Annotated in this window: 26 protein-coding genes and 2 rRNA genes (1 of these 28 cut by a window edge); 19 read left to right on the forward strand and 9 right to left on the reverse strand. The window is 41.0% G+C overall.

Features of this window, described 5'->3' with window-relative positions; translation table 11 throughout:
- The 10 genes from H0W62_13070 to H0W62_13115 form a co-directional block, all read left to right on the forward strand.
- Positions 1–950 carry the 3' portion of a T9SS type A sorting domain-containing protein gene (locus tag H0W62_13070; GenBank protein ID MBA3649461.1) on the forward strand. The gene continues 502 nt to the left of window position 1, outside the view, so the window shows 950 of its 1,452 coding nt (coding positions 503–1,452); the start codon falls outside the window, past its left edge; its stop codon occupies positions 948–950.
- 1 nt (position 951) lies between these two features.
- On the forward strand, positions 952–1,095 hold the full coding sequence (locus H0W62_13075; protein MBA3649462.1) for a T9SS type A sorting domain-containing protein: 144 nt from the start codon (positions 952–954) through the stop codon (positions 1,093–1,095).
- A 100-nt stretch (positions 1,096–1,195) separates the two neighbouring features.
- Positions 1,196–1,654 carry a T9SS type A sorting domain-containing protein gene (locus H0W62_13080; GenBank protein MBA3649463.1) on the forward strand — a complete coding sequence of 153 codons (459 nt, stop codon included), beginning with the start codon at positions 1,196–1,198 and terminating at the stop codon, positions 1,652–1,654.
- Between the two features lie 20 nt (positions 1,655–1,674).
- On the forward strand, positions 1,675–3,198 hold the full coding sequence (locus tag H0W62_13085; GenBank protein MBA3649464.1) for a T9SS type A sorting domain-containing protein: 1,524 nt from the start codon (positions 1,675–1,677) through the stop codon (positions 3,196–3,198).
- Between the two features lie 553 nt (positions 3,199–3,751).
- Positions 3,752–6,529 carry a TonB-dependent receptor gene (locus H0W62_13090; protein ID MBA3649465.1) on the forward strand — a complete coding sequence of 926 codons (2,778 nt, stop codon included), beginning with the start codon at positions 3,752–3,754 and terminating at the stop codon, positions 6,527–6,529.
- Positions 6,530–6,606: 77 nt separating this feature from the next.
- The gene (locus tag H0W62_13095; protein MBA3649466.1) at positions 6,607–8,202 is read left to right on the forward strand and encodes a T9SS type A sorting domain-containing protein; all 1,596 of its coding nucleotides are present in this window, start codon (positions 6,607–6,609) and stop codon (positions 8,200–8,202) included.
- Between the two features lie 220 nt (positions 8,203–8,422).
- Positions 8,423–8,953, forward strand: a complete 531-nt coding sequence (locus tag H0W62_13100) for a hypothetical protein (GenBank protein MBA3649467.1) — start codon at positions 8,423–8,425, stop codon at positions 8,951–8,953.
- A gap of 70 nt (positions 8,954–9,023) precedes the next feature.
- A complete protein-coding gene (locus H0W62_13105; GenBank protein MBA3649468.1) occupies positions 9,024–9,638 on the forward strand; it encodes a hypothetical protein in 615 nt (204 codons plus the stop codon).
- 83 nt (positions 9,639–9,721) lie between these two features.
- Complete coding sequence (locus H0W62_13110) at positions 9,722–9,949, forward strand: hypothetical protein (GenBank protein MBA3649469.1); 228 nt, start codon at positions 9,722–9,724, stop codon at positions 9,947–9,949.
- A 66-nt stretch (positions 9,950–10,015) separates the two neighbouring features.
- Positions 10,016–11,518 (forward strand): T9SS type A sorting domain-containing protein, encoded by a 1,503-nt coding sequence (locus tag H0W62_13115; protein ID MBA3649470.1) that lies wholly within the window; start codon positions 10,016–10,018, stop codon positions 11,516–11,518.
- Between the two features lie 106 nt (positions 11,519–11,624).
- Here H0W62_13115 and H0W62_13120 read toward each other — a convergent pair whose 3' ends face one another.
- Positions 11,625–12,035, reverse strand: a complete 411-nt coding sequence (locus H0W62_13120; GenBank protein MBA3649471.1) for a DoxX family protein — start codon at positions 12,033–12,035, stop codon at positions 11,625–11,627.
- A gap of 554 nt (positions 12,036–12,589) precedes the next feature.
- On the opposite strand from H0W62_13120, the gene H0W62_13125 reads away from it, so the two are divergent.
- Positions 12,590–14,314, forward strand: coding sequence for an SBBP repeat-containing protein (locus tag H0W62_13125; GenBank protein MBA3649472.1), 1,725 nt, complete (start codon positions 12,590–12,592; stop codon positions 14,312–14,314).
- A 35-nt stretch (positions 14,315–14,349) separates the two neighbouring features.
- Here the strand turns inward: H0W62_13125 and rrf are convergent.
- The 5 genes from rrf to purD all read right to left on the reverse strand — a co-directional run bounded on the left by rrf (position 14,350) and on the right by purD (position 24,068).
- Positions 14,350–14,461 (reverse strand): 5S ribosomal RNA (gene rrf, locus H0W62_13130).
- Positions 14,462–14,524: 63 nt separating this feature from the next.
- Positions 14,525–17,447, reverse strand: a 23S ribosomal RNA gene (locus H0W62_13135).
- Positions 17,448–17,765: 318 nt separating this feature from the next.
- The gene (locus tag H0W62_13140; GenBank protein MBA3649473.1) at positions 17,766–19,721 is read right to left on the reverse strand and encodes a tetratricopeptide repeat protein; all 1,956 of its coding nucleotides are present in this window, start codon (positions 19,719–19,721) and stop codon (positions 17,766–17,768) included.
- Between the two features lie 49 nt (positions 19,722–19,770).
- Complete coding sequence (locus H0W62_13145; protein MBA3649474.1) at positions 19,771–22,674, reverse strand: histidine kinase; 2,904 nt, start codon at positions 22,672–22,674, stop codon at positions 19,771–19,773.
- A 104-nt stretch (positions 22,675–22,778) separates the two neighbouring features.
- Positions 22,779–24,068, reverse strand: a complete 1,290-nt coding sequence (purD, locus tag H0W62_13150) for a phosphoribosylamine--glycine ligase (GenBank protein MBA3649475.1) — start codon at positions 24,066–24,068, stop codon at positions 22,779–22,781.
- 494 nt (positions 24,069–24,562) lie between these two features.
- Here purD and secA point away from each other — a divergent pair, with 494 nt between their 5' ends.
- Genes secA through H0W62_13165 form a run of 3 tightly spaced genes read left to right on the forward strand, consistent with a single transcriptional unit; the run spans position 24,563 to position 29,006 of the window.
- The gene (gene secA, locus H0W62_13155; protein MBA3649476.1) at positions 24,563–27,898 is read left to right on the forward strand and encodes a preprotein translocase subunit SecA; all 3,336 of its coding nucleotides are present in this window, start codon (positions 24,563–24,565) and stop codon (positions 27,896–27,898) included.
- On the forward strand, positions 27,882–28,586 hold the full coding sequence (gene deoC, locus H0W62_13160; protein MBA3649477.1) for a deoxyribose-phosphate aldolase: 705 nt from the start codon (positions 27,882–27,884) through the stop codon (positions 28,584–28,586). The genes secA and deoC overlap by 17 nt, the downstream gene beginning before the upstream one ends.
- Before the next feature lie 27 nt (positions 28,587–28,613).
- Entirely contained in the window at positions 28,614–29,006 is a 393-nt protein-coding gene (locus H0W62_13165) for an SPOR domain-containing protein (protein MBA3649478.1), read from the forward strand.
- 9 nt (positions 29,007–29,015) lie between these two features.
- Here the strand turns inward: H0W62_13165 and H0W62_13170 are convergent, their stop codons facing one another.
- From H0W62_13170 to H0W62_13180, 3 genes are all read right to left on the reverse strand, one after another.
- Positions 29,016–29,600 carry a hypothetical protein gene (locus H0W62_13170; GenBank protein ID MBA3649479.1) on the reverse strand — a complete coding sequence of 195 codons (585 nt, stop codon included), beginning with the start codon at positions 29,598–29,600 and terminating at the stop codon, positions 29,016–29,018.
- A gap of 290 nt (positions 29,601–29,890) precedes the next feature.
- Positions 29,891–30,643, reverse strand: a complete 753-nt coding sequence (locus tag H0W62_13175; protein MBA3649480.1) for a hypothetical protein — start codon at positions 30,641–30,643, stop codon at positions 29,891–29,893.
- Positions 30,644–30,680: 37 nt separating this feature from the next.
- Positions 30,681–32,321, reverse strand: a complete 1,641-nt coding sequence (locus H0W62_13180; protein MBA3649481.1) for a T9SS type A sorting domain-containing protein — start codon at positions 32,319–32,321, stop codon at positions 30,681–30,683.
- A 137-nt stretch (positions 32,322–32,458) separates the two neighbouring features.
- Between H0W62_13180 and H0W62_13185 the strand changes: the two genes are divergently transcribed.
- From H0W62_13185 to H0W62_13205, 5 genes are all read left to right on the forward strand, one after another.
- Positions 32,459–33,649 carry an amidohydrolase gene (locus H0W62_13185; GenBank protein ID MBA3649482.1) on the forward strand — a complete coding sequence of 397 codons (1,191 nt, stop codon included), beginning with the start codon at positions 32,459–32,461 and terminating at the stop codon, positions 33,647–33,649.
- A gap of 306 nt (positions 33,650–33,955) precedes the next feature.
- A complete protein-coding gene (gene cysC, locus H0W62_13190; protein ID MBA3649483.1) occupies positions 33,956–34,567 on the forward strand; it encodes an adenylyl-sulfate kinase in 612 nt (203 codons plus the stop codon).
- Between the two features lie 30 nt (positions 34,568–34,597).
- Positions 34,598–35,761, forward strand: coding sequence for a sulfate adenylyltransferase (sat, locus tag H0W62_13195; GenBank protein MBA3649484.1), 1,164 nt, complete (start codon positions 34,598–34,600; stop codon positions 35,759–35,761).
- A gap of 620 nt (positions 35,762–36,381) precedes the next feature.
- Positions 36,382–39,231, forward strand: a complete 2,850-nt coding sequence (locus tag H0W62_13200; protein MBA3649485.1) for a T9SS type A sorting domain-containing protein — start codon at positions 36,382–36,384, stop codon at positions 39,229–39,231.
- Between the two features lie 114 nt (positions 39,232–39,345).
- Entirely contained in the window at positions 39,346–42,186 is a 2,841-nt protein-coding gene (locus H0W62_13205; GenBank protein MBA3649486.1) for an SBBP repeat-containing protein, read from the forward strand.
- The last annotated feature ends 189 nt before the right edge of the window (positions 42,187–42,375 follow it).

Here is a 42,375-nt window from a genome sequence, read left to right on the forward strand (position 1 = left end):
GGGGATACAACGGCTATGGTGAACTTGGAAATGGAACCAACTCTGACAGCAATATTCCGGTACAAGTGAGTTCTCTAACAGGCATCACAGCCATTGCGGGAGGATATACTCATTCGCTTGCCCTGAAGAATGACAGCACGGTATGGACCTGGGGGCAGAATAACTATGGTCAACTTGGAAATGGAACCAACACCGACAGTAATGTTCCCGTGCAAGTGAGCGGACTTACAGGCATCATTGCCATTGCTGGAGGTTGGGAGCATTCTCTTGCCCTGAAGAATGATGGCACGGCCTGGGCTTGGGGACACAATGGCCATGGTGAACTTGGAAATGGAACCAACACGGATACCAATATTCCCGTACAGGTGACTGGGCTCTCAGGCATCACCGCCATGTCAGGAGGACTGGATTATTCCCTGGCTCTTGAAAATGACGGCTCGGTACGGGCGTGGGGATACAATGTGTTTGGTGAACTTGGAAATGGAACCAACACCGATAGTAATGTTCCCGTGATAGTTGATTCTCTAACTGGCATCACCGCCATCGCAGGAGGAACTTATCATATCCTGGCCCTGAAAAATGATCAAACGGTTTGGGCGTGGGGCGGTAATGGCTCTGGTCAACTCGGAAACGGAACCTTCGGCACCGGTAGCAATTTGCCTGTACAGCTAACGGGATTGTGCCAGGTTTCAACATCAATAAATGAAATTACAGAAGCATTAATCATTTCAGTTTTTCCAAATCCATTTTCCGAATCATTCCAACTTCAAAATGAAAATGCAAAAGAAGCAACGCTGAAAATTTTTGATGTGGAAGGAAATCTTTTGGTGAATAGAAAACTAAACCATTCAGAAATAATTTCTCTTAGTGAAAATTTTCCTTCAGGAATTTATTTGTTGCAATTGCAAACGGGTGATCAATGTTCCTCCATGAAAATTGTGAAATTATGATCTGCAAGGAAATCTTTTAGTCATTGAAGAAATAAATCATTTCGAAGAGATCTTTTTAGGAAAAGACTTACCCGCCGGAGTTTATCTCTTGCAAATGATCACTGCTGAAAAAAATTCTTCTGTCAGGATTGTGAAAATAAATTAATCATCGATGAGCTCAACACTGCGCTGAAAGGCCACTTTACAAATTTTTTGAGAGTGATGAGGATGAGTATTATGCCGGGCTACAGATGGTGAATGGATGCTTGTTTAGAATATCAGAGAGGTTCTCGTTTATTCCGGATGGCAGGATAGGCGTTGCGCGTAATCTTTCTGCCAATCAATGGCTTGCCATCTGGTCAGTTAAATCAGTCGCCATCCAGAGTGATGGCAAAATAGTGGTAGCGGGATATAGTGGCAATGGCCTTGAAAGTGATTTTGCTGTAGCGCGGTATAATGTCGATAGTAGGGTTGGTATTGAAAATACTGTTGAGGAAAGTACCCTTAATATTTCTCCCAATCCTTTTGGCAATGAACTTTTAATAAAAGGCACTAAAGAAAAAGGTGAGATTATTATTTCTGATGTGTTGGGAAAAGAAATTCTACGGCAGAAAACCTTTTCTTTAGAAACAAAAATCAATACTGAAAAATTATTGCTAGGTTTTTATGTGCTAAATTATACGGAAGGAAATAAGACGGAGATTATGACCATCGTAAAATTCTAATAAGTACTAAAGAAATCAAAATGAAAACTAAGATTTACACTTTTATTATCAGCGGTTGCCTAATTATGGCAACAACCTTTATAACCTGCGCACAGCCGGGCTCTTTAGACCTCACCTTTGGCTCCGGTGGAAAAGTAACTACGGATTTAGGTAGTTCTTATGACGTAGGCCATTCCGTCGCCATACAGAGCGACGGAAAAATATTAGTAGCGGGAAAGTTTGACAACGGTAACAACATAGATTTTTCTTTGGTACGCTACAACAGCGATGGCACATTGGATAATACTTTTTCGTCCGATGGAAAGGTTATAACAGATTTCGGAAGTAGCGATGATGATGGTTGGTCCGTTGCCATTCAGATTGATGGTAAAATTGTGGTGGCGGGTAGCCTGGAAAGCGATTTTGCTGTAGCACGCTTCAACGACGATGGCAGTTTGGATAGCAGCTTTGACTCTGATGGAAAGGTGACTACTGCAATAAATGGTTATGGCTTTTCCGTCGCCATCCAGATTGATGGAAAAATAGTGGTAGCTGGAACCGGTAACGGGGGTTTCGCTTTGGTACGCTACAACAGCGATGGAAGTTTGGATAATACCTTTGGCTCCGGTGGCATAGTAACTACGGATTTCGGAAATTCTGATGATGAGGGCGCCTCAGTATCCATCCAGAGTGATGGCAAAATTGTGGTGGGCGGTTTCAGTGACAATGGCTCTGACTACGATTTTGCTTTAGCTCGTTACAATAGTGATGGTAGCCTGGATAACAGTTTTGACTCTGATGGAAAAGTAACCACGGATTTCGGAAGTGTTGATGATTTGGGTAATTCAGTTGTCATTCAGAGCGATGGCAAAATTGTGGTCGCAGGACAGAGCTGCAATGGCTATACCTGTAATTTTGCTTTAGTTCGCTATAACGGCGATGGAAGTCTGGATAACAATTTTGACTCCGATGGAAAAGTACTTACTGAAATAGCCGGAGTCTCCGTGTGCACGTCAATCGCCATCCAGAAAGATGATAAAATCGTCGTGGCGGGATATAATTCGGATTTCGCTCTCGGTGATTTTGCTTTGGCTCGCTACAACAACGACGGCAGTTTGGATAACACTTTTGATTCCGATGGTAAGGTAACAACAGATTTCTCAGGTAATGATGATATTGGTATGTCAGTCACTATCCAGAGCGATGGAAAATTAGTATTGGCGGGATATACTCTTGATGACACTGATTATAATTTTGCCGTAGCGCGGTATAATGGCGGTAATCCAGTTGGCATTGCCGAAAATATTGCTGAGGAGAATACCATTGATATTTCTCCCAATCCTTTCAGCAATGAGTTATTAATAAAAGGCATCCCGCATACTACAGGACAGGTGCCAGAAAAAGGAGAGATTGTATTGTTTGATGTGACGGGAAAAGAAATTATGAAAGAAAAAGTTTTTGATGCCGAAACAAAAATCAATACTGAAAAATTATTGCCGGGTTTTTATGTGCTAAATTATACGGAAGGAAATAAGAAGCAGAATATAGCAGTTGTAAAATTTTGATTCTTGCTGAAAGTCTGTTTTGGTTAGTTGAAATATTTCATTTGCAAAGGTTCAATTGCATGATCAGAGGATAGCGCTTCCGGAGAAGGATTTCTTTTTCATGTAAGTTCATTTTAGTTTAAGATAACGAGGTATTTGTTCACTATTGATAATCGTATTACAATTGTCTTCATCCTGTTGATGATTGCAACAATTATTAGGGCGACAGCGGGATTCGTTGTTGGAACTTTAGTTGGAAGTATCTTTTTTCCATTGACCCGCTGGGTAATGCCGGTGCAGCAGCCGAGGCATTGCTTATATTATTCAGAACCGGCGTCACTGCAGGAAAACTTGAAGGACATCCTCTAGGGTCAGATAAGATGTATTCTTTCGAACGGCTTTCGGCGGATGAGTGATATAAACGCAATAAGCTTTGCGCTATAGAAATGAGCATAATAACCGCGAAAAATATTTCCGACAGCCTTCAAAAAATTGTCGCAAAGCCTGTGATACTTTTAATGAACCTCGAATCTCCATTCCTATCTTGAAAATTTTTTACCCTTTACTGATTTTTATTGTCGCATTCTTTCACGGTAATGCGCAAACCATTTCCGGCACGGTGAAAGATATTTCTATAAATGAGCCATTAATCGGTGCCACCGTTACCATCAAAGAAACTGCTATCGGAACCGTAACAGATGAGGAAGGCAAATTTCTGCTGCGCGTTGATCAATCATTTCCAGTCACAATTACAATTTCTTATTTAGGCTACATCAGCAAAGAAGTGATTGTAAGGGAAATTTCCGAAGCGCTCATTATCAAGCTACAGCCGGATAAAATCATTTTGCATGGAGTTCAGATAACCGGTGAAAGGCTAAGTGAAAAAGAAAAGGGATCGCCGCTTACGATCGAATCAATGGATCTTATTGCCATAAAAGAAACTCCGTCATTCAATTTTTACGAAGGGCTTGGTGCATTGAAAGGAGTTGATATTGTCTCTGCGAGCTTAGGCTTCAAGATCATAAATACAAGAGGGTTTAATTCTACTTCACCGGTGCGAACCCTGCAGATCATTGACGGAGTGGATAACCAGGCCCCGGGCTTAAATTTTTCACTTGGAAATTTTCTGGGCGCTCCTGATCTTGATGTGGTTCGCGTAGATCTCGTAGTGGGCGCCAGTTCGGCTTTCTATGGACCGAATGCATTTAATGGCGTGATCAGCATGTCAACAAAAGACCCTTTTACTACTCCGGGATTATCGTTTTCATTTAAAAAAGGTGAGCGCCAATTATTCGAAGGCTCCTTTCGTTGGGACCAGGTCATCAGGAATAAAGCCGGAAAAGAAAAATTTGCATATAAGCTGAACGGTTATTACCTGAAAGCCCTCGATTGGGAAGCAAATAATATTGATGCCGTCTATGGCTCACAGGATGGCAAAAACAATGCGGGAGGCTATGATGCAGTGAACCGGTATGGTGATGAATTTAATTACACGCAGGACTATTCAAATCAGGCCTGGTCTTATCCTGGTCTGGGAAGAATATATCGCACAGGTTATTTAGAAAAAGGCCTCGTAGATTATAACACCTATAATGCAAAAGTTGCTGCGGCATTTCATTATAAGCTTACGCCTGATGTACGTCTTAAATTTGCTTCTAATTTCGGAACCGGCACTACGGTTTATCAGGGTGATAACAGGTATTCACTAAAAGATGTTTTCCTGGCGCAGACCAGGATAGAAATTGAAAAGCCTGATAAATTTTTTTTACGCGCTTATGTAACCAATGAAAACTCGGGTAAATCTTATGATGCGTTTTTTACAGCATTGCGGCTGGAGCAGGAAGCAAAGTCTTCCGGTGCATGGAACCTGGATTATTTTAATTACTATGTAGGGCATGAAGTGCCAAAGATTAAAGGGTTTGAATGCTGGCCCTTATTCCAATATCCGGTCCCGGAATGGTACACTGACAGCATTCTCGCATGCCTTAAACAGCATGCTGATTTAATTTCTCAGTATCAACAAGATGCCCGCAGCTATGCTGATGACTCGAGTCTCTATCCGGGCGAGCACGGTTATTTCTTGCCCGGCACTTATGCATTCGACACGGCATTTGCAGGCATCACTTCAAGGGAAACATATGCTCACGGAGGAACACATTTGTACGATCGCTCTGCCTTGTATAATGTTCATGGAGAATACAAGCTTTTTCCGAAAATTATGGAGATCACCCTGGGCGCAACGTTCCGCCAATACCGGCCTAATTCTCATGGAACCATTTTTAGCGATACAGCCGGAAGAGTGATCACGAATTCTGAATACGGAATGTATGCCGGCTTCGAAAAAAAATTCTTCAGAGATCAGCTCACAATAAATATTGCCGTCCGGATGGATAAGAACCAGAATTTCAACTACCTGTTTTCCCCGGCTGCTTCCGCAGTATATAATTACAGAAAGCAGGTGTTTCGCGTTTCCTTTTCCTCTGCTATAAGAAACCCCACCCTTGCTGATCAATATCTTTATTACAATGCAGGTCCGGCAATCCTTGTTGGAAACATTCATGGATTTAATTCCCTTGCTACCCTTGAATCAGTAATAACAGCAGTGAGATGGAATTGCGATTCGCTCAAGTTATTTAACATTGCCCCTCTTCGGCCGGAAGCAGTTAAAACAATTGAGGCAGGATGGCGTGCTTCGCTTTTTAATCATTTATATATTGACGCGGAGTATTATTTTAGCCGGTATCAGAATTTTATCGGGTATAAAATAGGAGCTACTACACGATGTGATATTTATGATCATATTGCCGGTGTTCAATTTTTTAGAGTTGCAGCCAATACCAGCGATATCGTTACTACGCAGGGATTTTCAATTGGACTTAATTATTATTTCAGCAATTATTTTTCTCTAAGCGGAAACTATTCTTTTAACCGCCTGGATCGCCGGGGATCGATTGATCCAATTATTCCGGCCTATAATACACCGCAAAACAAATGTAACATAGGTATAAGCGGGAGAAATATTCTTGCCTCTATCACCTTCTTAAATGATATCTGGGATAAGCTTCCTGTTATTCCATTTAATCACTATGGATTTAGCATCAATTATAAATGGGTAGAAGGATTTTTATTTGAAGGATCACCTCAGTTTACAGGAATTGTACCTGCCTATAGTTCAGTAGATGCACAAGTTAATAAACAAGTTCCGAAATTAAATCTAACTCTAAAATTGGGCGCCTCCAATCTTCTTAACCATAAAAGCTTTCAGGTTTATGGCGGACCTACAATTGGAAGATTAGCATATATACAAGCAGTAGTTGATCTTCCTGCACAACGACTCTCCCATAAAAAATAACGACAGCTTTTAAAAAATTGTCGCGCCAGGTGCAGGTATTTTTGAAGCTGAATTTCTCAAATCCTAAAACAAAAACTATGAAAAAATTTACTTTAACATCTTTCCTCCTTTTCAATTTCTTAATTGGTTCATTTGCGCAGCACCGGTATGTTGACCCGATATTTTCCGGCACGCAAATAACCTCTAATATCACTTATGGACAAAACATCAGCGTGTTGCTGGGCGGCATGCAGGATTTAAAAATGGATGTGTATGAGCCGGTGGGAGATACGCTTGCTCAGCGTCCCCTCATCGTCTATATGCATCCCGGTGATTTTCTTCCGATCGTATGTAATGGGGGCGTAAATGGAGATCTTCATGACAGTGCCGTTGTAGAAATGTGCAAACAATTTGCAAGGCGCGGATATGTTGTTGCTAATATTGATTACCGTTTAGGGTGGCTCCCGCTCAATCCGAATCAGGATTGCAGGAAGGGCTCCTTGTACCAGGCAGTTTACCGGGGCCTGCAGGATGCTAAAACATGTGTGCGCTATTTTAAAATGAATGCTGCTGTACAAGGCAATAGTTATAAAATTGATACCGGCAAAATAGTAGTTGGCGGGCAGGGATCTGCTGGTTATATCTCAACAGCCTATGCAGCATTGAATCAGCCATCAGAATTGTTGCTCCCTCAATTTATCTCTAGTTCAACGGATGCGAGCTGCGGCAGTACAACAGGTCAACCTTTTATAGTAGAATCAGTGCTTGGAGATTTTGATGGATTCGGTGGTCTTCCGCAATATAATAACCCCAATTGGCCCGGCTATTCGAGTAAAGTAGAAATGGTTTTCAATATGGAAGGTGGTATGGGAGATACATCATGGATGCAACAAGGTGAAGTTCCAATGGTTTCTTTTCACGATGTAAACAACCCACTGGCGCCTTATGATTTGGGAAATGTCTTTGTTCCGCTTGGTGATGGAACTATCTTATTGGTAACTGAAGTTGCCGGTAGTCATCTATTCATTAAAAGAGCAAACGAACTCGGTAACAATAATATTTTTCATATTGGCTGGACGGATCCCTATACTACCAGAGCAAATCGCGTAGATGATGGATATACGGTAAATGGCTTTTCACGGGAAGGCTTGTTTCCCATTGTTCAGCCTGATCCATCATTATTCATTCCCGGTGATCCCTATCATGGACAAACGAGCCCATGGGAATGGTGGAATTGTGCCGATCTTGAAAAGGCGGCCCCCTTTTGTGGTCAAACACCAGGGTTTGCGGATACGGTTTGCGGAGCAGGATTTTATACCAATCCCAACATGTCTAAAACCAAAGCGCTGAATTACATAGATACTGTACAGTATTATTTGGATGAGCGCATCTGCCTCGCCTTAGGATTGTGCAGCGGGAATGTAATCGGCATTAACGAGGCAAGTGTTTTTAAAGCGGAAGTAAATCTCTTTCCCAATCCCGCTTCTCAGGTAATCCATCTGAATCTGAATAATACTTCTTTACATTTTCTAGCCGTAAGAATCTATGATATCGAAGGCAGAAAAGTCTATTCGGAAGAGAATCTCTATCGAAATTCCCTTGACATTAATTGTGATCAGTTTAGGAAAGGTTCGTTTATCATTCATACTCAAACAGAAAAAGGAAATGCTGCAGGAAAACTGGTAATAGATTAATGACGGAGCGCGCCACAGTATTTAATATTAGAGGTGGCGCGCTTTTTCAACATACAATAGCTTAGGAATTTGCAAAAGCAACAACTGCCTGCAGTGTGAGTGGCCCCTATTGGTCAGAGCAGCGTCAAAAATTGAAAATGATTTCACGCAAGGCACGCGTACGCTACACACAAGAGCTTTACTGCATATGGGCGCCATGCGGAGAAAAAATAAACACTTTATGAAACCTTTTAGTTTTTGTTATCTCATCATTCTTCTGGCTGGTTGCAAATGCGCATTTGCTCAGAAAGCAGAAAAAACTTATTGGCACATAACGATGAAAGATGGAAGGCAACTTACAGCTGAACAAATGCAAGAACTAATGGTTGATTCGGTATTGTTTCTGACCCAAAAGTCTGACAACAAATCGGGTTATTGGATTCCCGTTGATTCAATCAGAGAACTTGAGAAAGTAAGAAAGTTCAGAAGGGCAGGGAGAGGAATTTGGATTGGTGCATTAATAGGAGGCGTTGCCGGTACCGTGATCGGAGACCGGTCAGGACATGCTCCCGCTTCAGGTTTCGTGTTTTTCAGTGAGGGTGCTGGCGCAGGCTTAGGTCTGTTGTTTGGCGCTATAACCGGTGCAGTAATCGGTGTTGCCACAGTTGCTGATAGTCATAAACCAAAACACTTTGATTTAGAAAATCTTTCAGCCAGAGAAAAAAGAAAATTAATTGACTCTCATTGCCGGGAGTATAATTGTGATCAATAGTACCTGGCTGATGTGCCTGTTGTATCGTAAAAATGAAATCTTAAATATTGCACAATAAAAAACTTGCTATATGATACCAAAAATTTATTCCGGTATATTTATTAACAATAATATAGTCTATAATGCTTCTATGGCATTTCTCTTTATTCTTTTATTCTCACCAATAGCATACAGCCAAACTCAGGCCCATAAGAAAGTCTATAGCGCTAAAATTTATCGGATGAATGAAATGCCCCTGAAGGGCATTTTTTACAGTGTAACCGACTCCGCAATTATTCTCTATAATGGTAACCTTAATGATTTACAGAAGAAATCAGAAGAATTAAAGACAAAAGCACTTGCAATTCCTGCAAAAGAAATTGTAAAGATAAAGATCAGGAAAAGTTACTCCGTTGTAAAGGGTGCTGCTATCGGTGCGGGTATTGGCTTGCCCCTTGGAATTTTACTCGATGCAGCAACTGCATCAGCTGCCACTGAAATTGTCAGCGGTGTAAGTACTGCTTTTGGCGGGCCTGAAGAGTCAGTACCCTTCTCCCCAATTTTCACTGTTGCCTTTACTGGAGCAGGCATGATTACCGGTGCACTTATCGGCAGTAAATGGAAATATAAAATTTCAGTTGACGGGAGCTTAGAGAAGTTGAACCTGCTATCGAAAATGAATGAGTTGTCTTATCTGCAACATTAAATGGCAATTAAACGGTTGCAACAAATTTCTTTTTTAAAAAATATCCCGTACAGAAATGTCTTCTTATCAATAAAAATAATTTTATGAAACCACTTTTGCGATCCATCCTTCTCGTTTTCATTATGGTATTTTGTTTAAGATTATCAGCACAAAAAGATTTGGTGAAGCCGAAATATTATGTAATTGTTAATTATGGAAAATCCAAGCCAGCAAAAGCATTACTTTATGATGTAACTGACTCGACGGTTGTTCATGAACATTACTATGCTATATCTGGCACCTTCATCGATACTGTAGCAGTTTTACAATAAATCAAATTCATTATCTTTATTATCCGTAATAAAGCAACTGAAGCTATATCAAAGCTCTTTAATATTATGAAGCACTTTAATTTCTTCTTATGGATACTTTTACCCGCAAGTCTTTATGGTCAAGCTTATCAAAGTGTAGTAATAAAAAGAACAGGATATTACTCCGGAACTCCCGGAATATATTCTGACAGCGGACAAGTTTATGCAATAAGGATAGATTCCATTGAAAATATTCCGGAAGGAAAAAGATTGTTTCAGTACAGGCAGCTGAATAATATAAATCCATATTGTCTGGGTGCATCATGGATTGGTTCTGAAATTATAGTTATGAATAACGGTATAAATATTTTTGTAGCTGAAAATTATTTCACAGGAAATCCAGATACTTTTCAGATTAATACTTTATCATCTCCGGGCAATACTTTCTTATTCCATCGTTTTGCTGACGGCTCTTATCTCGAAGCAATCTGCAATGGTATTGATTTGAACCAAGTACTCAACACTTCGGACAGTGTCAAAACTTTTTCGTTTCAATTGAAAAAGAAGAATGGTTCCAGTATAAATAGTTGGTGGAATCAAAAGGAAATTAAACTTTCAAAAAGTAAAGGATTAGTTAGCTTTTACAATTTACTGACTGTTCAACCATCATCTCAAGATGAGAATATCAGGCTTATAGGTTTTACAAATCCGCAGGAAGGATATCACCCTGCAATTGCGGCATCTGTTTTTGATTTTAGTATTGGAGATGAATTTCAAACAATAGATACACAGCCTTTTTGGTTGGGCACCTGGCATAATATTTATCAGAAGAAAATTGTGATAGATAAGAGTACCTCTGTAAATGGTGATACCTTAAAATATACTTTCTCTATTTCTGGTGTTATTCAGTCCTGGAGCAATTTCAACTATCAGGGTACCAATTCATTTAATGATACATCTTACCAGAAGATAGCATTGTCCAATTATTTTCCGATTGATTCACTTCCCTTTTCTGTTCAGCATGATAGTACTTATAATGGTTCATACGACTTTCAGATGAACTACGGATATAATCAAATTTTTAGATCATCGTATTGCGGACTTGATGTGATTAAAATACCAACCTATTTTGGTAGAATTGATTCTTCTTCAGGATGCCTGAATGATTTTCTTTGTTTCGGAGCGTGTTGGGTGTATGAGTTTGGTCCGGGACTCGGAATTACTAAACTATATTCTGCTGATTATGCTAATTATGGATATAGCTTAGTGTATTACAAAAAAGCAAATGATTTCTGTGGTACACCTATTAATTTTGATCTTTTAACGGGAATAAAAAATATTTCTTCCAGTCCGACGCTTATTCTTTATCCGAATCCGGCAAAAAATATATTATTTATTCACTCAGATAATCCAATTAAGAAAATAGAAATTATGGATGCTGCCGGCAAAAATTGTAAAAATTTTTATGCAGATATGTTGGCTCCAGAAAATTTTTCAGTTGACTTAAAGAATCTTCCGCGAGGTATCTATTATATTAAACTATTTACAAGTGACCAAATCATTTTAAAAAATATTTTAATTCAACGTTAAGTCATCATTTGTCACCGATTGTATACTTCATTTTAAATTTATTTTATCATTAACCACTACGCAGGCATTAAATAAAAACGGCCGATCTGCTGAAGCAGATAGCTGTTTAAGAATTTGCCGAAGGTTGCTGCACCTGCGATTGTTCAACTCCTTGTTCGCGCCTGATCTTGTGATAGAAATAGTAAGAAAGGAAAAGAAAGGCAATGGGAAGAATCATAAACAGCACGCCCTGCTTGCCGTCAGGCATTCCCACCATGGAAATGGCCGCACCCAACAGGTCGAAGAACAAACCGGCATAAGCCCATTCTTTGATGCGCGGAAAGCCGGGAATGAGAATAGCAATTTCGCCAAGCAATTTCGCCAATCCTAAAAAACGCGTGACATTATCTGCATATCCAAGCTTGATCATAAAGTCATGCGCCTGCTGTGTGAGCAGCAAATCAGGAACAGCTGAAAAAGCCATGAAGGCAAGAAACAACCCGGTGATGATCCAGTAAATGATTTTGGTTCTTTTCATTTGGTAATCGGTTTGGTTAATGAAATAAGGTTGGACGAAGTTGCGCAATGGTTTAGAAATCTCCGTGAAAAATTTTAGTTGCTGAAGGAGAAATAAAAAAACCTGATTCGCCGGGGCAGACAGGTTTAAAGGTCTGGCGCTGGCTTATTTAATTTATTCGCCGAAGCTTTAGCGAAGGAGGACGCTATCCGGCTCAGCCGGGATGCATACCATCAGCGCAGCCGGACCTTAACTTCTCTGTTGAATTACCTATAAACAAAACCCCGGCTCTTTTCAAAGCCGGGGTTTTAGGATCTGGCGACGACTTACTCTCCCGCATTGTAGTGCAGTACCATCAGCGCTGAGCGGCTTAACTTCTCTGTTCGGAATGGAAAGAAACTGCCTGCAAAATTTTATGGACTTCATTAGGATTTTACCGTCCTTCCATACATTTTGTATAATTCATTTAAATTTTGCAAAGGGTTGGCTGAGGTTCAGTTAACTTTTGCAGTTACGCTGGAAATTCGAGGTAAATTGAAGCCACAACTTAAAAGCACCTGCTAAAAGATAACCTCATGAAATCAAAACTCTGCTATGCAATCATGTTTCTCTCATTATTTTCTTTAAAAGCAAATGCACAAGCGCCGGATTGGTTGTGGGCAAAAGGAATTGGCGGGATTAATAATGATGATGGTATCTCTATAGCCGTTGATGGCTCTGGAAATGTATTCACTACAGGTCAATTCGAAGGGGTAGGCGACTTTGACCCGGGCTTAGGAGTATTTCAATTAACTTCTACTGTAGAAACCGACATTTTTATCTCTAAAATAGACAGTTTCGGAAATTTTATGTGGGCAAAAGCGATTGGGGGAAATAGTTTCGATATTGGTAACTCAATAATTCTTGATGCGTCAGGCAATGTGTATATCACAGGTTCCTTTAATGGTATTGTCGATTTTGATCCCGATTCATTAGAAAACTTTAATCTTACCTCCTCTGGGCTGAAGGATATTTTCGTTTGTAAATTAGACGGTAATGGAAATTTTATGTGGGCAAAGGCAATGGGGGGAACAAGTGACGATTATGGTCGCTCAGTAGCTGTGGATGCTTTCAGCAATGTATACACGACTGGTTCTTTCAAGGAGATTGCCGACTTTGATCCCGATTCCTCAACAAACTTCAATTTAACTTCGGCAGGAAGCGGTGATATTTTTATTTCCAAATTAGATTGGATGGGCAATTTTATATGGGCAAAATCAATGGGAGGAACAGAATATGAAGAAGGTCATTCCATAGCTATTGATGATTTCGGCTATGTGTGCATTGCGGGTTATTTTTCTGGGACAGTTGACTTTGACCCGGATTCGTTAGGAATATTCAATTTAAACTCAGAGGGGCTTACAGACATTTTCATTTCTAAATTAAATAATTCTGGAAGTTTTTCATGGGCTAAATCTATAGGAGGGATAACTAACGATAAGTGCTACTCTATAGCTCTTGATGCTTTCAGTAATGTTTACGCTACAGGCTATTTTACCGGAATCGTTGACTTTAACCCAAATGCAGGAACATTCAATTTAACTTCTGCCGGAGATGACATTTTCATCTCTAAATTAGACAGTTCAGGAAATTTTATTTGGGGAAAAGCAATTGGCGGAACAAGTGGTGACAGGGGACTTTCTATAGCTCTTGATGCTTTTGGTAATGTTTACACGACAGGAAGTTTTGAAGGCACAACTGACTTTGATCCTGATTCATCGGGAACATTTAATCTATCTTCAGCTGGAAGCGGGGACATGTTCATCTCTAAATTAGACAGTGCTGGAAATTTTTCATGGGCAAGAACAAGTGAAGGAATAAGTCTCGAAGAGGGTCTTTCTATTGCAATTGATCGTTTCGGTTATACACATGTTACAGGATTTTTGTATAGCCCTACTGTTTTATTTGATAACACTATTATATCTAATATAGATAGTACTAGTGGTTACAACGGTGAATTCACTTCAGATGTTTTCATTGCAAAGCTTAGTAATACAATCACCGGAATAGAAAATGCACAGAATACTAATGATATGAGTGTTTATCCCAATCCTGCCACCAACCATCTTACCATTGCCTTAGCAGATAACCATAAAAAAGTTGCAATTACCATCACTGACCTCACCGGCAAAATGATTTACTCCACCACTGCAACGCAAAAGACAGAAGTAAATACAACAGACTTTGCACAGGGAGTTTACTTGGTGCAGGTGCAGGCAGCCGATTTTACAGAAACGAAAAAGCTGATAGTAGTAAAATAAAAAAACCCGGCCTTTTGCAAGGCCAGGGTTTTAGGATCTGGCGACGACTTACTCTCCCGCATTGTAGTGCAGTACCATCAGCGCTGAGCGGCTTAACTTCTCTGTTCGGAATGGGAAGAGGTGGGCCCGCTCGCCAAAGTCACCATGAAATCATTATCCCAATAAATTGGGAACAATATCTTGACATAATGAAAAACGGAAGTACTTGTACTATAATAAAAAAATAGAAAGCAAATGGACAATTAGTATGGCTCGGCTTTGATGTTACCACCTTTATACCTGCCACCTATCAACGTGGTCGTCTGCCACGGTCCTATGAAATCTCATCTTGAGGAATGCTTCGCGCTTAGATGCTTTCAGCGCTTATCATGGCCGAACGTGGCTACCCTGCACTGCATTTGGCAACACAACAGGTACACCAGAGGTTCGTACAACCCGGTCCTCTCGTACTAGGGTCATCTCCTCTCAAATTTCAGCGCCCATCACAGATAGGGACCGAACTGTCTTGCGACGTTCTGAACCCAGTTCACGTGCCACTTTAATGAGCGAACAGCTCAACCCTTGGGACCTTCTCCAGCCCCAGGATGTGACGAACCGACATCGAGGTGCCAAACCTCCCCGTCGATATGAGCTCTTGGGGGAGATCAGCCTGTTATCCCCAGCGTACCTTTTATCCTTTGAGCGATGGCCCTTCCATGCGGAACCACCGGATCACTATATCCGTCTTTCGACCCTGCTCGGCTTGTAGGTCTTGCAGTCAAGCACCCTTTTGCTAATGCACTCAAAGCACGGTTACCAAGCGTGCTGAGGGTACCTTTGAAAGCCTCCGTTACACTTTAGGAGGCGACCACCCCAGTCAAACTACCCGCCTAACACTGTTCCCCGAGGGTTCGGGGTTAGAATCTAAATAAACAAAGGGTGGTATTTCACATTGCGACTCCACAGCCCCTAACGAGGCCGCTTCAAAGTCTCCCACCTATTCTACACATCATTTACTCAGACTCAATGTTAAGGTATAGTGAAGGTGCATGGGGTCTTTCCGTCCCGTGACGGGAAACCGGCATCTTCACCGGTATTACAATTTCACCGAGCTCGTGGTTGAGACAGTGCCCAGATCGTTAGACCATTCGTGCAGGTCGGAACTTACCCGACAAGGAATTTCGCTACCTTAGGACCGTTATAGTTACGGCCGCCGTTTACTGGGGCTTCAGTCGAGAGCTTTGGCTTGCGCCGAACCCCCTTCTTTAACCTTCCAGCACCGGGCAGGTTTCAGGCCATATACATCTTCTTTCGAATTAGCATAGCCCTGTGTTTTTGTTAAACAGTCGCCTGGGCCTTTTAACTGCGGCCCCGATTGCTCGGGGCGTCCTTTATTCCGAAGTTACAGGACCAATTTGCCGAGTTCCTTAACCACGGCTCACTCGAGCGCCTTAGATTACTCATCTCGTCTACCTGTGTCGGTTTACGGTACGGGCGGCATACATCTGAAGTTTAGAGGTTTTTCTTGGAAGTCTGTTTAGGGTCATTATCGGCTTGTCCGAAGACTTACCGTACTGTCACCTTTCAGCAAGCGAAGCGGATTTGCCAGCCTCACCTATACCTACGGGCTTTAACGTTCTATTCCGTCAGAACGCAGACCTTTCACTACTCCGTCACCCCATCACAACATATGCCGGTATCAGAATATTAACTGATTTTCCATCGGCTTCGCCGTTCGGCTACACCTTAGGACCCGACTAACCCTGATTCGATTAACGTGGATCAGGAACCCTGAGACTTACGGCGACCGGGTTTTTCACCCGGTTTATCGTTACTTATGCCTACATCTGCTTTTCCAATCGCTCCAGCGACTCTCATGAACCACCTTCGCAGCAATTGGAATGCTCCCCTACCGCCATTCCGACAAGTCGGAATGACCCATAGCGTCGGTACCATGCTTGATGCCCGATTATTTTTCGCGCCCTACCACTCGACTAGTGAGCTGTTACGCACTCTTTAAATGAATGGCTGCTTCCAAGCCAACATCCTAGCTGTCTTAGCAGTAAAACATCGTTTGATCAACTTAGCATGGATTTAGGGACCTTAGCTGATGGTCTGGGTTGTTTCCCTCTTGGCCATGGACCTTAGCGCCCACAGCCTCACTCCCGGCTTTATGTCATAGCATTCGGAGTTCGTCAGGGTTTGGTAGGCGGTGAAGCCCCCTAGCCCAATCGGTAGCTCTACCTCTATGACACGTTTTAACCGAGGCTGTTCCTAAAAACATTTCGGGGAGTACGAGCTATCTCCCAGTTTGATTGGCCTTTCACCCCTACCCACAGATCATCCAATGGCTTTTCAACGCCAACTAGTTCGGACCTCCATTCCGTGTTACCGGAACTTCATCCTGTCCATGGGTAGATCACTAAGGTTTCGCGTCTACCCCCACTGACTAATCGCCCTATTCGGACTTGCTTTCGCTGCGGCTCTGTCCGTTTACGGACTTAACCTTGCCAGAGAGGTGTAACTCGTAGGCTCATTATGCAAAAGGCACGCGGTCATCCCTCCCGACGAATCGGGATTAGGACTCCCACAGCTTGTAAGTATACGGTTTCAGGAACTATTTCACTCCGCTGTTCGCGGTTCTTTTCACCTTTCCCTTACGGTACTGGTTCACTATCGGTCTCTCAGGAGTATTTAGCCTTGCCAGATGGTGCTGGCGGATTCCCACAGGGCGTCTCCGACCCCGCGGTACTCAGGATACTGCTATCCGGAAAATTTTTATGCTTACGGGACTATCACCCTCTTTGGTATAGCTTTCCAGAAATTTCTGCTTCAAATTTTCCTTCATGTTGCAGTCCTACAACCCCCTGACAACCGTAGTTATCAGGGTTTAGGCTATTCCGCTTTCGCTCGCCACTACTTACGGAATCACTGAATTGTTTTCTCTTCCTCCGGGTACTTAGATGTTTCAGTTCTCCGGGTTTGCATTCTGCATTACTGCAGAATAGTTCGACTTCATCGAACTGGGTTGCCCCATTCGGAAATCTGCGGATCACGTCCTATTTGCGGATCCCCGCAGCTTATCGCAGCTTATCACGTCCTTCATCGCCTCTGAGAGCCAAGGCATCCTCCGTATACTCTTGTTTGCTTTCATATTGTAAGTATCTCGCACTCGAATTGAGTTACTTGTTACTGTGTATTAATTAATTTAATTGTACTTCCGTTCTCAATATGTCAAAGAACTTTATCCAGATCGCGTAATTCAGATGAGCTTATCTGATGTGGCTGACTGAAATGAACTGACTTAGGCTGGATTATGCCATTCTTCATCTATAGAAGAACCAGTTAACAAATGAACTTTAAGGGGATTGCTTTTTTAAAAGCGGGTCACAAAGGTAAAAACATTTTTTAAAATTGCAAATACCAACCAAAAAAAATTAAAAAAAACTGACTAAACCAGCTCCGGAACTACTTAATATTTCTGCTTCAGCATTTGAATATACTCATCCGGAATTTGTAATCCAAGCCTTTTGGCACTTTCGGCATCAGAAAATGCTTCCCGGTATTTGTCTGATTTTTCATATGCCTGCATACGGATGTAATAATTCTGACTATTGAAAGAATCTGATCCAATAGCTTTAGTTAAATCGTTGATAGCCTGGCTGTAATTTCCTAGTACAAAATAACTGTGACCCCTATTACCATATGCATCAATGAATCCGGGATCGTACCTAAGGGCAAGATCGTAATCCCTGATAGCAGAATCCGGATGATTGGTAATTCCAAAAAGGTTTCCCCGATTATTATAGTAACGTGCATTACCCGGTGATAATGAGATCGCCTTATTAAAGTCTGCCATGGCGCTGTCATATTTTCCTGCCATGCTAAAAGCAATTCCACGGTTTATGCGGGAGTCCGCATTTTCCGGCCTTAATTTAACTGCATGATTTCCATCAATTATTGCTGAATCAATTTTATTTTCTGCTCTGAACAGGTCGCATCTGTTTATCAGAGCTTCCCCAAAATCAGGTTGCAGGTTAATTGCTGCGTCAAAATTTTTTTTGGCTAACCTTAATTCATTTAACTTTTGATAGTAAGAGCCCAAATCATTATATGCTATGGGCACACGCGGATAATTTAGTATCACATTGGTCCAAAGGGTTTCACTATTCTTCCATATCCTGGTTCTTTCGCTAGCCGCATAGGAAAGGAAGAACAGCCACAAAACAAAAACAGCAGCCAGACCCGTTCTATATCGGTAAATCAATGATCCGGAATCACTCCATATTCGATCTGCAAATACTCCAATTGTGATACAAAACCCTATATAAGAAAGATAGGAATAACGATCTGCAACTAGAGCACCACCTACAGGCAATAGTTGCAACACAAGGAAAATATTCACCAGGAAAAAAGCCATTCCGAAAACCAGTCCTGAAAATTTCCTCTTCCAAAAAATGAAAAGAAACAGGGCAACTGCAAAAAGAGGTGCTGCATACACCATCCAGGAATACCATCCATCTGATTTTTCCGGATAGGGATAATAAGCTGAGAGGCTGACAGGAAGAATAAATTTAATCAGATAGCTAATTAAGCCATAAGCAGAAAACAGCAGGCGATCAGTTAAAGAGTAAAGTTTAATATCCTGCAGGGATGAGGATTCTTTCTGGGCCAGAATTGCAAGGCTTCCAAAAATAACAGAAATAATAAAAAATGGAAGCTTCTCTATCAATACCTGTTTATTGATTGGCCTTTTCCGGTACCAATCTATCAGTACCATTACTACAGGAAATGTTACGGCCTGCGCCTTGGAAAGAAGTGATAAAAGGTACAGGCATATTATGATAAGATAGCTTCTCCAATGTTTGATTCCGGCATTAGAATAGCCGATGTAAGTGAGTAAGCCGATAAGGTAAAAGAGTACATACAGCAGATCTTTCTGCGCACTAACCCATGCAACTGATTCTACGTGAAGCGGATGAATCCCAAAAATCAGTGACCCAATACAGGCTGCAATCTTTTTGCCCGTTAATAAATAGATAAAATAGAAAAGAAGCACCGAATTGAGAAGGTGCAGCAACAGACTTACAACATGATAGCCAAAGGAAGTTTCACCAAAAAAATTATATTCTACTGCCTGCACTAAAACGGTAATGGGATGATAATTTCCCATTACATATGAAGAAAATATAGTCCCTAATTGAATATTTTTTACCAGTTGATTATTCAGTACATAACCTTCATCATCCCAATTTGTAAACCCATTTTTTAATGATGAACCATATACCAGTATAACAGTGACAACAACTATTGCAATTACAATCCAATTCCTCTTTTCATTGCCTGCCCTGGGTATTTTATTTTTTTCGGATGACAGATGTCTTTTTCCATTTTTCCCTGCGGATTTGTTTTTCTTTTCAAAACTCATATAAAATCATTTCCTGGCGTCACAGATTAATTATTTACAGCGGGGACATTTAATTTTTAAAAAGAGGTACACAAACGAGAAAGTAGTCCTTATTTTCCTCTGTTTCGAACTCTTTACTACCAAGCAATTCACAGCGCTTGCGGATATTCTGCAACCCAAATTTGGTAGATACGGTTACCTTTTTTTTCTGAAGATTGTTTCGTACACAAATCTTCCTGTCGTCTATCGTAAATATTTCCACTTTCAGCGGCTGATCTTTGGAAACCACATTGTGCTTAACAGCATTTTCTATTAGCAACTGAAGTGTGAGAGGCGGAATTTTAAGGTTAATACTCACTTTTGAAACAGTTTTTTCTACCTGTAATTTCTCACCATGTCGCTGCTGCAATAAAAAAATATAGTCATTCGTAAGGTCCAGCTCATCTTTTAAAGTCACCAGGTCTACATCTTTAAAGGCGAGTAAACTTCTGAAAAAATCAGAGAGATGATCGATATAAACAAGTGCTGTTTTCGTGTTTTCTTCCACCAGAGTGGCGAGCGTATTAAAGCTGTTAAATAAGAAGTGAGGATTAATTTGTGTTTTGAGATTTTCCAGCTGAAATTCGATGCGTTCCCGGCTTAATTTTTCTTCCCGCGCACGACGCTTATCGCGCTCCTTAATAAAAAAATAAATTAGTGAAGCAACAAGAACAGAACAAGCCGCAATAAACCACCATGTTTTCCAGAATGGCGGGGTAATGGTAAAAGTATATAACCCGGTAGATGCGTCTTCAAAATTACGATGTATAGTAGCCTGAACATTAAATGTATAAGTACCGGGAGGCAGCTCCGGATAAATAGCGCGCTCATCCTTTGTTTTGATCCAGTCCAAATCATGGCCCTGGAGCATATACCTGTAGATTACCTGTGAAGGATTGGAATTCCAAAATGAATGAAAGTTAAAAGTGACATGGTTCTGGTTGTAGTTAATGATATGCAGCTTTTCAAAATCAATTGGCGCCAGCTCCACCAACACCTCCCGTATTTCAATACGTGATTCATGTGAAAAAAGCAGAGAGGGAGTGTAATATTTTAAAATCCCGTGTTTAGTCGCAATCCAGATGTTTGAGAATTGATCTTTATTGTAAGAATTGAGGTTAGGTGAAATATCGTCAAAAACAGATTTTCCGCGATAGCTCCGAACCTGGTTGGTTTTTGTTTCCAATATATCTATTGCATCATTTTCCAATATCACGATATCTCCGTTTTCATCGGTAAGAATGCCGGAAATAGCAAGGTCACTGATGCCTTCTTTTAATCCGTAGTTGGTGAATTTTTTCCCGTCAAATTTAAAAATACCATTAGAGGGGGTGCTGAACCATATGGTACCATCCAGACCTTCGGTAATGGAATAGATGGTTTTAATTTTCAGGGTATCAAATTCTTCATAGGTTACAAAAATTTTTTCGTGCATCATTTTCAATCCTCCGCCATCAGTCGCAAACCAAATACGTCCCTTGGAATCAATAAAAGTCTGGTAGATATAATTACTGTTCAGGCCACTGCCCTCGGTAAAATTTTGAAATGAAAAATCGATTTTCTTATTTAACAAAGCTTTCATTCTGCATTGCGTTACGCCCCCTAAAGTCGAAATCCAAACATTATCCTTATTTCCTGTAATCGAAAGCACGTTATCATTAGCTAACTGATCCTGTTGCGTGAATTGAAGAAAATATATGGAATGAAAGGGATTCACGAAAACTCCGGAATTAAAGGTTCCAATCCATATATTACCTTTTACATCCTGGTAGAGTGAAGTAATTACTGGTTGTTTTTCAGATTCAAGAAGCCTTACCGGCGTAACAATATCGTTACCGCCTGAGTCACAGTTCATTTTGAACAAGCCTTTTAGGGTGGAGAACCAGAGATAGGATTGATTATCGTGCATAACTACACTGATTGCTTCAGTGTTAAATGGTTTTTTTAAAGACATCCATTCAAATAGTGCAGGAAACTGATCAAGGCCTCTGTTGACTGATATGATCCAGAAATTCCCTTCATTATCCTGCTGGATATCAGAAATCTTTACATTTTCATACCCTGTAGACTGATCATATATTAAAGGGTGATAGGAATCATGCATAGAAACACTGATTAATCCCTTGCCCATAGTGCCAACCATGAGCCGGTTATAACCCTGAATGGATAATGCACTTACGGCCCCATGATTCCAGTGATGGCTGAACGGAGGAACCGTAAAAATTTTATTCTGTGGATTAAAATAGCAAACTCCCTCATCCTGCATTCCAATCCAAATATTACCTGACTGGTCTGATTCCAGGCACCTCACAATTTCATCAGGAAGTCCGTCTTTAGGAGTGTAGGTATTTAGAATAAATTTTCCACCCACAAAATTACATTGAGTAAGTCCGCCATCTGTACCCAGCCAAACCGTTCCATCCTTTGCCACTGTCATTGCATAAATCTCGTTTCCGGGAAGTCCATCATTTAACGTTATGTGTCTTCTAAACTTTTTATCCCGAACGAAGAGCCCGTTTCCGTATGTGGCTATCCATATTCTTCCGGATGGCTCCTCAATAATCCTGCTCACTGAAGCACCGTAGGAGGTATCCACTACAAAATCATTTTTCCAGGTTTTTATTGACCTGTGCCCAATAGTTCCGTCATCAAAACCAATCCATATATAAATGCTGTCGCAGAAAAGGGAAGTAACGTTCACTGAAATGGTATCTGCAGAATTCACAGGGGAAAAATCAGTGCCATCGAAACTGAAAAGGCCTCTGGTAGTACCGATCCACATTCTGCCATAATAATCCGTTGTCATTTTGTTTATCGTAACCGGCTGATAGATGGATGCCAGCTCATACTGCCGCCAGATAGAGTATTGACAAAAACCAATATTGCTAGTGGATATAAGAATAAAAAACAGGATGATGAAGCATTTAAGCGGCACTCTATAGATTTGTAGAGGGAAAATTATTAAGAATTATAAAATTGATAATAAGGTGTTGTCAGGATATGAAACAGATGAGTCATTTATCATGTTAAACCAGTTATTTAATAGGACGATTCGAAGGTTACATCTGCACCAATATCCTTTCTGAAATACTTGCCCTCGAATTTGATGATTTCCGCATTCCGCGCGGCAATCTTTACTGCATCCTTTAATTTTCTTCCAAATGCTGTTATTGTAATAACCCTTCCTCCATTGGTTTCTAAATCACCATTACTGCGGTTGCGGGTGCCTGCATGAAATACAAGACATTCGGACACATTCTGCAAACCGTCAATTAATTTTCCTTTTTCATATTCAAGAGGATAACCTCCCGAGGCAAGCACTACTGTAGCTGCGGTATATGGTAATATCTCAACACTTTTTTCAGCGAGGTTTTGATTTGCAACGGCAAGTAACAGTTCAACCAGATCAGTCTTCAACCTTGGAAGTACTACTTCTGTTTCAGGATCTCCCATCCGGCAGTTGTATTCAATGAGAAAAGGTTCTCCCGACACTATCATTAATCCGAAATATAAGAACCCTTTGTAAATTATTTTTTCCTGCTGTAGTCCATCTATTGTTGGTTTAATAATCTTCTTTTCTATCTTTTCCATTAATAGCTCATCAGCAAACGGCACCGGTGATATGGCGCCCATGCCCCCTGTATTCAAACCGGTATCGCCTTCTCCAATCCGCTTATAATCTTTTGCCGTAGGAAGGATCTTATAGTGGATACTATCTGACAATATAAATACACTCATCTCGGCCCCCTTTAAAAATTCCTCGATCACTACCTTTTTACCTGCACTGCCGAATTTTCCACCGAGCATTTGATTTAATTCCGTTTTTGCTTCGTCTATGGATTCACAAATTCTTACTCCCTTTCCTGAAGCCAACCCATCTGCCTTTAATACCATGGGGATATTTTGCTTTTCAATAAATGATAATGCATCGGCAATATTTTCCATGGAAAAAGCTTCGTAATCTGCTGTTGGAATACTGTATTTTTTCATGAATGCCTTTGCGTAATCTTTGCTTCCTTCCAACTGTGCTCCGGCTTTTGATGGGCCAATAATAGATACCGCTCGAAACACAGTACTGCTTTCAAAAAAATCATCAATACCTGCTACCAGAGGATCTTCCGGGCCTACTACGATCATATCAATGTGGTTTTGTTGCACAAAGTTTCCGATCCCTTCAAAGTCAGTGACAGCAATGGGGGTATTCGTGCCGTGTTTTTCCGTGCCTGGGTTACCGGGTGCAATAAATAGCTTAGAACATAATGGGCTTTGGCTGATCTTATATGCAAATGCATGCTCCCGGCCTCCGCTGCCAAGCAACAAAATTTTCATTCTGAATATTTAATTTGTAAAGATCAAAATTTGATGACGAATATCCGAATGGAAGCTACTCCATCTGCGAAAATCCGTAATTGAAGAAATGCAGTTGCGATATTCATAATATTGAATAATCATTGACAGGGCACAGGGAATGCTCAGTTGTAGCTACGAATATGTGAGGATATCCCAACTCATCATCGAATAACTTTACAGAAGGTCTTTGCTTCTCAATATTCCTTTCATCGTCCGCTTTCTCAAGCTTTTAATTTTCAACTTTTCTAACATTTTAATTTTTCAACTTCATCTTCAACCTTCCAACCTCACTTCCTCTGCCATACTGTCTAATTTTGTATTAGGAACGTCTTTTGACTTACTTAATCCGGAACCAAAGCCTCGGATTTTTGAATTAACTTTGTCACCCTTTATTTATTACAGTCATTCCGACGCGCCGATGTTAACAGTCCATTATAAGTTTACGCTCTGCATGACCTTTAAAAAGAATTAGCATGTTTGGATTTATCACAAAATTACTTGGCGGCAATAAATCAGAAAAAGACGTTCGCTCTGTTGAGCCGGTTGTAGGGCAAATACTGGAAGAATTTGAAAAGCTTGCTTCCGTATCTAATGATGATCTCAGAAATAAAACAGAAGTCTTCCGCAACCGTATCCGGGAACATATTGCAGACATTACTTCAGAAATAGAATCCCTTAAGGTAGAAGCAGAAAAGGAGGAAGTTTTGTTTGATGAAAAGGAAGAGCTCTATAAAAAAATTGATCAGCTCGAAAAAAACCGCGACGAGAAAATTGAAGAAGTGCTGAATGAAATTCTTCCTGAGGCATTTGCCGTCATGAAGGAAACCGCGCGGCGCTTTACTGAAAATGAAACCCTAGTGGTTACTGCAAATGATCTGGACCGCGAGTTTGCCATAAAAAAAGATTTTTTATCTATTGATGGCAATCACGCTATCTACAAAAATACGTGGTTGGTACGCGGTATACCTGTCACCTGGAAAATGGTTCATTACGATGTGCAGCTCATCGGTGGTATCGTACTGCACCAAGGAAAAATTGCCGAGATGGCAACTGGTGAAGGAAAAACGCTGGTCTCAACACTACCAGCTTATCTAAATGCTCTTACCGGCCTTGGAGTGCATATAGTGACGGTAAACGATTATCTAGCACGTCGTGATGCAGAATGGAACGGTCCTCTGCTTCAATTCTTAGGAATTACCGTCGACTGCATTGACAACTATCAGCCTCATACGGCAGAACGCCGCGCTGCTTATAATTGCGATATTACGTATGGAACCAATAATGAATTTGGCTTCGATTATCTGCGCGATAACATGTCGCGCTCGAAGGAAGAACTGGTACAGCGCAAGCTGCATTATGCTATGGTAGATGAAGTGGACTCTGTGCTGATTGACGATGCGCGAACACCGCTTATTATTTCAGGCCCTGTTCCCAAAGGAGAAGACCAGGAATTTCAGCAAATGAAGCCACGGGTGATGAAGCTGGTAGAGGCTCAGAAGCGTGCGGTGAATGGTTTTCTGAATGATGCAAAGAAATTAATTGAAGCGGGAAAAGCAGGAGCTACCGACGGAGGGTTAGCCTTGTTACGTGCTCACCGCGGCTTGCCAAAATATGGTAACCTCATTAAGTACATGAGCGAAGAAGGCAATAAGGCGGTGATGTTGAAGTCCGAATCATACCACCTTTCCGATAACCAGAAAGAAATGCCTAAGGCCGATGCAGAGCTCTACTTCACCATTGATGAAAAAAACAACCAGGTAGATATCACTGAAAAAGGCATTGAGCTGATTACCGAATCCGGCGAGGACAAAAGCTTTTTTGTGATGCCTGATGTGGGTGCACAGGTTGCCGAGATTGAAAAGATGGAAATTCCTCCGCAGGAGAAACTTCAAAATAAGGATTCATTGATGCAGGACTTCGCCATCAAGAGCGAACGCATTCACACCGTACAGCAACTGTTAAAAGCATATGCGCTCTTTGAAAAAGATGTGGAATATGTGGTGATGGATGGAAAAGTGAAGATCGTGGACGAGCAAACCGGCCGTATCCTGGAAGGCAGAAGATATTCGGATGGATTGCACCAGGCAATCGAAGCAAAGGAAAATGTAAAGGTGGAAGCAGCTACACAAACATTTGCTACTGTCACCCTTCAGAATTATTTCCGCATGTACCATAAGCTTTCCGGGATGACAGGAACTGCGGAAACAGAAGCCGGCGAATTCTGGTCTATCTATAAGCTGGATGTAGTGGTTATTCCTACTAATGTTCCGATGATCCGGAAAGATGAGCAGGACCTGGTTTATAAAACCAAGCGCGAAAAATACAATGCAGCTATAGATGAAATAGTGAAGCTGAGCAAAGCAGGAAGGCCCGTATTGGTGGGCACAACCTCTGTAGAGGTTTCGGAGCTGTTAAGCCGTATGCTCAAATTCAAAAATATTAAGCATAATGTATTGAATGCAAAACAACACCAGCGCGAAGCAGAGATAGTGGCAGAAGCAGGATTGACCAGCGGGGTAACGATTGCAACGAATATGGCCGGGCGGGGTACGGATATCAAGCTTGGTTCAGGGGTAAAAGATGCCGGTGGCCTCGCTATAGTGGGCACAGAACGCCACGAAGCCCGCCGTGTTGATCGCCAGTTGCGCGGCCGTGCTGGGAGACAAGGCGATCCGGGAACAACTGAGTTTTTTGTTTCATTGGAAGATGATCTGATGCGCCTTTTTGGAAGTGATCGTATTGCCGGCATGATGGATAGGTTTGGCTATAAAGAAGGAGAAGTGATTCAGCATGCCATGATCACTAAATCTATTGAGCGGGCGCAGCGAAAGGTGGAGGAAAATAACTTCGGAATACGCAAGCGCTTGCTGGAATATGATGATGTGATGAATGCGCAAAGAGAGGTTATATACAAGAAGCGTCGCCACGCTTTATTTGGTGAACGTCTTTCCTACGATCTCTACAATATGATCTATGATTTGTGCGAAGACATAGTAAGCCAATACCAGCAATCAAACGATTATGAAGGATTCAAGCTGGATGTAATCCGCTACCTGTCTACAGATACCCAAATCACTGACACCGATTTTAAAGGAAAGAAAATAAACGAATTAACCCAGCAGTTGTACGATGAGGCCACGGAGGTTTACAAGCGTAAGATGCAGCACCTGGGTGAAGCAGTTCATCCGGTTATAAAAGATGTTTACTTGAACCGTGCTGACACTATTGAAAATATAGTGGTTCCCTTTACGGATGGAAGCAGAGGTATACAAATCATAGCCAACCTGAAAAAATCTTACGAAACAGAAAGCCGCGAAGTGGTCCATGCATTTGAACGCAGCGTTACCCTTTCTTTTATTGATGAAGCCTGGAAAGAGCACCTTCGCCAGCTTGATGATCTTAAACAGTCTGTTCAGAATGCAGTCTATGAACAAAAAGACCCCCTGCTTATTTATAAGTTTGAAGCATTTGAGCTTTTTAAGAAAATTGTGGGTGAGATAAACCGGGATGTAATCTCATTTTTATTCAAAGCAAATCTTCCTATTCAGCAGGGCAGCCAGTTGAACCAGGCGCGCCAGTTAGAAAAAACGGATTACAGCCGCATGCGCGAAGGCCGCGGTGCCATAGCTGCCAGTGCTTCTCAGAGAATGAATGGAAATGGAAATTCTAATGGAAACGGTGAAGGCCATGAGCAAGAGGCACCAAAAAAACTGGAACCCATTCGTGTAGGTCCCAAAGTAGGTAGAAACGATCCTTGCCCTTGCGGCAGTGGAAAAAAATATAAAAATTGTCATGGAAAAGAAGCGTGAGCAAAGTGCAGTCCGGAATCTTGAAGGCGGAGATATAGCATCAAAGATCGATTACACCTTATTAAGGCAGGATACTACCCTGAAGCAGATAAAAAAGCTTTGCGACGAGGCATTAAGCCACCATTTCGCCTCGGTTTGCGTTCCTCCTTATTTTGTGCGTAATGCCTTTCAGTTCTTAGAAGATTCTAAAATTAAAATTGCCACGGTTATCGGCTTTCCTTTAGGGTACTGCACTTCCTTTATTAAAGTGGAAGAAGCAAAGAAAGCGATGGACGACGGAGCAAGTGAGCTGGATGTGGTGATGAACCTGGCAGCTTTTTTCTCTGGAAATGATAATGATGTTTTGCAGGAGCTGCAGAGTATCACCACGCTCGCACACCTAAAAAGCAAAATGGTAAAGCTGATCATAGAAACCGGCCTACTTGCCGATGATGATGTAAAGCGTGCGTGTAAACTGGCTGTGAAAGCAGATGTTGATTTCGTAAAGACATCCACGGGATTTAACGGTGAAGGAGCTTCTATAGAAGTGATAGAGAAGATTCGGGATCTTCTTCCCAAGAAAATGAAGATTAAAGCATCGGGTGGAATAAAAACCAGGGAACAGGTAATCGCTTTCTTAAAAGCAGGGGCAGACCGTATCGGTACTTCCTCTGCAGTGGAAATTATGGAATCAGTGACAGCAGAATAAACGTCAAACTTTCTCTGAAATAATTAATTGATAAAATTAGTTTTTCTTCTAAGTTTATTACTTCCCTGCCTTGCATTTGCGCAGGCCGGTGAGGTTACTATAGTTCAGGATTCAGGTGTGCAAAAGGCAGTCGACCTCTATGGCCAGTTTGCAAAGGATAAAAGAAGTGTAAGTGGCTTTCGCATACAGATCGTGGCGGACCAGCATCGTCAAACAGTTATGGATCAGAAACTACGGTTTGAACAGCTTTATCCCGGTGTGAATACTTATTTCAACTACCAGCCGCCTCAGTTCAAATTACGGGTGGGCAATTTTATTTCCCGCGAAGAAGCAAACAGTTTCCTGCAACAGGTGAAAGATGATTTCCCGATGGCCTTTTTAGTGCCCGATAAAGTAATAGTAAAGGGCGTTGGCTGGTGAATCTGTTTATTACTGATAATAGACCATGCCACTGTATTCATGATCCCCCATCTTTAATTGAATGAAATACAATCCTTTCGGAACAGCGGCATCGAAGTTGATCGCGGTCTTTAAGATGCCATTGCTAACCGTTATTTGCCTGCCTGAAATAATTTTTCCCATAGGATTGATGATTTCCAGAATCCCTGAGGTTACCCCAGTTTGAGTTTGCAATTGAACGGTAAAGGAACTACTGGTAATCGTTGGGAAGATGGCAAAGCCGTGGTCAACAGCAGATTCTTTTAACGAAGAGTAATTAGAAGCATTTTCGCTGCCCCTTTGATTATCAAATTCTGCCGGTTCGAGACGTATGACCCAGTAATCATCATATCCCTGATTTCCGGTGACGTCTCCATCAGCAGATGTTGAAGAGCCCCCTACAACAATATCCCCTTTATTTGCCTGAACTACAGAAGCCACCTCATCCTGCGAGCTTCCTCCGAGTGATACTTGTCCTTCCAATTTACCCCGAGTGCTTATTTTAATTACCCAAAAATCATCAGATCCGTGATTACCAGTCACCTCTCCATCATTTGATTCGCTGAGTCCTGCCACTATATACCCACCGTCCTTAGCCTGAATGATGCTATTCGCACGATCATCTTCACTGCCACCATAAGATTTCTGCCATTGCAGATTACCGATGCTATCAAGCTTCGCTAACCAGTAATCAAAGCCACCAAAATTTTTTCTTACATCGCCCGTAAATGAATTGCTGTAGCCTGCAACTAAATAGCCTTTATCGGAGGATTGAATAATATCTCGTCCCCAGTCATCTCCTGATCCTCCAAGAGATTTTTCCCATTCTAAAATACCTTCCGGGCTTAGTTTTACTACCCAATAGTCTAGTTGTAAAGTGCATTTCTGTCATCGTGATGATCGGAAATATCTCCGTCTGTTGAGGAAGATAATCCTGCAATAATATACCCTCCATCTGTAGTTTGTTTAATTGAATTAGGAAAATCAAATCCAGAACCACCAAATGATTTTTGCCATTGAATATTGCCGAATGAATTAAGCTTTACTACCCAATAGTCATAGTCGCCGTGATTGCCGGTAACATCTCCATCAACTGAATTCGAATATCCAGTTGTAATGTAACCCCCGTCATTAGTTTGCTGAATGGAAAAAGCATCTTCATATCCGCTGCCTCCCAAGGTTTTATTCCATTCCATTTTTCCATCACTATCCACTTTTATGATCCAAAAATCCGAATTACCATGATTAAATAAAATATCACCATCATTAGAAAAGGTGTATCCTGCGATAATATATCCTCTGTCAACTGTTTTCTGAACTGAAGTTCCTCCATCGTATATTGAGCCTCCATAGGATTTCTGCCACTGCAGTTTTCCGTTCGCGGTTATCTTTGCAATCCATGCATCGCCGTTGTCATGAGTGCCCGTAACATCACCATCTTTTGAATCCGAAATACCGCAAGTTATAAATCCATCATTGCTATCCTGAGTGATATCTAGCAAGATATCATCACCACTGCCACCATAAGTCTTCTCCCACCTTATATCGGGAATTTGTGCCGAGCTAATTATCTGAAAATGGATAGAAACCAAAATAAACAAAATATACATTTTCATGATCATAAATTTGACTAAACTGTTTTCCTCAGCTACTTATTTAGCTGTGATAGAATTTTTCAACGTAATGCTGATTACCGACTTTTACCCTTATATAATACATTCCTTTTGGAATACCGGCATCTAAATGCATTGGAGCCTGAAGCCTGCCATCGGTGATTTTAATTCTTTTGCTTACTATAAGTTGTCCAAGCGGGTTTATGATTTCAATGATGGCAGATGTTGCATCATTCGGCGTTTGTAATCGAATATTGAGGGAGGTATTGGTGATGGCGGGGGAGACAGAAAAAAAAGAGCTATTGAAAGCAAAAGTTTCTTTTAATGTCGAGTAATCACCGTTATTAAAAGCGATTTCATTATCGCTTTGACTGTCCAATTCTTCCGGTTCGAGACGTACTATCCAGTAATCATAATATCCATGGTTGTCCGTCACGTCGCCATCAGTAGATGCAGCCGAACCACCCACGACTATGTTTCCGTTATTTGCCTGAACTACAGACGACAATTCGTCCTGGCTACTGCCTCCAAGGGACATCTGCCCTTCAAGTTTCCCCCTCTCACTAATCTTTATTATCCAATAATCATCTGATCCGTGGTTACCAGTCACCTCTCCATCGTTTGATTCGCTGAATCCAGCTACTATATATCCTCCATCTTTTGCCTGGATAATTCGATTAGCAAAATCGTCATTGCTACCACCATAAGATTTCTGCCATTGCAGGTTACCGATGCTGTCGAGCTTTGATATCCAATAATCCAGACCTCCAAAATTTTTTCTCACGTCGCCTGTAAAGGAATTGCTGTAGCCAGCTACCACATAACCTTTATCGGGTGTTTGAATAATATCTCTGCCCCAGTCATCTCCTGATCCTCCAAGAGATTTTTCCCATTTGATTTTTCCGTCTGAATTTAGCTTTATTACCCAGTAATCGTTATTATAAATTGCATTCCTATCATCGTGATGATCAGAAACATCGCCGTCTGTAGAAGTGGACAGCCCTGCAATGATATATCCACCCTCTGCGGTCTGCCTGATGGAATTTGGGAAATCAGTGCCTGAACCACCAAATGATTTTTCCCACTCCATAAAACCCGCCGGGTTAAGCTTCACTACCCAATAGTCATAGTCGCCGTGGTTGCCGGTAACATCTCCATCAACTGAATTCGAATATCCCGTTGTTATGTAACCCCCGTCATAAGTTTGCTGAATGGAAAATGCTTCATCTACACCACTTCCACCTAACGACCTTTGCCACTGAATATTTCCAAAGCTATCAATTTTCACAATCCAAAAATCAAGACTATTATGATTATCCGTAACATCTCCATCATTTGAATCGCTCGTTCCTGCAATTATATATCCTTGGTCGCTGGTTTTATGAACTGAAAAAGCACTTTCATAACCAGAACCACCTAAGGATTTCTGCCAAATTAATTTTCCTTGCATATCTAACTTCAATATCCAGAAATCACCATTTCCATGACTTTGAGTTACATCGCCATCTTCGGAATACGCTAAACCAGCAGCAATAAATCCACCATCATTAGTAGTATCAATTGAATATAGATCATCCGAATTACTTCCTCCATATGAATTTTCCCAACTTATTTGAGGAATTTGTGAGAAAGCAATTAAATGATAGGAACCATATATAACTATGAATATTATTGATTTTATCATAAAACAAGTATTTCTTAAAGATAGCATTCTGATAAGTAATTTTGTCCCAGGCAACAACCAATTTTGAAATTTTTATTACTTGAAAGTGACTCATAGAGCTAAAAACTCCTTCCTAGATTAATGCAAGAAAAAAGTTAATGGTTAATAAAGAGCGCGTAAAAGAGTTATCGGCAAAAATCAAAGAGGAAATCATCTCCATTCGCCGCCACCTCCATGCCCATCCTGAATTGTCTTTTCAGGAAATAGAAACGGCCAAGTTTATTTCTTCAAAACTTTCAGCATGGAACATTGAACATCAGACCGGCATTGGAGGTAATGGAATTGTTGCACTCATCAAGGGGAGAAATCCTGGAAAGAAAACGATAGCACTTCGTGCCGACATGGATGCACTTCCCATTACGGAAAAAAATGAAGTAGAATATAAATCTCAACATAACGGGATCATGCATGCCTGCGGTCACGATGTTCATTCAGCATCATTGCTCGGTACTGCAAAAATTTTAAATGATTTAAAGAATGAATTTGAAGGAACCATTAAGCTGATCTTTCAGCCTGCAGAAGAAAAGCTGCCCGGCGGAGCATCAATAATGATTAATGATGGAGTACTTGAAAATCCAAAACCAGACGTAATAATTGCACAGCATGTATTCACCCCTTTGCATGTTGGAACTGCAGGCTTTCGTCCTGGAAAATATATGGCATCAGCAGATGAAATTTATATTACGGTAAAAGGTAAAGGAGGTCATGCCGCGGATCCGGCCCTTGTTATAAATCCAATCTTTATTGCTGCAAGACTATTGTCTGAGCTTGAAGAATTAATGCAGCAGTTGTCAACTTCCGAAATTCCTACTGTTCTTAACTTTGGAAAGGTAATTGGCGCAGGTGCCACCAATGTAATTCCGGACGAAGTAACAATTGATGGTACGCTGCGAACACTCGATGAAGCCTGGCGTGAAACAGTGCATCATAATCTGAAAGAGCTGATTCAAAACTTTTCTGAAAAGGACAAGACCATAGTTCTTTTACGGATGGATAAAGGATACCCCTGCCTCATTAATGATAAGGTGATCACTTCTGAGGCAAGGTCATTTGCGGAGGATTATCTGGGAAAGGAAAATGTGAAGGATCTTGATATCAGAATGGCATCGGAAGATTTTGCCTTTTTTTCCCAGGCAATTCCTGCATGCTTTTACCGTATTGGTACCGGAAATCCTGAAAAGAACATTACATCCGGTGTGCATACACCTGTCTTCAATATTGATGAGGATGCACTTGAAATTTCGACCGGCTTAATGGCATGGATCGCATTAAATTTATTGCTGAATTAACAGACTTTTAAGCTACTGCTATAATAGTAATTTTTATAACAGAAATGGTTAACCTATTGTGTTAATATTCAGGATTTTTATTATTAAATAACCGTTTCATTCTATATTCTTTATAGGATAATTTCTTTACCTTGTGCCACTTGATAAAAAATAGTTGGAACGTTTGCCTGACGTGATTTCGAAACAGTAAACTTTGTTTCGGTGCAACAACCTGAGAATGCAGAATTACTATATCTTTGCGGGCTTTTAAAGCAAAATCCTCATACATTTTTTTTTAACCAATATTAAATCAATAAAAATTAAACAATGGCTGAAGTAAAATACATTATTCCTCACGGTCACACTATAACTAAGGAAAACCGCCAGGAACTTAAAGGTCACAAGTCCTGCATTCTCTGGTATACGGGCCTTTCCGGCTCCGGTAAATCTACGCTCGCGAATAAGGTGGAGGAGAAAATGTTTGAAATGGGACTTCATACTTATATTCTCGATGGAGACAATGTAAGGATGGGCTTAAATAAAGGGTTGGGATTTTCCGAAGAAGACCGTAAAGAAAATATCCGCCGCATCGGGGAAGTATCGAAACTGTTTGTGGACGCAGGAATAATTGTTGGCACTGCCTTTATCTCCCCTTTTCGCTCCGACCGTGATATGGTGCGCAGTATTGTAAAAGAGGGTGAGTTTGTTGAAATTTTTATTGATGCCCCGCTTGATGTATGCGAGAAGCGCGACCCGAAAGGACTCTATAAAAAAGCGCGCTCAGGAGAAATAAAGCAATTTACCGGTATTGATTCTCCGTATGAAGCTCCTGAAAAAGCCGAAATGGTAGTTAAAACCGGAGAGAAATCTCTGGAAGAATGTGCTGCAGATGTTATCAACTGGCTTACGGCAAATAATTATATTCCAGCCGAAGATTAATTTTTTTAATTTAATATAAAAGTAACAAACATGAATCAACCTCACGGGGGAACGCTTGTGAACCGTTATGCCACGGATAAACGCAGGGATGAATTAGAAAAAAATATGGCGTCAAAATTCCAGCTTACTATTGAAGACCGGTATGGTGCAGATGTAGAGATGATCGCGATCGGAGCATTTAGCCCTCTTACCGGATTTATGGGTAAAGCAGATTCCGAATCTGTAATTGAAAATATGGAACTGACCAATGGACTTTCATGGGGAATACCCATTCTGCTTCCTGCGGGAGATAAATTTGATCAGTTGCGCGAAGGAGAAGAAATTGCTTTGCTGGACAAAACCGGCCGTACCCTTGCCATTATGATGGTTAATGAAAAATTTGAGCTGAACCTCGATACGCTCTGTCAGAAATGTTTCAAAACTACAGACGATAAACATCCCGGCGTTAAAGCAATTCTTAACGGTGGAAACAAATTTATTGCAGGCGACCTGGAGATGGTTAACCGTCCTTTAAGGAATGAAACAATCGATGAAAAATACTACCTGGATCCTTCCGAGACACGTGCTGAATTTGAAAAGCGTAACTGGAAAACTATTGTTGCCTTTCAGACAAGAAACCCTATTCACCGTGCGCATGAATACCTGATCAAATGCGCCCAGGAAATTGTGGATGGAGCTTTGATACACCCAATTGTCGGTGAAACAAAATCAGATGACATTCCAGCACCCGTGCGTATGAAATGTTACGAAGCATTAATCTCTAATTATTTTAATAGTAATAATACGATGCTGAGTGTATTGCCTACTGCCATGCGATATGCAGGGCCTCGCGAGGCAATTAACCACACTGTAATAAGGAAAAACTACGGCTGCACACACATGATTATTGGCCGTGACCACGCCGGTGTTGGAACCTATTATGGTACCTATGAAGCACAGGAGATGATGGATAAGGTGGCCGATAAAATTGGTATGCAGATCCTGAAATTCGAAAACACCTTCTGGTGCATCAATACAGAAAGCATGGCATCCAGCAAAACAGCTCCCAAAGACCCTGAGATGGTTTCCCTCAGCGGAACTAAAGTGCGTGAGATGCTGCGCGATGGGCAGCGTCCTCCTAAAGAGTTTTCCCGCCCTGAAGTAGCAGATATTCTTATTGAATGGGCAACAGCGAATGCAGCGGTGAGCGTATAAGGGCTGACTTAATTAAAATGCAGAAGCCGTCTCTTAATGGAGGCGGCTTTTTTAGTTTTTAACCTTTAGCATTTCTGCTTTTATTCTACAATATTCCAGGTTTTTAAATTTTTAATTTTAATAAAATGTTAACCATGAAAATATTTCCTTTGATTCTCCTCCATATATTGGGATAACCATTTATTCTCTCTATGCTAAGTCTCAAGTTCTGTCACTCATTTGTGATCTGGACACCACTCCTATGATAGCCAATCCTTTCAATTAAAAGTAATTCTTCGGGACTTTTGTTTACGATCTCTTCATTTCAAATATGAAGGCAATATTTCACAACATATTCATAACGACCTTAGGTAAATTACTTCTGGGAAAAAATCTTTACCCTGGTTTCTATCTTTTAAACCTTATTAAAAACATCAAGATTCTGCACGAGAATAAAGTCGTTAAAAAATAAGAGATTAGGCAACGTCTGCTTAAGCACAATCATATTTACAAAATGTTACAATTCTTTATCCCTTTGACCATTGTTGGATCCAGTTTTTTCAATTCAGCAGCAATTAAACTTTACCTTCCATATACTGTCAATAGATAATCGGTTACATATCCTTTTAAATTTTATTTCTATGAAAAAAAATATACTTTTTATTTTCCTTTTTTTTTTTAAAGAATTATGCTTTCATCCCGCTCAGGCACAAATAAAAAACCTTAACTTTCATAGCCCATGTGGTTTTATAGAAAATAAAGGACAGGTTACAGATCAGAATGGTAATAAAAGAGATGATGTTAAATTTATTTATTCCAGCGGTTCGTTTAAGCTTATTCTTCGTAGCGATGGTTACAGTTATCAGTGGTCGCAGGTTATTCCGGCTGGGAACGATAACTCTGAATCCGGACAAAATAAATTACAACAAGATGAAGATGATCTTCCCGATCTCCCCATCAATATAATAAGTAATCGCATAGATGTACAATTCACTGCCTGCAGCTCTACTGCCACAATAGAAGGATCAGATCCACTTAATTTTTATACCAACTATTTTAATAACAATACTGGCTTATCCGGCATTAAAAAAGTGAAAAGTTTCAGCAGTGTTGTTTACAAAGATATTTACAAGGATATAGATCTTATATTTTCGTTAATACCAAATAAGCAAGGTGACTTTAAACCAGAGTATAAATTTATAATTCATCCTGCTGCTGATATAAGAGACATTGCTCTTTCATTCAATGGTGAAAAAAGTCTCTTTCTCGATGCCAATGACGAATTGCAGGCGCATGCTGATTTAGGCTTTGTGAAAGAAACGTGCCCGGCTATCCTATCAGGCGATGGGAATTTTTTCCAGCGTGGAAAATTTATTTTGAAAGGAAACACTCTCTCATTTGCAGATGTAAAGCGCAATCAAGATCAGTTAGTTATAATTGATCCGTTGATAGAATGGGGATCCTATTATGGCGGATACGAAAAAGATGTACCTGATGAACTTGCGTACGATGGCAGGCAGCACCTCTATCTTACGGGCCGCACGCATTCCTCTTCAATGATTGCTACCAGCGGCACGCATCAAGCCATTTATAGCGGAGGTGATGACGTGCCTCTCATTAAGCTGGATGAACAGGGTAATATTTTATGGGGCACCTATTACGGTGGAAAAGGCAATGATGTGGCTTTTGCCATTACAACGGATACCATAGGAAACATTTTTCTTGGCGGCCGAACGGAAAGTATTACAGGTATTGCTACCGATAGTGCAGTGATCGATACTTTTTCAGGAGGTTTCTTTGATGTGTTTATAGCGAAGTTCGATTCCTCCGGCAACCTGCTTTACGGAACTTATATGGGTGGCGATCTGAAGGATGAAGTTCAGGAACTGGCAACCAACACACATGGTGACCTTTATGTGAGTGGCTATACGGAAAGTTTATACGGTATTGCTACTCCAGGCGCTTATAAAACAAATGGCAATACTGATGGAAAAATATTCCTAATGAGATGGACCAACGACATGCACCTTTTATGGGGCACATATTATGGCGGGAACGGACGCGACAGGGGTCACGGCGTATGCGAGGATAAGTTCGGACACGTGTACCAGGTGGGAACCGTTGGCAGCAAAGACAGTGTAGCAACAACCGGCGCTTTTCAAACATCGATAGGTGGTAAGCTCGATGGCTTTCTTGCTTCCTGGACACCGGATGGAAATCTGCGATGGGCAACCTATTACGGGGGCGAATTCGACGAGCGGCTGCGGGATGTAAAAACGGATAATGATGGAAATATTTATTTCGTCGGGCAAACAGAAAGTAACCACAGTATTGCCACCCCTGGTGTATTTAAAGAAACTTTTTCAGCAACGGAAAATACTGACCGCGATGGCCTGATTGCTAAGTTTGATTCTTTCGGCAACCGCATCTGGGGTACCTATTACGGTGGAGAATACATAGAGCAGCCGCGATCGCTTAGGGTGCCTCCAACAGGGGCTCCCATATATATCAGCGGTGTAACTAAAAGTGAAAAAGGGTTGGCAACACCCGGTGCCTACAATGTGGACTTGGGTGGATTCAATGATGCTTTTATGGCAATCATTAACCATGACGCAACCCAGTTATTGTACTCGACCTACTATGGTGGAAAAGGGTCAGAATCTCTTAATGCCGGCGGTTGGTACGGACCGCCTCTTACAATTGATGAAAATGAAAATGTCTTCCTTTCGTCTGCAACAAGAAGTGCTGACAGCATTGCCACAGCCGGCTCTTACCGGGATACCATTTTAACTACCGATGAATATGATTTTTTTGTTGCAAAATTTAATAATACCTGCAGTGATGCCTGGGAAAATAATAATGACATTGCACATGCTCCTAAAATTCCCCTGGATCCGCGTTCAGGGCAGGCAACCATCCATGGGGAAATAAAAGATTCTTCTGATAAGGATTATTTTAAAATTACACTAGGGCAAAATTACAGGCAGTTAGTTTTATCATTGAGCGAATTGCCCATTGACGCAGATTTATTTGTGTACGACGGAACAGGAAATGAATTGGCTTCAGCCCAAAATGTTCAAAATATAAGTGAACAGATTACACTTAATACTGCAGACAGTGGCATCTATTATATACTTGTAAAAGCAGGCAATACACCGGACACGGCCAACAATGATTGCTACAAGCTTAATATAACAGCCAGCAATGACATTCCCCTTGCCATAACCCCGCTTAGCAGTGAAGAACATTTTACATTGTATCCGAACCCGGCCAATAAAGCTACCGTCCTTCAATTACAATGTGACCAGTTAGGATTTTATTCCATACAAATTACGGACCTGCTGGGAAAAGTTTCCCAATTGAAAACAGTGAAAATGGAAATGGGAAGGAATAATATTGCCCTTGATTTAACGGGTTATGCTTCCGGTATTTATGAGGTTAGTATTTCCGGGAATGGATTACATGCGAAGCAAACATTAGCAATTCAATAATTTTATATGGGCTGATTGTAAATCTGAAATAAGCTATTCCATCTGATTAAAATCTTTAGTCATCACTAATATAATAAATCATAAAATGTATTTTCAAGTTAAATTATAGAATTTATGAAAACAAGTACTTTCTTTTTACTGATGATTTATTTCCTGATACAGTTTTCTGCTGCTCAGCCAGTGGCTCAAAATCTTTACAATCACAATCCCTATGGCTTTACAGAAAACAAGGGTCAGATCCGTGATCAGAATGGGGATGTAAGAAATGATGTAAGGTTTATTTTTTCCGATGGCTGCTTTAAAATAATTCTTCGTGATAACGGTTTTAGCTATGAGTGGTCAAAGGCAGTTCCGTCAATTTCAAATGGTGCTGAATCAGGTCAGCTTGATCAGGATGATGATGAAGAAATGAATGAAATTCCTGAAAACATCAACGCGAATCGTATTGATATTACACTTAACAATTGTAACAAGGGTATTTTAATTTCAGGTAGTGACCCTTTATCTTTTTATACTAATTATTTTAATGGCTACACTGGTCCGAAAGGTATTCGGCGCGTGCATTGTTTTAATGAGGTAACCTACCAGAATATTTACAATGGGATTGATCTCGTTTTCTCACTTATAAAAAATGGCGCTGGACCAATCCGGCCTGAATATAAATTTATTATTCATGAAGGCGGAAACAGCAATAAGATTTCACTTTCATACAGCGGTGAAAAACTGTTCTCTTTAAATAAAGACGGTTCCCTGCAAAGTAATGCCGATTTAGGTTTTGTAAAAGAATCCAATCCTGTTATCCAGTCAACCGATGGAGGATTTATTGAAACAGGAAAATTTATAGTAAAAGGAAGCAATGTATCCTTTGCGCCAATAAAATCAACTCTGGCTCAGGAATTTATTATTGATCCAACAATAGAATGGGGATCCTATTATGGCGGAAACGGACGGGATGTTCCCGATGAGCTTGCCTATGATGGCAAGCAACACATTTACCTAACCGGCCGTACTCAATCAACAGATATGATTGCCACCAAGGGTACCTATCAAACAAGCTATGCAGGGCGCGATGATGTGCCGCTCATTAAAATTGACGAACAGGATAATGTGGTATGGGGAACCTATTACGGTGGCAAAAATAACGATGTTTCCTGGGCCATTACTACGGATTCCACGGGCAATATATTCCTTGGTGGCAGAACAGTAAGTGCATCGGGTATTGCCACAAAAGATGCTGTGATAGATACTGTTTCAGGCGGATATTTTGATGTATTTATTGCCAAGTTCAGTCCGGAGGGAGATTTATTATATGGTACTTACATGGGTGGAGATTTAAAAGATGAGGTTCAGGGAATGGCAACGGACATTGAAGGTAACCTGTATGTGAGCGGCTATACAGAAAGCTTGTATGGCATTGCCACTCCGGGTGCTTTTAAAACTACTGGTGATACCACCGGTGAAATCTTTTTAATGAAATGGAATAATAAGATGAAGTTGCTCTGGAGCACTTATTATGGGGGTGAGGGCCGTGATCGCGGCCATGGTGTGAACGTGGATAAATTCGGACAAGTCTATCAAACAGGAACGGCGGACAGTAAACAAAATATTGCTACTCCCGGAAGTTTTCAACCAACAAAAGGTGGCGCCCTTGACGGATTTCTTATTCGCTGGACTACGGGCGGACAGCCAGTTTGGAGCACTTACTATGGCGGCGAAGCAGATGAGCACTGCCGAGATGTAAAATCCGACGATGATGGCAATGCTTACTTTGTCTGTCAAACAAAAAGCACTTCAAATATTGCAACTCCAGGTACTTTTAAAGATTCTTTCATTGGTGAGGAAGACGGAGATAAAGATGCAGCCATTGTAAAGTTTGACTCTTCAGGAAAAAGAATATGGGGAACCTATTTTGGAGGAAACTTTATTGAGATGCCGCGCTCGCTGCGTGTTCCTCCTACAGGGGCGCCGGTGTACATTAGCGGTCTCACAAAAAGTAATTCAGGATTAGCGACCGATGAAGCTTATAATGTGGACCTTGGCGGCCATAACGATGCCTTTTTTGCAGTGATCAACCAAGATGCAAGCCAGCTAATGTACTCCACCTATTATGGAGGCAAAGGAACTGAGTCCATCAATTCCGGCGGATGGTATGGACCATCTATGGAGCTCGATGAAAACGAAAATGTCTTTCTTTCCTCTGCAACAAAAAGCCCGGACAGCATTGCTACACCGGGTGCTTATCGCGATACCATATTAACCACAAATGAATTTGATTTCTTCATTGCAAAATTTAATAATAGCTGCAGCGATCCGTGGGAAAACAATTACAACTTCACACATGCACCGAAAATTCCTCTGGATCCCCTGACTCAGACTGCAAAATTACATGGTCAAATTATTACCGGTTCGGATAAGGATTATTTCAAGTTTGAACTAGACAAAAAGTTTTCCTCGCTCACCGTTTCCTTATTTGATTTGCCTTTTAACGGTGATTTATTTTTGTATGATGAAGACAAAAATCAGCTTGCCACTTCCCAGCTTCCGCAACATTCTAATGAAAGTATAACGATTACGAATGCAACGAAAGGAACTTATTATGTCCTTGTAAAAGATCACGACACGGCCGGAATAAATAATGCAGAGTGCTATCAATTAGCGATATCTGTGAGTGATGCTTCTCCAAAATTGATGCTTGATGCGGAAGAGGCAAATTTTACATTAAGTCCCAATCCGGCGCATGAATTCACTACGCTCCATTTCCAGTGTAAACATGCGGAAACCTATAACATAGAAATTATCAACGCCACAGGAATACCGGTTCAGTCAAAAAAAGCTGAGATGAAAGAAGGATTAAATACTGTTAAAATAACATTGACATCATTAGCTTCAGGAATCTACCACTTAAAAATTTCTGGCAAGGGCGAACAATGGTTGCAGGAATTGGTGATTCAATAAGGAAGTATTACAGTCTTCGATGTCTCAGGCTTGCCACAGTTCCGTGCTAACCCACAAGTTTTTAGGGTCAACCTGAAAACTCAAAAGGCTTATCTATGAAGGATTTCACAATGGGATGTGGAAAATGAAAAGCCCCAAAACGCAGATAAGCATGCAATTTTGGGGCAGATCAATTTGCACTTCAAATGT

Source organism: Chitinophagales bacterium (assembly GCA_013816805.1).
Lineage (GTDB): Bacteria > Bacteroidota > Bacteroidia > Chitinophagales > UBA10324 > MGR-bin340.

Bases quoted from the DNA above. Each gene is read 5' to 3' on its own strand.
- H0W62_13100 (MBA3649467.1), top strand. From the start codon at position 8,423: ATGAAACCTTTTAGTTTTTGTTATCTCATCATTCTTCTGGCTGGTTGC.
- H0W62_13200 (MBA3649485.1), top strand. From the start codon at position 36,382: ATGAAAAAAAATATACTTTTTATTTTCCTTTTTTTTTTTAAAGAATTA.
- H0W62_13085 (MBA3649464.1), top strand. From the start codon at position 1,675: ATGAAAACTAAGATTTACACTTTTATTATCAGCGGTTGCCTAATTATG.
- deoC (MBA3649477.1), top strand. From the start codon at position 27,882: ATGGAAAAGAAGCGTGAGCAAAGTGCAGTCCGGAATCTTGAAGGCGGA.
- cysC (MBA3649483.1), top strand. From the start codon at position 33,956: ATGGCTGAAGTAAAATACATTATTCCTCACGGTCACACTATAACTAAG.
- H0W62_13120 (MBA3649471.1), bottom strand. From the start codon at position 12,035: ATGAAAAGAACCAAAATCATTTACTGGATCATCACCGGGTTGTTTCTT.
- H0W62_13205 (MBA3649486.1), top strand. From the start codon at position 39,346: ATGAAAACAAGTACTTTCTTTTTACTGATGATTTATTTCCTGATACAG.
- H0W62_13095 (MBA3649466.1), top strand. From the start codon at position 6,607: ATGAAAAAATTTACTTTAACATCTTTCCTCCTTTTCAATTTCTTAATT.
- H0W62_13185 (MBA3649482.1), top strand. From the start codon at position 32,459: ATGGTTAATAAAGAGCGCGTAAAAGAGTTATCGGCAAAAATCAAAGAG.
- H0W62_13180 (MBA3649481.1), bottom strand. From the start codon at position 32,321: ATGATAAAATCAATAATATTCATAGTTATATATGGTTCCTATCATTTA.
- H0W62_13140 (MBA3649473.1), bottom strand. From the start codon at position 19,721: ATGAGTTTTGAAAAGAAAAACAAATCCGCAGGGAAAAATGGAAAAAGA.
- H0W62_13110 (MBA3649469.1), top strand. From the start codon at position 9,722: ATGAAACCACTTTTGCGATCCATCCTTCTCGTTTTCATTATGGTATTT.
- H0W62_13115 (MBA3649470.1), top strand. From the start codon at position 10,016: ATGAAGCACTTTAATTTCTTCTTATGGATACTTTTACCCGCAAGTCTT.
- sat (MBA3649484.1), top strand. From the start codon at position 34,598: ATGAATCAACCTCACGGGGGAACGCTTGTGAACCGTTATGCCACGGAT.
- purD (MBA3649475.1), bottom strand. From the start codon at position 24,068: ATGAAAATTTTGTTGCTTGGCAGCGGAGGCCGGGAGCATGCATTTGCA.
- H0W62_13105 (MBA3649468.1), top strand. From the start codon at position 9,024: ATGATACCAAAAATTTATTCCGGTATATTTATTAACAATAATATAGTC.
- secA (MBA3649476.1), top strand. From the start codon at position 24,563: ATGTTTGGATTTATCACAAAATTACTTGGCGGCAATAAATCAGAAAAA.
- H0W62_13125 (MBA3649472.1), top strand. From the start codon at position 12,590: ATGAAATCAAAACTCTGCTATGCAATCATGTTTCTCTCATTATTTTCT.